The 57,671-nt window shown below is 60.9% G+C and carries 46 protein-coding genes (2 of these 46 cut by a window edge); 23 read left to right on the top strand and 23 right to left on the bottom strand.

The window, feature by feature from the left end:
* The 6 genes from paaE to ACYVDM_RS15120 all read left to right on the top strand — a co-directional run.
* Nucleotides 1–748, top strand: partial view of a 1,2-phenylacetyl-CoA epoxidase subunit PaaE gene (gene paaE / locus ACYVDM_RS15145; protein WP_415792978.1) — the 3' portion only. It extends 341 nt beyond the left edge of the window; only the last 748 of its 1,089 coding nucleotides appear in the window; the start codon falls outside the window, past its left edge; the stop codon is at nt 746–748.
* Between the two features lie 70 nt (nt 749–818).
* Entirely contained in the window at nt 819–2,483 is a 1,665-nt protein-coding gene (gene paaN / locus ACYVDM_RS15140) for a phenylacetic acid degradation protein PaaN (RefSeq protein ID WP_415792977.1), read from the top strand.
* A gap of 14 nt (nt 2,484–2,497) precedes the next feature.
* Nucleotides 2,498–3,286, top strand: coding sequence for a 2-(1,2-epoxy-1,2-dihydrophenyl)acetyl-CoA isomerase PaaG (paaG, locus tag ACYVDM_RS15135; RefSeq protein WP_415792975.1), 789 nt, complete (start codon nt 2,498–2,500; stop codon nt 3,284–3,286).
* A 17-nt stretch (nt 3,287–3,303) separates the two neighbouring features.
* The gene (paaI, locus tag ACYVDM_RS15130; RefSeq protein ID WP_415792993.1) at nt 3,304–3,774 is read left to right on the top strand and encodes a hydroxyphenylacetyl-CoA thioesterase PaaI; all 471 of its coding nucleotides are present in this window, start codon (nt 3,304–3,306) and stop codon (nt 3,772–3,774) included.
* Between the two features lie 85 nt (nt 3,775–3,859).
* Complete coding sequence (paaK, locus tag ACYVDM_RS15125; RefSeq protein ID WP_415792973.1) at nt 3,860–5,173, top strand: phenylacetate--CoA ligase PaaK; 1,314 nt, start codon at nt 3,860–3,862, stop codon at nt 5,171–5,173.
* Between the two features lie 157 nt (nt 5,174–5,330).
* Nucleotides 5,331–6,203 carry an SDR family oxidoreductase gene (locus ACYVDM_RS15120; protein ID WP_415792972.1) on the top strand — a complete coding sequence of 291 codons (873 nt, stop codon included), beginning with the start codon at nt 5,331–5,333 and terminating at the stop codon, nt 6,201–6,203.
* An 82-nt stretch (nt 6,204–6,285) separates the two neighbouring features.
* On the opposite strand, the gene ACYVDM_RS15115 is transcribed toward ACYVDM_RS15120, so the two are convergent.
* From ACYVDM_RS15115 to ACYVDM_RS15105, 3 genes are all read right to left on the bottom strand, one after another.
* On the bottom strand, nt 6,286–6,606 hold the full coding sequence (locus tag ACYVDM_RS15115; protein ID WP_415792971.1) for a BON domain-containing protein: 321 nt from the start codon (nt 6,604–6,606) through the stop codon (nt 6,286–6,288).
* 308 nt (nt 6,607–6,914) lie between these two features.
* Nucleotides 6,915–7,211 carry a hypothetical protein gene (locus ACYVDM_RS15110; RefSeq protein WP_415792970.1) on the bottom strand — a complete coding sequence of 99 codons (297 nt, stop codon included), beginning with the start codon at nt 7,209–7,211 and terminating at the stop codon, nt 6,915–6,917.
* Between the two features lie 49 nt (nt 7,212–7,260).
* Entirely contained in the window at nt 7,261–8,685 is a 1,425-nt protein-coding gene (locus ACYVDM_RS15105; RefSeq protein ID WP_415792969.1) for an RNA polymerase factor sigma-54, read from the bottom strand.
* Nucleotides 8,686–8,962: 277 nt separating this feature from the next.
* Between ACYVDM_RS15105 and ACYVDM_RS15100 the strand changes: the two genes are divergently transcribed.
* The gene (locus ACYVDM_RS15100) at nt 8,963–10,228 is read left to right on the top strand and encodes a glycosyltransferase (RefSeq protein WP_415792968.1); all 1,266 of its coding nucleotides are present in this window, start codon (nt 8,963–8,965) and stop codon (nt 10,226–10,228) included.
* Between the two features lie 12 nt (nt 10,229–10,240).
* Here ACYVDM_RS15100 and ACYVDM_RS15095 read toward each other — a convergent pair whose 3' ends face one another.
* Nucleotides 10,241–10,735, bottom strand: coding sequence for a DUF421 domain-containing protein (locus ACYVDM_RS15095; RefSeq protein ID WP_415792967.1), 495 nt, complete (start codon nt 10,733–10,735; stop codon nt 10,241–10,243).
* Between the two features lie 64 nt (nt 10,736–10,799).
* A complete protein-coding gene (locus tag ACYVDM_RS15090; RefSeq protein WP_415792966.1) occupies nt 10,800–11,084 on the bottom strand; it encodes a MatE family transporter in 285 nt (94 codons plus the stop codon).
* 158 nt (nt 11,085–11,242) lie between these two features.
* Between ACYVDM_RS15090 and ACYVDM_RS15085 the strand changes: the two genes are divergently transcribed.
* Both ACYVDM_RS15085 and ACYVDM_RS15080 read left to right on the top strand, forming a co-directional pair.
* Nucleotides 11,243–11,470 carry a hypothetical protein gene (locus ACYVDM_RS15085; RefSeq protein ID WP_415792965.1) on the top strand — a complete coding sequence of 76 codons (228 nt, stop codon included), beginning with the start codon at nt 11,243–11,245 and terminating at the stop codon, nt 11,468–11,470.
* A 93-nt stretch (nt 11,471–11,563) separates the two neighbouring features.
* Nucleotides 11,564–12,136, top strand: coding sequence for a DUF4142 domain-containing protein (locus ACYVDM_RS15080; RefSeq protein ID WP_415792964.1), 573 nt, complete (start codon nt 11,564–11,566; stop codon nt 12,134–12,136).
* Nucleotides 12,137–12,207: 71 nt separating this feature from the next.
* On the opposite strand, the gene ACYVDM_RS15075 is transcribed toward ACYVDM_RS15080, so the two are convergent.
* The 8 genes from ACYVDM_RS15075 to ACYVDM_RS15040 all read right to left on the bottom strand — a co-directional run bounded on the left by ACYVDM_RS15075 (nt 12,208) and on the right by ACYVDM_RS15040 (nt 19,714).
* Nucleotides 12,208–12,966, bottom strand: coding sequence for a slipin family protein (locus ACYVDM_RS15075; RefSeq protein WP_415792963.1), 759 nt, complete (start codon nt 12,964–12,966; stop codon nt 12,208–12,210).
* On the bottom strand, nt 12,963–13,424 hold the full coding sequence (locus ACYVDM_RS15070) for an NfeD family protein (protein WP_415792962.1): 462 nt from the start codon (nt 13,422–13,424) through the stop codon (nt 12,963–12,965). Before ACYVDM_RS15070 ends, ACYVDM_RS15075 begins: the two co-directional genes overlap by 4 nt.
* An 11-nt stretch (nt 13,425–13,435) precedes the next feature.
* On the bottom strand, nt 13,436–14,458 hold the full coding sequence (locus ACYVDM_RS15065; RefSeq protein ID WP_415792961.1) for an SDR family oxidoreductase: 1,023 nt from the start codon (nt 14,456–14,458) through the stop codon (nt 13,436–13,438).
* Nucleotides 14,400–15,029, bottom strand: coding sequence for a DUF2244 domain-containing protein (locus ACYVDM_RS15060; RefSeq protein ID WP_415792960.1), 630 nt, complete (start codon nt 15,027–15,029; stop codon nt 14,400–14,402). Before ACYVDM_RS15060 ends, ACYVDM_RS15065 begins: the two co-directional genes overlap by 59 nt.
* Nucleotides 15,030–15,039: 10 nt before the next feature.
* A complete protein-coding gene (gene ctaD / locus ACYVDM_RS15055) occupies nt 15,040–16,617 on the bottom strand; it encodes a cytochrome c oxidase subunit I (protein WP_415792959.1) in 1,578 nt (525 codons plus the stop codon).
* Nucleotides 16,618–16,759: 142 nt separating this feature from the next.
* On the bottom strand, nt 16,760–17,746 hold the full coding sequence (locus tag ACYVDM_RS15050) for a lysylphosphatidylglycerol synthase transmembrane domain-containing protein (RefSeq protein WP_415792958.1): 987 nt from the start codon (nt 17,744–17,746) through the stop codon (nt 16,760–16,762).
* Nucleotides 17,739–18,947, bottom strand: coding sequence for a cardiolipin synthase ClsB (clsB, locus tag ACYVDM_RS15045; protein ID WP_415792957.1), 1,209 nt, complete (start codon nt 18,945–18,947; stop codon nt 17,739–17,741). Before clsB ends, ACYVDM_RS15050 begins: the two co-directional genes overlap by 8 nt.
* Nucleotides 18,944–19,714: an endonuclease/exonuclease/phosphatase family protein gene (locus ACYVDM_RS15040; RefSeq protein WP_415792956.1), complete on the bottom strand. Its 771-nt coding sequence runs from the start codon at nt 19,712–19,714 to the stop codon at nt 18,944–18,946. The genes clsB and ACYVDM_RS15040 overlap by 4 nt, the downstream gene beginning before the upstream one ends.
* Nucleotides 19,715–19,996: 282 nt before the next feature.
* On the opposite strand from ACYVDM_RS15040, the gene ACYVDM_RS15035 reads away from it, so the two are divergent.
* Nucleotides 19,997–23,068, top strand: coding sequence for a PAS domain S-box protein (locus ACYVDM_RS15035; protein WP_415792955.1), 3,072 nt, complete (start codon nt 19,997–19,999; stop codon nt 23,066–23,068).
* Here ACYVDM_RS15035 and treY read toward each other — a convergent pair.
* The 10 genes from treY to ACYVDM_RS14985 form a co-directional block, all read right to left on the bottom strand.
* Nucleotides 23,030–25,651, bottom strand: coding sequence for a malto-oligosyltrehalose synthase (gene treY / locus ACYVDM_RS15030; protein WP_415792954.1), 2,622 nt, complete (start codon nt 25,649–25,651; stop codon nt 23,030–23,032). The genes ACYVDM_RS15035 and treY overlap by 39 nt on opposite strands.
* Nucleotides 25,648–27,735 carry a 4-alpha-glucanotransferase gene (gene malQ / locus ACYVDM_RS15025; RefSeq protein ID WP_415792953.1) on the bottom strand — a complete coding sequence of 696 codons (2,088 nt, stop codon included), beginning with the start codon at nt 27,733–27,735 and terminating at the stop codon, nt 25,648–25,650. The genes treY and malQ overlap by 4 nt, the downstream gene beginning before the upstream one ends.
* Nucleotides 27,736–27,743: 8 nt before the next feature.
* A complete protein-coding gene (treZ, locus tag ACYVDM_RS15020) occupies nt 27,744–29,510 on the bottom strand; it encodes a malto-oligosyltrehalose trehalohydrolase (RefSeq protein ID WP_415792992.1) in 1,767 nt (588 codons plus the stop codon).
* A gap of 80 nt (nt 29,511–29,590) precedes the next feature.
* On the bottom strand, nt 29,591–31,702 hold the full coding sequence (glgX, locus tag ACYVDM_RS15015) for a glycogen debranching protein GlgX (RefSeq protein WP_415792952.1): 2,112 nt from the start codon (nt 31,700–31,702) through the stop codon (nt 29,591–29,593).
* Between the two features lie 2 nt (nt 31,703–31,704).
* Complete coding sequence (glgB, locus tag ACYVDM_RS15010) at nt 31,705–33,906, bottom strand: 1,4-alpha-glucan branching protein GlgB (protein WP_415792950.1); 2,202 nt, start codon at nt 33,904–33,906, stop codon at nt 31,705–31,707.
* Nucleotides 33,903–37,253, bottom strand: coding sequence for a maltose alpha-D-glucosyltransferase (gene treS, locus ACYVDM_RS15005; protein ID WP_415792949.1), 3,351 nt, complete (start codon nt 37,251–37,253; stop codon nt 33,903–33,905). The genes glgB and treS overlap by 4 nt, the downstream gene beginning before the upstream one ends.
* A 14-nt stretch (nt 37,254–37,267) precedes the next feature.
* Nucleotides 37,268–40,504 carry a maltotransferase domain-containing protein gene (locus tag ACYVDM_RS15000; RefSeq protein ID WP_415792948.1) on the bottom strand — a complete coding sequence of 1,079 codons (3,237 nt, stop codon included), beginning with the start codon at nt 40,502–40,504 and terminating at the stop codon, nt 37,268–37,270.
* A 14-nt stretch (nt 40,505–40,518) separates the two neighbouring features.
* Complete coding sequence (gene glgA / locus ACYVDM_RS14995) at nt 40,519–42,084, bottom strand: glycogen synthase GlgA (protein WP_415792947.1); 1,566 nt, start codon at nt 42,082–42,084, stop codon at nt 40,519–40,521.
* 151 nt (nt 42,085–42,235) lie between these two features.
* Nucleotides 42,236–43,312 (bottom strand): mechanosensitive ion channel family protein, encoded by a 1,077-nt coding sequence (locus ACYVDM_RS14990; RefSeq protein WP_415792946.1) that lies wholly within the window; start codon nt 43,310–43,312, stop codon nt 42,236–42,238.
* A gap of 89 nt (nt 43,313–43,401) precedes the next feature.
* The gene (locus ACYVDM_RS14985; protein WP_415792991.1) at nt 43,402–44,331 is read right to left on the bottom strand and encodes a sigma-54 interaction domain-containing protein; all 930 of its coding nucleotides are present in this window, start codon (nt 44,329–44,331) and stop codon (nt 43,402–43,404) included.
* A 322-nt stretch (nt 44,332–44,653) separates the two neighbouring features.
* Between ACYVDM_RS14985 and ACYVDM_RS14980 the strand changes: the two genes are divergently transcribed.
* The 13 genes from ACYVDM_RS14980 to ACYVDM_RS14920 all read left to right on the top strand — a co-directional run.
* The gene (locus ACYVDM_RS14980) at nt 44,654–46,030 is read left to right on the top strand and encodes a sigma-54-dependent transcriptional regulator (protein WP_415792945.1); all 1,377 of its coding nucleotides are present in this window, start codon (nt 44,654–44,656) and stop codon (nt 46,028–46,030) included.
* Nucleotides 46,031–46,097: 67 nt separating this feature from the next.
* On the top strand, nt 46,098–47,867 hold the full coding sequence (locus tag ACYVDM_RS14975; RefSeq protein WP_415792944.1) for a thiamine pyrophosphate-requiring protein: 1,770 nt from the start codon (nt 46,098–46,100) through the stop codon (nt 47,865–47,867).
* A gap of 51 nt (nt 47,868–47,918) precedes the next feature.
* Nucleotides 47,919–48,182, top strand: a complete 264-nt coding sequence (locus tag ACYVDM_RS14970; protein ID WP_415792943.1) for a hypothetical protein — start codon at nt 47,919–47,921, stop codon at nt 48,180–48,182.
* A 17-nt stretch (nt 48,183–48,199) separates the two neighbouring features.
* Nucleotides 48,200–48,664: a hypothetical protein gene (locus ACYVDM_RS14965; RefSeq protein ID WP_415792942.1), complete on the top strand. Its 465-nt coding sequence runs from the start codon at nt 48,200–48,202 to the stop codon at nt 48,662–48,664.
* A 93-nt stretch (nt 48,665–48,757) separates the two neighbouring features.
* On the top strand, nt 48,758–49,090 hold the full coding sequence (locus ACYVDM_RS14960; RefSeq protein ID WP_415792941.1) for an ElaB/YgaM/YqjD family protein: 333 nt from the start codon (nt 48,758–48,760) through the stop codon (nt 49,088–49,090).
* A gap of 66 nt (nt 49,091–49,156) precedes the next feature.
* Nucleotides 49,157–51,859, top strand: coding sequence for an ATP-binding cassette domain-containing protein (locus ACYVDM_RS14955; protein WP_415792940.1), 2,703 nt, complete (start codon nt 49,157–49,159; stop codon nt 51,857–51,859).
* Nucleotides 51,860–52,022: 163 nt separating this feature from the next.
* Complete coding sequence (locus tag ACYVDM_RS14950) at nt 52,023–52,760, top strand: BON domain-containing protein (protein ID WP_415792939.1); 738 nt, start codon at nt 52,023–52,025, stop codon at nt 52,758–52,760.
* Nucleotides 52,761–52,795: 35 nt separating this feature from the next.
* The gene (locus ACYVDM_RS14945; protein ID WP_415792938.1) at nt 52,796–53,221 is read left to right on the top strand and encodes a PRC-barrel domain-containing protein; all 426 of its coding nucleotides are present in this window, start codon (nt 52,796–52,798) and stop codon (nt 53,219–53,221) included.
* A gap of 71 nt (nt 53,222–53,292) precedes the next feature.
* The gene (locus ACYVDM_RS14940; RefSeq protein WP_415792990.1) at nt 53,293–54,021 is read left to right on the top strand and encodes an SDR family oxidoreductase; all 729 of its coding nucleotides are present in this window, start codon (nt 53,293–53,295) and stop codon (nt 54,019–54,021) included.
* Nucleotides 54,012–54,599, top strand: coding sequence for a D-glycero-alpha-D-manno-heptose-1,7-bisphosphate 7-phosphatase (locus ACYVDM_RS14935; RefSeq protein WP_415792937.1), 588 nt, complete (start codon nt 54,012–54,014; stop codon nt 54,597–54,599). Before ACYVDM_RS14940 ends, ACYVDM_RS14935 begins: the two co-directional genes overlap by 10 nt.
* Nucleotides 54,600–54,677: 78 nt before the next feature.
* Nucleotides 54,678–56,414: a carbamoyltransferase family protein gene (locus ACYVDM_RS14930; RefSeq protein ID WP_415792936.1), complete on the top strand. Its 1,737-nt coding sequence runs from the start codon at nt 54,678–54,680 to the stop codon at nt 56,412–56,414.
* Nucleotides 56,411–57,481 (top strand): glycosyltransferase family 9 protein, encoded by a 1,071-nt coding sequence (locus ACYVDM_RS14925; RefSeq protein ID WP_415792935.1) that lies wholly within the window; start codon nt 56,411–56,413, stop codon nt 57,479–57,481. The genes ACYVDM_RS14930 and ACYVDM_RS14925 overlap by 4 nt, the downstream gene beginning before the upstream one ends.
* Nucleotides 57,468–57,671 carry the 5' end (the start) of a glycosyltransferase gene (locus tag ACYVDM_RS14920; RefSeq protein ID WP_415792934.1) on the top strand. 759 nt of this gene lie beyond the right edge of the window, so the window shows 204 of its 963 coding nt (coding positions 1–204); it begins with the start codon at nt 57,468–57,470; its stop codon lies off the right edge, out of view. The genes ACYVDM_RS14925 and ACYVDM_RS14920 overlap by 14 nt, the downstream gene beginning before the upstream one ends.

The raw sequence follows: 57,671 nt of genomic DNA, 5'->3' as shown, positions 1-57,671 counted from the left end.
TCACCACTACGTGGCGTTTGCGGTGGGAAGCGGGATTACGCCGGTGTTTTCGCTCGTGAAGACCGCGTTGTCGACCGAACCGCATAGCCGGTTCACGCTGTTCTTTGGTAATCGCGCGTCGTCGTCGGTGTTGTTTCGCGAAGAGATCGAGGACTTGAAGAACCAGTACATGGATCGATTTTCGCTGGTTTACATCATGAGCCGGGAAAACCAGGATATTGAGTTGTTCAACGGTCGTCTGGATGGCGACAAGGTGGACCAACTGCTGTCGGCATGGATGTCGCCTGACGATATCGATTTTGCGTTTGTCTGTGGCCCGCACACCATGATCGACAGTGTGGTGCAGCATTTACAGGATCGTGGTTTACCCAAATCGCAGATCAAATTCGAGCTATTTGGCGCACCACGTGGACCCCGTGCGCTGCGTACGGGACGAGAGGCGCCAACAGCCCCCGGCAAGGGACAGTGCCAGGTCACGGTGGTGCAAGACGGTCACAGCCGCAGTTTTGTGATCGACAAGAATAAGGACAGTGTGCTGGACGCAGCGCTGGCGCAGGGAGTCGAGCTGCCGTACTCCTGCAAAGGTGGAGTGTGTTCGACATGTCGCTGCAAGGTCATCGAAGGCGAGGTCGATATGGACGCGAACTTCGCCCTTGAGGATTACGAGGTCGCGCGCGGTTTTGTGCTCAGTTGCCAGAGTTTTCCAGTCACTGATCGGCTGGTGTTGGATTTTGATCAAGAAACTTGAGCGTGGCGGGTTGCGCGGGCAACAACGTTAGAACGCTTATCTGAAATAGTTTTATCCGGGAGATTCGCTCGTGTCATCAGATTTTTTTGAACGTCATCAGCCTGTACTAGAGCGTGCTGTAGCCGCCGCCGCCGACCGTGGTTACTGGAGCCCGTTTCCGGAGTCGCCCAGTCCACGCAACTATGGCGAGACGGCCAATGAGGACGGGCGCGCCGCATTTGAGGCGTTGCGCGGCAAGGCGTTTCCATTGGCACTGGACGGCGCCGATGGGACAGTAGGGGCAGAGCAATCACCCTATGGTTTTGCCTTGGGCATCACGTATCCGCGCGTGCGCCCTGCGAGGCTGGTGCAGTCCGCGGCCCGCGCGCAGGAGACCTGGCGTCGTGCCGGCCCTCGGGTCTGGGTCGGTGTATCGATGGAGATACTGGCTCGCCTTAACAAGCGCAGTTTCGAGATTGCCCATGCGGTGCAGCACACGACGGGTCAGGGTTTCATGATGGCCTTTCAGGCCGGCGGGCCGCATGCGCAGGACCGCGGGCTGGAGGCCGTGGCCTATGCATGGCAGGAAATGGCGCGCATTCCGGACGTTGCGCTTTGGGAAAAGCCCCAGGGTAAGAACGATCCCATCAAAATGGAAAAGCGCTTCACCGTGGTGCCGCGCGGTACGGCGCTGGTGATTGGGTGCTCGACCTTTCCGACCTGGAATGGCTATCCGGGGCTGTTTGCCAGTCTGGCCACTGGCAACACGGTGATCATCAAACCGCATCCCGCTGCGATTTTGCCATTGGCCCTCACCGTGCAGGTGGCTCGCGAAGTGCTGAAAGAGGCGGGGTTTGATCCCGACGTCGTGCAGCTCGCCGCGCACGAAGCCAGCGACGATACTGCACAGCAATTGGCACAGGACCCGAGCGTCAAGATCATTGATTTCACGGGCAGCAGCGCCAACGGCAACTGGCTGGAGCAAAATGCGCGTCAGGCGCAGGTGTACACCGAGAAGGCCGGCGTTAATCAAGTGATCATCGATTCCGCCGATGACCTCAAAGGCGTGGTGCGCAATCTGGCGTTCTCACTGACGCTGTACTCGGGACAGATGTGCACGGCGCCGCAGAATATCTACGTGCCTCGTGACGGTATTCAGACGGCCGAGGGACCGGTCAGTTTTGATGATGTCGCGGCAGCACTGGGAACGGCCATCAACAAGCTGTGCGCGGATCCCGCCAAGGTGGTGGAACTGACCGGGGCGATTCAGAACGAGGGCATCGTCAAACGCGTTGAGCAGGCGCGTGCGCTGGGCCTGCCCGTGCTGGCCGATAGCCAGGCGCTGACGCATCCTCAATTCGAGGGGGCGCGCGTGCATACCCCCTTGTTATTGCGCGCCGAGGCCGGCAATCCCGATATCAGCAAGGAATGGTTCGGGCCGATTGCGTTCGTGGTGGCCACGGACTCGACCGAACACAGTATCCAACTGGCACGCGACAGCGTGATCCAGCATGGCGCGTTGTCTTTTTCCGCCTACACGACCGACGATACGGTGGCCGACCACATACAGGATGCGGCAGAGGTCTCGGGGGTCGCGCTATCGCTGAACTTGACCGGCGCTGTCTTTGTGAACCAGACTGCGGCGTTCAGTGATTTTCATGGAACCGGTGCCAATCCGTCAGCCAACGCCGCGCTCTCTGATTCGGCATTCGTGTCCAACCGATTCCGGGTGGTGCAGACGCGCCGCCATGTATGACTAGGTGATATCTCATGACGTACCAGAGCATTTTGTTTGACCTGTCAGGCGGTATCGCGCGTTTGACGCTGAACCGCCCGGACAAGCTCAACAGCTTTACGGCCGCTATGCATGGCGAAGTCGCCGACGCACTGACCCGCGTCGAGAACGACGGTGCGCGTGTCCTGATCCTGACGGGCATGGGGCGTGGCTTTTGTGCCGGGCAGGATCTCAGTGAACGCCAGATGGCGGCGGACGGTATCCCGCCTGATCTGGGGGAAACGGTGGAGAAGTTCTACGCACCGCTGGTACGTCGCTTGAACGCATTGCCCATGCCCGTCGTGGTTGGTGTCAATGGCATCGCCGCCGGGGCTGGCGCGAACTTGGCCTTTGCCGGCGATATCGTCATCGCCAAAGCGTCCGCCAGCTTTATCCAGTCGTTCTGCCGTTTGGGCCTGATTCCCGATACGGGTGGGACCTATGTCTTGCCGCGCCTGGTCGGACGCGCGCGCGCGATGGGACTGGCGATGCTGGGTGACAAGATCAGCGCGCAGCAGGCCCAGGACTGGGGCCTGATCTGGCAATGTGTGCCGGACGCCGATTTCGATGCGGCCCTGGACAAGCTGGCCACGCATTTTGCTTCGGCACCCACACGCGGCTTGGCCGGCACCAAACAGGCCCTGCAAGTGAGCCTGCAGAATGACCTGGAGACGCAGCTGAATCTGGAACGCGACTTGATGCGCGAGTTGGGACGCAGTGCGGACTATGCCGAAGGCGTCGCCGCCTTTATGGGCAAGCGCGAGCCTCAGTTCAAAGGACGATGATGAGCGAACGAGTGTCCTTGTCCCCCGCGGTCGCCGATCTCGAGATACCCGCCGACCCACAAGCCTTGGCCGAGACCGTCGGCGCCGCCATGTACGCGGTTGACCTCGCTACCCAGAGCCTGGGCATGCAGATCGTGGAAATCGCGCCGGGTTATGCGCGCCTGACGATGCCCGTGCGTTCTGACATGCTCAATGGCCATCAGACCTGCCACGGTGGTTTTATGTTCGCATTGGCCGATAGCACCTTTGCCTTTGCCTGCAATTCGCGCAACGTCAGCACCGTGGCCTCGGGATGCACGATCGATTTTCTGGCGCCGGGCTTCGCGGGTGATGTCCTGACCGCTGTCGCACAAGAGCGCTCGCTGGCCGGGCGCACCGGCGTCTACGACGTCACCATTACCAATCAGGACGGGCGGCAGCTGGCGTTGTTCCGGGGGCGCTCGTATCGCATTAAAGGGCAGATCGTCGGAACACCGGCAGCACCTTGACCGCAGCCGATGCGCAGGTATTGCCGCGCTTTGAACACGTTGATAAAACGGCCCCAAACCGACCCGCATTTCAGGAGACAAACCCATGTCCAATACCGTGAGCAAACCCGGACTGGATCCTATCGAGCACGCAAGCCGTGACGAGATCGAGGCGTTGCAGTTGCAGCGCCTGCAATGGACGGTGGCGCACGCCTATCAGAACGTGCCGCACTATAAGAAAGCATTTGATGCGGCGGGCGTGCATCCCGATGATCTGAAGCAATTATCGGACATCGCCAAGTTTCCGTTCACCGTTAAAAAAGACCTGCGCGAGAACTATCCCTTTGGTATGTTTGCCGTGCCTCGCGAACAGGTGGCCCGTGTGCATGCCTCCAGCGGTACTACCGGCAAGCCCACCGTGGTGGGCTATACCGCGCAAGATATCGATAACTGGGCCAACCTGGTGGCGCGTTCAATCCGTGCCGCCGGCGGCAAGCGAGGAGATCTCGTGCATATCGCCTATGGCTATGGACTGTTTACCGGTGGACTCGGCGCGCACTACGGCGCGGAAAAATTGGGCTGCACGGTCATCCCCATGTCAGGCGGACAGACTGAAAAGCAAGTGCAGTTGATTAGCGATTTCCGTCCCGACATCATCATGGTGACGCCGTCGTACTTCTGCAATATCCTCGAAGAACAACGTCGCCAGGGGATCGACCCGCGTCAAAGCTCGTTGCGCATTGGTATTTTCGGGGCGGAGCCCTGGACTGGCCAAATGCGGCAAGACATCGAAAACGAGGGCGGGATAGACGCGGTAGACATCTATGGTCTGTCGGAAGTCATGGGGCCAGGGGTAGCCAGTGAATGCGTAGAGACCAAAGACGGTCCGGTTGTGTGGGAAGATCATTTCTACGCAGAGATCATTAATCCCGACACCGGCGAACCCGTCGCCGACGGCGAGTCCGGCGAATTGGTCTTTACCTCCTTGACCAAAGAGGCCATGCCTATCATCCGCTATCGCACGCGCGATTTAACGCGACTGTTGCCCCCGACATCGCGCAGCATGCGCCGCATCGGCAAGATCACGGGCCGCAGCGATGACATGTTGATCGTGCGTGGCGTCAATCTGTTCCCCACGCAAGTCGAAGAGCAGGTCCTGAAAATCGCCCAACTGGCACCGCATTATCAGTTGGTGCTGACGCGCACCGGCAATCTGGACGAATTGGAGATCCTGACCGAGGTGCGAGACGAGTTTGCGAATTTGCTTGAGCTGGAGCGCGAGGCGCTAGGCAAGCAACTGCAGGCGGCCGTCAAGTCCTATGTCGGCGTGACCGCCCGGGTGAGGGTGGCGGAGTGCGGGTTTGTCGAGCGGACACTGACGGGCAAAGCACGACGGGTGGTTGATAAGCGACCGCGATAGCCTATGGTGATGACCGGGCGCCAAGGTAATAACGTCGCCGTCACGTGTGATCTCTAATTCGCTAATGCCGTCATATATCTAGGCACAAGGCTTGCGAGGCTGACTGACGTACGCGCGATGGCGCGCGAGTTCAATCAGCATTCAGGAGATCAGCCCTATGTCTACTCACCGCACCCCGCAAGCCAGCGATGACGGCAAGCCACGTCAACAGGCCCAGCCCGGCCGGCAGGACCGCATGGCTCCGCGCCCCGAGGGTGAAGAACGAAATTACCTGGCCGCCGGCAAACTGCGCGGGCGGTGTGCCGTCATCACCGGCGGCGATAGCGGCATCGGGCGAGCGGTGGCGGTCGCCTTTGCCAAGGAAGGGGCCGATGTGCTGGTCACCTACCTGGAAGAGCACGAAGACGCCCGCGAAACTGAGCGACTGGTACGCGAAACGGGCCAGCGTTGCGTGTTGATCGCTGGCGACCTGGGCGACGAAGCACACCTGAAGCAGGTGGTGGAGCTGGCGCGCAAGGAATTTGGCAAGGTGGACGTGCTGGTCAATAACGCCGGCGAGCAGCACGTGATGGAGTCGTTCGAATCCATCACGCGCCAGCAGCTCGAGCGCACGTTTCGCACCAATTTCTTTGCCATGTTTCGCTTGACGCAAGAAATACTGCCGCTGATGTCAGAAGGCGCCTCCATCGTTAATACGACATCGGTGACGGCGTACCACGGTAATCCCAAGCTGATCGATTATTCGTCCACCAAGGGAGCCGTCGTGTCGTTCACCCGTTCGCTGTCCACGTCGTTGGCCGAGCGTGGCATTCGGGTCAATGCGGTCGCGCCGGGGCCGATCTGGACGCCCTTGATCCCGTCGACATTTCCTGAGGAAAGCCTGGCGTCATTTGGCAAGAACACGCCAATGCAACGACCTGGTCAGCCCGATGAGGTGGCGCCATGCTTCGTGTTTCTGGCGAGCGATGACGCAAGCTATACATCGGGCCAGGTCATGCATCCGAACGGTGGGCAGATTGTCAACGGCTAGAAGGCGCGCGTGGATTGCCCCACATGGCGGCGAGTCAGACACACCACGCGCCTGACTCGTTCGCTGTTATCGCATTCGTTGATTATCTGGGAGCACGTACCTGGATGTCATTGCGCACTTCCTTGACGCCATCTACGTTACGTGCCGCGATGACTGCTTGATTGGCGGCTTCTTGGTCAATGACAAAACCGCTTAATTGGACGACACCGTTATAGGTTTCCACTTGCACATCAGTAGCTGACACGCGGTCGGCCTGCACGAGCGCTGCCTTGACGCGAGCGGTCAGGGCGGTGTCATCAGTGTACTGGCCGGTGCTGCGGTGCCCGTCATGCGCGGCGCAGGCGGCCAGCATGGTGGCGAGAATAACGGCGCCCAGGCCGTGGACAACGCGAGAAATGGTCATGGCTGCTCCTTGAGAAGAGGGTGCGAAAGACAATGCTTCATCCGTCGCAACGCAATTCCTGTACCCGCGCACGCGATATATCGAATAGCCAGGTAAGCCAGCGTCGTACTTCAACACGGCGTGCATAGTAATGCTGCCGTTGGGGCTGCATTGTTTCGAAGAGCGCTATTGAGGCGTCCGTGTGGTCTGCGGTGTGGCGGCGCCGGCCTAATCGAAACGGCTCGCCCCAACCAGGAGCCTCGGCCCCGCTGCGCGGGGCTACCCGTCTCTCAAAAGGCCGGCGCCGCCACACCGCAGACCACACGGACTCACAGTAGTGGCTTGCCATCGATGCTGAAATCGCCTTGACCTGCGTTAGCACGATGCAATGCCAACACACCAAAAACTGTCGATCGACGCACAAAGAACAGCGGATACTGGGAGACATTGCGAGCTACGGTCGGCGCGGCATAGGCCTGGTCGGCCTTTTGAGAGACGGGCAGCCCCGCGCAGCGGGGCCGAGGCCCCTGGTTGGGCCGAGCCGTTTCGATTAGGCCGGCCGGGCCTATGCCGCGCCGACCGTGGCGCCTAAAGAACCCACCGCCGTCACGCAACAGCATTGCCATCGTACGAAACCACCGTCTGCAGTCCGCGTCAGAGAATCTCGCGTGACCCTTAGTATTGACGCCGCATTTCGGCAGGCGGCCGCTTGATCTGCGCGCGGTATTTCGACACCGTGCGGCGTGCGACGACGATGCCGTCAGCGGCGAGCTTGCTTGCCAATTCCACGTCCGATAGTGGCATACGAGGGTCTTCGTTATCAATGAGGTCGGTGATCAGGGCGCGTACTGCACCCGCGGAGCATGTTCCGCCCGTGTCGGTGGCGAGTTCGCGCGAGAAAAAATATTTGAATTCCAGAATGCCCATCGGCGTGGCCATATATTTGTTGGTCGTGGCGCGCGAAACGGTGGATTCGTGGATATCGAGCTCGGCGGATATCTCGCGCAGCATCAGCGGTCGCAGGGCGACAGGGCCGTACTCGAAGAACATGTGCTGCATACGCACGATGGCCTCGGCGACCCGCTGGATGGTGCTGTAGCGCTGTTCGACATTGCGCACCAGCCAACGTGCTTCTTGTAGCTCTTGCGCCATGGGACCGCGGTCGCGATAGCGCGTGGAGCGAAACAGATCCGCGTAGACGCGGTGCAGGCGCGGCTGCGGTACGGCGCCACGATTGCAATGGACTTGCCATTGTCCGTTTTCTTTGCGTACGATGACGTCGGGAACAATGTAGGCGGGAGGAGCTTGATCATAGCTTCGTCCAGGCCTCGGATCGAGCGAACGCACCACGCCGCAGGCCTGCCGCAAATCATTGTCGCTGCAGTCGAGCGTGCGTTGCAGGGTTTCATAGTCGTGCCGAGCCAAAATGTCCAGGTGCTGCGCGACGATACGGCGCGCCAGTGCGACGCCGGGGCGTTGAGTGTCCAGCCCTCTCAGTTGCAGGGTCAGGCATTCACGCAAGTCGCGCGCTGCGAGTCCAGGCGCGTCGAGTTGTTGTACCAAGCTTAGTGCGGCGCGCCATTCGCTCTCGTCGGGCGGGATACTGAAAACCGAGTGGTCGGCCAGTTCTTGCAGTGGCTGGCGTAAATACCCATCCTCATCAAGCGCCTGCACGATGTACTGGGCTAGCAGTCGGTCGCGCGGAGACAAGCGATAGGTACGCAGCTCTTGGTTCAGTCGCTCTTGCAGCGATACCGAGGCGCCTACCCACTGTCCCATGTCCATAAGCGCGCCGTCATTGGTGCGATGCGAAATCGGATAGTCCCCCGAATATTCCGGTAGATGGCTGTCGGTGACCGGAACAGAGGGCGCCACGGTCGGAGCAGGTTCGGCAGAAAGGGCGGCACCGTCGCCGCCATCATCTTGAGCGTAGGCAGCGGTGGTTTCCTCATCTTCTTCGAGGAAAGGGTTTTCGACTAGCGCCTGCTGTACCTTTTGGTTGAACTCCAGGGCTGACATCTGCAGTAGTTTGACCGACTGCTGCAGGCGGGGTGTCAGGGCGGTTTGCTGGTGCAAACGCAACTCATGAGCGGTGTGCATCAACGTGATCTCCTTTTTGGGGCGGCATAAATTCAATGGGCACTCAGATAGCCATGCAAAATCCATGCCAGGTGCTTGGCGCCCGTGGCTCAACCTTGTTCTGCTGATCGTTTCAGGCTTTTCTTACGGGCTTGTGTAAGAAGTGCGCGACGACGTTGGTCCGGTAGGACGAGGGCAGAGGCGGCATACCGCTTGCTTCTTGGGCCGAAAGCGTCGAGCAGCCTCCGGCGCATCGTCCCCGGATCGCCGGGCCAGCTTCCCGTATGGAGAATCCCTCATGAATAAGATTGCGATTGTCAGTGAACATGCGTCGCCATTGGCATTGGCCGGCGGTGTGGATAGCGGCGGTCAGAATATCTACGTGGCCCAAACGGCGCGCCAGTTTGCCGCGGCGGGACATCAGGTTGATATCTTCACACGCAGGGACGATGCACTCTTGCCGTCCGAGGTGATGTGGCAGGCGGGAATCCGGGTGATTCACGTACCCGCTGGCCCTGCGCGCTACGTTCCCAAAGAGGATCTCTTGCCTTATATGGACGATTTCGGGGCCTTCTTGTTGCGGCACTTCGGTCGACAGACACGGCCTTACGATGTGGTGCACGCGAATTTTTTCATGTCGGCGCTGGCCAGTCTGGCGGTATCACAGCGTTATGGTGTGCCCCTGGTGGTGACATTTCATGCGTTGGGGCGCGTGCGGCGTTTGCATCAACGCGAAGCGGATCGCTTTCCGGATAACCGTTTTCAGATTGAGAGTGACATTGTTCGTGAGGCCGACCGGATTATTGCGGAATGCCCGCAAGACCGACGGGACTTGCTGAATTTGTATGATGCGGATCCTCGCCGTATCCGGGTGGTGCCGTGTGGCTATGATCCACAGGAAATGTCCCTCATCGATACCCGTGCAGCGCGCCGCAGGCTCGCTTGGCAAGATGGGGAATTCCACATCCTGCAGCTGGGTCGAATGGTGCCGCGCAAAGGGGTCGATAATGTCATTGAGGCGTTGGGTTTGCTGCGCCGCTTGCATGGTGTGCCAGCCCGTCTGTGTGTGGTGGGTGGAGATCAACGCGATAGCCCCGAGTTGGCGCGTCTGCACCGCGTGGCGGCGCAATCCGAGGTGACGCCGTTTGTGGATTTTGTGGGACGCAAAGACCGGCAGGATCTGAGCTGCTATTACTGCGCCAGCGATGTGTTCGTGACGACGCCTTGGTACGAGCCATTTGGCATCACTCCAGTCGAAGCCATGGCCTGCGGCAAGCCGGTCGTGGGATCAGATACCGGAGGCATACGTAGCACTGTCAAAGATGGCAAGACGGGATTCCTGGTGCCGGCGCGAGATCCCGAGGCGTTGGCTCAACGTCTGGTATACCTGGCGGGCGATGCCAGCCTGTGTCGGGAAATGGGTCGAGCCGGTGCACGACGCGCCAGGCGCTTGTTCACCTGGCACCAAGTGGGGCGGGATCTGTTGACGGTATACGACGAGTTGACGGCGACCGCGCGCACCCCCGCGACGATCATTGCGCATTCGCAGGGGCTAGCTGCTTGAATATCGGACGGGTCAGGAGCTCCCATGCCGTTTCAGTACGCTGATGTTGCCATCAGGCTCCATATAGGCACGGCGGATCTCCGACAGATCTTCGATGCCGCGCTGCCGCAGTTCGCTCATCAATTCGGCCGGCGTGATGTATTCGCGCCGCATGCTGCGGCGAAGGATCTGACCGTCGCGTACGAGGCAGACCTTGTCGCTCTTGAGCAAGGTGCCCAGTCGCGGCATGAAATAGGTCAATCGGTCAATCAGCGCTACCCATCCCACGATGACGGCAACCAGGATGGCGCCGTCGGTAATGGACTGATACTGGCCCGCCATGCCATTTTGCGCGGCGTCGGCGATCAACACCAGTACCAACATGTCCGCGATACCCAGCGACCCTACGTCGCGCCGGCCAGCCATGCGCAGCACTATCAATATGAACCAATACATGACCGTACCGCGGATGATTAATTCTAGCGGCGGTACGGTCAGCCGGAAGAGGTCTGACCAGTTGACGTCCATTATCGTTCTCCTTGTGGTGAAACGAAGCCGTCTCTGCCGTCGGGCATCGCCGGCCAAGTGAGATTTATTGCGCGTCGCCGCCGTTGCGTATGGGATCGGGTCGCGTATGGGCCACGCCCGCCTCGTCTTCGTCGACAATCTGATCAGTCTCAATGTCGGCGCCGCTGTCGTCCTCTAGCGACGGCTCTACGCTTTCGCGTTCCCCTGTGCCCTGTGAGTCGGTGTCATGTTCGCCAGCCGAGCCCGGCAGATCGCTGCCCGAGTCCGATGAGTCGCTGGGGCCCAGGCCGGGTTGACGCGGCACAGCATGAGTGAGAAAGAGCGGGATTCGAAGAATAGACAAGTTCATGGTGTGCTCCTTAGGCAGAGAGACTGCGCCACAGGGCGCGGAGCAAATGCACTGCAAGTTTCGTGCCGTGGGTGCGGGGGCTGGAACGAAAATTGCGACATGATGGGTGTTTTTAATTAATTACCTTTAAACGGATGCCTTTGATTTGGGAGATCGCCATGTCTGACTCCGATAAAGCCTCGTCACCGACTTCACCTTCCAGTCGGCGCGAGCAAGAGGACGAACGCATGCGGCGTCGCGATACCGACCGCACCTTGAATGATCGCCCTGCCGATCCGAATCGCGCCGGCGCAAAAATACGTATTCCGCCAGGCGTGGACGCGGAAGACTTCCGCGATCCGGGGCGACAGACCCCTGATGCGCCGCCAGTAGACAATCGCTCGTGAGGCGAGGTGCTGGGCCGAGGGCCCCAGCCCTCGGGCACGTCGGTTGCTATGCCGTTTCAGCCCGCGATCGGCGGGTATCCCCAGGGGAACGATATGAGTCCTTGGAAAATGACCGCTATCGCGGCGGCGACTGCCGCGATAGTCATCGGTGGCATTCAGGCATACGCTTCGTCGGTCGCCCTGGATAATCAAGACCGACTTTTTATGGAAGCCGTCATTCGAGCGGGCTTGTTTGAGCTGAGATCGGGAGACCTGGCCCTGCAACGGGCCTCGAGCGAGGACGTACGGGCCTATGCTCGGGCGGTCCTCGGCGATCAAGCTGCGGCCCGTGCACAATTATTAGCGGTTGCCGCCGCCAAGTCGCGTGCCGTGCCGAGCGTGGTGGGCGCAGGGCAGCAAGCTGTGCTGGCCGAGTTGAAGAGTGCCCCGACAGCGGCGTTTGACGCGCTGTATCTGGAGAAAGTAGCAGTCCAAGGGCAGTCAGCGGTGGTGGCACTGTTCAAACGTGCGGTGCGTAACAGCAACGATCCAGATATTCGAGCCTACGCTGCCAACGTACTGCCTACACTGCAGCGTCGCCTGGAGGAGGCACGGACGCTGCAGGTCGGGTTGCGTTGGACCGTCATCGCGGAGAATGCAGCAAAGACGGTCGAAAACCAACCCTAGAATGAAAATCTGGCAGCCCAGCGGGTCGGCAAGCGGTTGCGTCGTGGATTCTGGCGCGGCCTGCCGGGCCGCTATTGCGGATTGTCTGACCGCTCGAATATGCGTTGCAGTAGATCGATGGGAACGGGAAATACGATGGTCGAACTCTTGTCGCCGGCGATGTCATACAAAGTGGACAGATAACGAAGTTGCATGGCTTCGGGTGTGCGGCCCAATACGCGTGCGGCCTCGACCAGTTTTTCGGCGGCTTGCTCTTCGCCCTCGGCGTTAATGATGCGCGCACGACGGTTGCGTTCGGCTTCGGCCTGGCGGGCAATGGCGCGCACCATACTTTCGTCTATATCCACATGTTTGATTTCTACGTTGGCGACTTTGATGCCCCAGTCTTCGGTTTGCCGGTCGAGGATTTCCTGAAGGTCGGCATTCAGCTTGTCGCGCTCGGACAGCATCTCGTCCAGGTCGTGCTTGCCCAAGACGGACCGCAGTGTCGTTTGTGCCAGTTGACTGGTGGCTTCCATGTAGTGTTCGACCTGAATCACCGCCCGATCAGCGTCGACGACCCGAAAATACAGTACGGCATTTACTTTTACCGATACGTTGTCCCGCGAGATGATGTCTTGCGTGGGAACATCCAGCACGATGGTGCGTAGCTCGACCCGCACCATTTGCTGTATCGCCGGGATCAGTATGATCAGGCCTGGCCCCTTTACGCTAGTGAAGCGCCCCAGGGTGAAGACAACGCCGCGCTCGTACTCGCGCAGTATGCGGATCATGGATATGGCGAGCAGTATCAGCAGTGCCGCCACGATGATATAGGCGATGAGAGTCATGGGAGTTCCTTTTGGGTCAGGTCCGCGGCGCGTACGTGGAGGATGAGCCCCCGGCGCGATACGATGACCGCGGGCTGGCCGCAAGCCAAAGGTATATCGGCGTGCGCCTGCCAGATTTCTGCGCCAGCGCGCACCAGCCCTTCGCGCCCTTGCCAAGACAAGACTTCGACGGACTCACCGGGCTGGGTGCTGTGGTCGAAATTGACGCGCCGGCGCTGGGCGCGTCGTACTACCAAGGCAATCAATACCAGCAGCAGAGCGCCGATGACAACCGTGATCGTTACCAAAGGTACCGACACGGCAAAGTCGCCGGCCTGCGTGTCGTATAAAAACAGAGATCCGGACGCAAGTAATGCCAAGCCGGCGATGCCAAGCAGTCCCAGAGCGGGAGTGAGCACCTCGGCGACCATCAGCGCGATGCCCACCAGCACCAGGATCAGGCTCGCCGTAGGGGTCATAGACAAAGCCGTTAGTGCCAACGTCGACCGCGTGCCGCACCGATGACAGTGCCGCAGAGCAGAGCCGCCGCGCCTGCCCACACCAGGCCGCGGCCGCCGGTGGAAAGATGGGCGTACACGCTGCGTTTGCGCACGTGCGGTACGTCGACACCTTCACGGCCCGTGTCGCCCTGTGACGGAGTGCCGGCGTCGTACAGCGCATCGGGGCGCTCGGTAGCGGCCTTATCGCTACGCTGGTGACGGATCAGCCAACCTGCCATCCGGTCGGATAGCGAGGGCATACGTTGACCCATGGAGGACATGGCTTTTGACGCGCTGCCTACGTAAATGTCACGTCGCGGGTGCTGCGCGGCGTATAGGATGGCGCGCGCGACGGTCTCTGCTGCATAGAGCGGCGGCGGCAGGCGAGGCTCTACGTCCATGTAATTGCGGGCGTGTTCGGAATAGCCGGTGGCAATCGAGGCCGGCTTGATCAGGGTGACGGACACTGGCGCGCCTTCCGTTTCGAGTTCCATGCGCAGCGCGTCGGTATAACCCTTGACGGCGTGTTTCGATGCGGAATAGGCCCCTTGCAGGGGAATGGCGCGGTCCGATACCTCGCTGCCTATGTTGATCAGCGCACCGCCTTGTTTCTTCAGATGTGCGACAGCGGTGGTCGAGCCATATACGACGCCCCAATAATTGGTTTCGAACAGCTTGCGCTGATCATCCATCGGCACCTCTTCGAGGCGTCCGAAGATGGATACCCCGGCATTGTTGACCCAAGTGTCGACGCGGCCGTAGTGTTCGATGGCGGTGTTCAAGATGCGATCATGGTCGGCCTCGACGCCGACGTCGGCCTGCACGGCCAAAGCGTCCCCGCCTTCAGCGCGGATACTGGCGACGATCTCGTCCAGGGCCTGCTGGTTGCGGCAGGCCAGCACGACTTTGGCACCCTCGCGAGCAGCCATTCGGGCTGTGGCCAGGCCGATGCCACTACTGGCGCCGGTGATGACCATGACCTGATCGTGTAGTTTTTTCAATCGGACGTACATTTGGATCTCCCGTGTAGCGCGCGTTCGTGCCCTGGCACGATCCCGGAGGGCCACGCCAAGGCAGCGAATGTCGCAATTCGCTCTCGATATGGCGGCGCCGTTCGGTCGGTACATGGCGAGCCAGCCGCAGGCGAACAGTGCCGTAGTGCAGCCAGAGTGTGTCTGGCGCTTCAGGCAGTCGCACGAGCCGTGCCCAGTTGCGGTTGAAGACATGACGCGTTGCGTCGCTTCCTGTGTAAACGTCCACGACCATGCGGCCATCGGTCAACAACGTCACCGTTTCTCCATCACGGACGTGACGAGCAAAGGACAGCGTGGCGCCCGCGATGAGCGCGATCTCGAGGGCGCCGTAGAACGCGACCAGCCATAGACCCCGCCAACTGAAGATCAAGCTGATCAGTAGGGCGATTCCCGCGGTGCCTGCCATACCCAACAGAAACTGACGCGGCGTGACGCAACAGTTGCGTTTCAGTTCCCAGTGCCGCTCGACGTCGGTCGATGTAGCGACGACGGTGTCGTCGCAAGGGCGTGTCGACGCCGGCACACCCCGGAATAGATGGCCCAATTGCATGAGTATCCGCCTAGTGAATATCCGGCGGAACCGTAAAGGTGTGGTGCGGGGCCGGCGAGGGCACACTCCATTCCAGACCTTCGGCGCCTTCCCAGGGCTTGGCCGCAGCCACGGTGCCTTTGCCTCGATAGCAGGTCAACATGGCATACAAAAATAAGAGCTGCGACAAGCCGAACCAGAATGCCCCGATCGTCGCCACCTGGTGGAAGGTCGTGAACTGCGCGGCGTAGTCAACGTAACGACGCGGCATACCGGCCAAACCCAGAAAGTGCATGGGGAAGAACGTGACGTTGAACGAAATCAGCGTGGACCAGAAGTGGATTTTTCCCAGTTTCTCGTTGTACATGCGGCCCGTCCACTTGGGTACCCAATAGTAGGCGCCGCCAAACAGCGCGAACAGCGAACCGGCCACCAGCACATAATGGAAGTGCGCGACCACGTAATATGTGTCGTGCACCTGAATGTCGATCGGGGCAATCGACAGGATCAGGCCGGTGAAACCGCCCATGGTGAACACGAAGATGAAGCCGATCGCGAACAGCATCGGTGTTTCCAGACTTAACGACCCCCGCCACATGGTGGCCACCCAATTGAAGACTTTTACGCCGGTGGGAACGGATATCAGCATGGTGGCGTACATGAAGTACAACTGACCGGTGGCGGGCATGCCGGTGGTGAACATGTGGTGCGCCCATACCAGGAACGACAGCACCGCAATGGCCGCCGTGGCATAGACCATCGAAGCGTAGCCGAACAGCTTCTTGCGCGAGAAGGTAGGCACGATCATGGATATGATGCCGAACGCCGGCAGGATCATGATGTAGACCTCGGGGTGGCCGAAGAACCAGAACACGTGCTGATACAGCACAGGATCGCCGCCGGCGGCGGCATTGAAAAAGCCGGTGCCGAAATGGCGGTCAGTCAGCACCATGGTGACCGCCGCCGCCAACACCGGCATTACAGCGAGCAGCAAGAAAGCGGTGATCAGCCAGGTCCAGCAGAACATCGGCATTCTCATCAGGGTCATGCCCGGCGCACGCATGTTCAGGATCGTGACGATGATATTGATGGCCCCCATGATGGACGAGGCCCCCATGATATGCAGGGCGAATATGGCCAAGTCCATGCCCGGACCCATTTGCTCCGACAGTGGCGCGTACAACGTCCAGCCGGCGGCGGTGGCGCCGCCCGGTACGAAAAACGATGCCGTCAGCATCATCGCCCCGACGGGCAGGAGCCAGAAGCTGAAGTTGTTCATGCGCGCAAAGGCCATGTCCGCCGCACCGATCTGCATCGGGATCATCCAGTTGGCAAACCCGACCAGCGAGGGCATGATCGCGCCGAAGATCATGATCAATCCGTGCATGCTGGTGAACTGGTTGAACAGTTCGGGTTGGAAGAATTGCAAACCGGGCTCGAACAGCTCAGTGCGCAGCAGCAGGGCCAGTACGCCTCCTTCGAGCAGCATGACGAACGAGAAGATGAGATACATCGTCCCGATGTCTTTGTGATTGGTCGCGAACAGCCAGCGCCGCCAGCCGTGCGGCGCATCGTGTTCTTGGGGAGTATCGTGAGTCAGAGTGTCCATGTCGCATCCTGTACAAGGGGCGGGCCGGCGCAAGCGGCAGCTATTGCTGCCGCGTCGCCCGGTGATCTGATCTGATAACCTTCATTGAGCGCTCATAAAGCTGACTTTTTCCTGAATTGAAACGGTTGGATGCACGTAGTGTCTATTTCGTGTGGATCGCGCGGTCGTTTGGAGATTTTCCGGGACGGGCTTCGAGCACGGCGTACATCACCAGCGCCAAAGCCAGAGGCGCCAAGTAGAACGTGGCGCGATAGGCCAGTAGCGTACCCAAGACTTGTACCTGTGAAACTTCGGGCGCCAGCATGGCGACGAAGACCGCTTCCAGCACACCGACACCGCCGGGTATGTGAACCAGCGCTCCGGCAATACTGCTGAGCAGCAGCGCGGCCAGCACTTGTGTATAAGACACCTGCCTTTCAAACAGCAGATACAGAATGCCGGCGATGGCGCCCCAGCAGATGACCGATAACACGGACTGCAGCAAGGCAACGCGCACGGTGGGAATCGGGATGTGACGCCCGGCCACGCGCAGGTGCCGGCGGCGCGAAAATGCGCTTAGCGAGAGATAGCCCGAGGCGACGATCAGCATGAGGACGCCGGCTATCTGCAGCATGGTCTGGCTCAGATGCCACGCGGCGGGCGCCTGCCGTAGCGCGAACAGCACACCGAACAACCACAAGTAGCCTAGCCAGTTGGTGAAGATGCTCATCGCCAACACCTTGGAAATTACGGATACCCGCAGTCCCTGCTTGCCGTACAGGCGAAAGCGCAGGCCGATCCCGCCCACCAAGGCTCCCAGATTAAGATTGGCCGCGTAGCTGACGAAAGCGACGGCCATGGTTATCCCGGTGCCCAGTTTGTGTCCGGTGTAGGCGCGGCCGATCAGGTCGAACGCGGTATAGGCCAGGTAGGCTACTGGCACCAGGCAGGCGCTCTCCAGCAAGGCTGAGTTGGGTATCTCTTGCAGTTGGCGCCAGACCTCGTGCCACTGAACGTCGCGCGCCAACTGCACCAATAGCGCGATGGCTGCCACCATGAATAATCCAGTCCAGACTCGCCGTGTGCGCTTCCAGAAGTGGCGCATACGACGCCAGGTGGAACGCAGAAACGAGCGACGAAATTCAGTCATGGTTGCGCTCGTTGGTGGGTGTTGAGGTGCGGGAGGGATCGATGCTTTGCAAATGCGCACGGCCAGACGGCAGCATCGCGGCCCACGCGGGAAAATGGCGCAGCACGTGATAGATCGCCACCCCGAACCATAGACGGCGCAGTACACGTTTTACGCCGTGTCGCGGCATGATACGGCGGCAGTGACCCTGGATCAGTTTTTCCAGCGACGCGCGAAGTTCCGCCGTAAAGGCACCGTCGCGCGTCACCACATTGGCCTCCATATTCAGGGCCAGGCTGAGCGGATCCAGATTGCTGGAGCCGATGGTGGCCCACTCGTCATCGATGCAGGCCACCTTGCTGTGCAACGGCCGCTCGCAATATTCGTAGATCATGACGCCGGCCGACAGCAGGTAGTCGTACAGGGTGCGGGCCGCGAGCTTTGCAATCGGCATGTCGGGTTCGCCCTGTAGTATCAATCGTACACAAACGCCGCGTCGCGCCGCGTTGCGCAAATCGCGCAGCAGTCGGTAGCCGGGAAAGAAATAGGCATTGGCGACAATGATGTCGTGTCGAGCGATACGAAAACCGGCACGGTAAGAGCGCTCGATGTCGTTGTGGTGGCGGTCGTTGTCGCGCGTCAGGAACAGCGCTGCGCCTTGGCCTTGGGGACCATGCGAAGTCTTCAGGCGGCGGCCTAATCGTCGTTCCTGTCCACCATGCACTGCCGCGTAGGCGAAGTGACGGATGTCTTCGACAATGGGGCCGTGCAGTTCAGCCGCATAGTCTTGCTTGGCTTCGGGGCCGAAGTCGCCAAGATGGTCCTCCGAATAATTGATGCCGCCGACGAAGGCTATCTTTTCGTCCACCACCGTTACCTTGCGATGCATGCGGCGCAGCGCGTTAACACGAAAACCGAGCATTCTGGGGCGCGGATCAAAAATATGGAAACGCACCCCGGCTTCGGTCAGGCCGGCGATGAAGGCGTCGTCCAGGCAATCGGAGCCGTAGCCATCCACGGTAAGATCGATCTCAACACCGCGACGCGCTGCGTCAATCAGTACTTGGCGTAATTCCTGTCCGACTTTGTCGTCGAACAAAATAAAGGTTTCCAGCAGGATTTCCGTGTGGGCCGCGCGAATGGCGTCGAACACGCGGGGAAAGAATTCCTCGCCGTTTTCCAACAAACGTACCGTATTGCCCTGGCGCCAGGTGGAGGTCATAGTCGTACCTCGGCCGCGAGCGGCGCATGGTCCGACAGATGGCGCCAAACCCGCGACGCCAGGGCCACCGGACGAGCCGAGATCACGTTTCGCACATAAATGCGGTCTAGCGCCAGTAACGGGCACCGGGCTGGAAACGTGCGCGGCTCGCGCCCCAGCGTGCTACGAAACACGTCGCGCATCGAACAGTCCGTCAGCATGTCGCTGGCGCGCCGACGCCAGTCGTTGAAGTCGCCGCCGACCAGCACGGGCGCGTTGTTATCGATTTTATTTACCAGCGTGCACAATTGATTTAATTGGGCACGCCTGTGCGCTTCGCGAAGGCCCAGATGCACACAGACCACATGCATATCGTCGGCCACGTCGGGGTGGCGAACTTGACTATGCAGTATGCCGCGACTTTCATGGGTGCCCACCGAAACGTCGTAGTTGTGGTGCTCAATGATCGGCCAGCGCGAGAGCACCGCGTTGCCGTGATCTCCCTCAGGATAGACCGCGTTGCGCCCGTACGCGAAGTCGCTCCAGAGACTGTCGGCCAGGAATTCGTATTGCGAGGTCGCGGGCCATGCCGCCAGACGTCGTGCATGGCGGTGGTGTGAGCCGATGACTTCCTGCAGGAATACGATGTCAGGTTGTGCATCGCGCAGGGCCGAGCGCAATTCGTGCAGAATGAACCGTCGATTGAAGAGCGTGAACCCCTTGTGGACGTTGACCGTCAATAATTTGACTGTGGCGCTGCCGCGAGCGTGCGCGTCCTGACTTGGCATGTGGCTCTCCGATATGCGTAGCAGGAAAGTCAGGCAAAAATCGTGCCCGACGTTTCTGAAGGGCGGCGCGTGTCGCGTTGATTTACTTTTTACCGACAGGCGAAAAATGTTCGTCCGCTTGTCTCCATTGAGGTAGAGGATCGGGCATGCTGTTTGCTAGCCGACCTAGGTAGTAGGGCGTTGCGTGGTGTTACGTTGTTTCTGGCGCAATCCAGGCATACTTGAAAAAATGTGGTAGAAAAACGTGCAGACAGTCTCTGCCGGTTTGTGTACGAGGGCGTAATGTTCACCAAGCACGATCAGGTGTGCAATCCTTGGGCCGATACGCGCGCTCGCCTCGAAGAAGAGCGCATCATGCTGCAGCGCATTGCGGATGGCGTGCCGCTGCCCGATGTCATCGACCATGTGCTGCGTGCCGTTGAGCAGCAATCCAGTGTGTATCTTCGAACGTCGGTCATGTCGGTCGACGACGCTGGCGTCCGTTTACGCCATATGGCAGCACCTACACTGCCCGCAGAGTTCCTGGCGGCTATCGATGGCGTACCGATTTTGCCCACTGCGGCATCGTGGGGTGCCGCTGCCCATTCCGGTACGCCCGTGTATGTCGATGATGTTGCCACGCATCCCCACTGGAGTCCCTGGCGCGAGCAGACCCTTCGGCACAATTTGCGAGCGTGTTGGGCCACACCCATCAAAGGCACTGACGGTCGGCTGCTTGGTGTGTTTTCGAATTACTACGATGTCGAACACATGCCGACACCGCGAGATATCGACGCCATGGCAGTGGTGGTGCGCACTGTGGCGCTGGCTATCGAGCGTCATGGCGCCTTGCAGGCGCTGCGGGAAAGCAGCGAGCGTTGGCATGGAATTTTCCAACGCATGCAAGAAGGCTTCTTTCTGATTGAAGCCATGCGCGATCAGCAGGGCGTGATCACGGACTTTCGGTTTCTCGAGGTCAACCCGGCCTTTGAGCAGCAAAGTGGCCTGCATTCCGGCAATACACTGGGCCATTCGCTGCGCGAAATAATATCGAACATGCCCGAGCAGGTCATGGAAACTTTCATCCACGTGGTGGAAACAGGCGTGTCGGCACAGTTCGAACTAGCCGCGCCCCATCAGGGTCGCGATGCCTGGTACGAGGCGCACGTGCATAAAGAAGCGCAATCGGACAGGATCACGGTGCTGGTGCTGGATATTACGGCTCGCAAGGCGGCCGAGAGCGAGCTTTGGGCGGAGCAGCATCGCAAGAATTTTCTTCTGTCCGTGGTCGATCAATTACGCGAAATTCATCAGCAGGTCGACATTGAGCATGCTGCATGCGAGGCGTTAGGCCGATACTTGGGTCTGAGTGTGGTCGCTGTTCTTGAGTTCGACGTGGGCACCGATGCAGCCCGCGTGGCGACACATTGGCTATCGGAGCAAGCGAAGGCCGAAGGCGAGGGCATTACCGCGGATCAAATAGGCGATGAGTATTTCCAGGCGTATGAAAACAGTCGAACGGCGTATTTGTCGCCTTTGCTGGCGAGTCAGTCGGGCGAGGCCGGTCCGATAGCCATCGCCATTCCATTGCGGCGCTGGGGGTGGCCCACCGGGATGTTGTACGTGAAATCCCATATCGAGCGTCGCCTGAAAGGGCCGGATACTGCGTTTGTGGAGGAGGTCGCCGAGCGCCTGTGCGATGCCGTCGAGCGCTCGCAGTATGCCCGTGTGCTCGAGCAACGCGTCGAGTCGGCCATCGCCGAGCGTGATCGGATCTGGCGCCTGTCGCCCGACTTGCTTGCGGTGGCGAACGCACGGGGACAATTTGTCAGTGTGAACCCGGCCGTGCGAGCGATTTTAGGTTGGACGCAGGAACAGTTCCTGGCGATGCCTCTGGGGGATCTCGCTCACCCGGAAGATTTACCTCACATCAGAGACAACCTGCTGCTCAACGAGGAGGCCGGCCAGAAGGTGCGGCACTTGGAAAGCCGGTTGTTGAACAAAAGCGGTAGTTATAGCTGGATCACTTGGACCATCACATGGGCTCACGACAGTTTCTATTTGGTGGGCCGCGACGATACCGACTTCAAACTGCAGGCCGAGCAACTGCGCCAAGCCCAGGCGGCGTTGCTGCAGTCGCAGAAGATGGAGGCCGTGGGCAGGTTGACCGGTGGGATCGCACATGACTTTAACAATATGCTGCAGGGGATCAGCGGGGCGCTGTATCTGATTCAGCGCAAGGTGGATACCGGCAAGTACCATGAAGCCAATCGCTTCATTGCGACGGCCATGGATTCTGCCGGTCGCGCCGCACGTCTGACCGAGCGGTTGTTGAGTTTTTCGCGGCGGCAGCCGCTCAATCCTAAGCCGCTGGACATGGCAGCTACGTTGGCCTCGATGGAGGACCTGTTTCGCCGTTATACGGGCGAGGGTATTACGCTGACTTGCCTGGCCGAGCCCGGCCTGCATATCGTCAAGTGCGATTCCAATCAGGTCGAGAGCGCGTTGCTGAATTTGGTCATCAATGCCTGCGATGCCATGCCGGATGGCGGTCATTTGACGGTGCAGGCGGTCAACACCCAGCTCGACGCGGACTTTCTGCACCAGTATCCCGATGTGCGGCCGGGCGAATTCATCGAGGTGCATGTCAAAGACCAGGGACACGGAATGCCGCAAGAGGTATTGGCGCGCGCCTTCGAGCCATTTTTCACGACCAAGCCGATGGGGGAAGGAACCGGTCTGGGTCTGTCGATGATCTACGGCTTTGCGCGACAGGCGGGCGGACTGATCACGATCGACAGTGCACCTGATCAGGGCACGACGGTTCGTCTCTACCTGCCTCGCTATGAAGGGCCGCCGGCGAATTCAGCGCGTCGGGCGGGTCGCAATGCCTCTGAGATTGATAGCCTACCCGCCGACGCGGTGATCGTGCTGGTCGAAGACGACACCAATGTGCGCGAAATGATACGCGAAAGCTTGATGGCGATGCCGGTGCGCGTTTTGACCGCGTCAGACGGTGAGGCGGGTGTGCGTCTGTTGGCCGATACCCAGCAGGTAGATTTACTCCTCACCGACGTGGGTTTGCCCGGCTTGAACGGCCGCCGGGTAGCGGATATCGCGCGCGAATCCCGTCCGGAATTGAAGGTGTTGTTTATGACGGGCTACGCCGAGAATGTCGTGGACGGTAGCGAATTCCAGGGTGAAGGAATGGACGTTATTCTGAAACCGTTTTCGGTGGGCGAGTTGATCCGACGGCTTCGTGGGATGCTTGAGCAGAATGTGTCCGACGCGTCGGCGCTGGATGGCTTATCCCGGTCAACGCGAAGCCGGTCTGCCTTAAGCGAGCCGGACACTGACGGGCCCGTCTTGCAGTAGTTGGGCGAGATCCAGGCAGCCATGGACATCGGGACGTAGCACGTCGTCGTTGTACACGTCGCGCCAGGATAGGCGCGTCAACCCGGTCGGTAGGCGTATGCGGGTGTCTGCCCAGAACGCGAGCGCCTGACTATTTTGCGTCGGCTGAGCCAGTCTCAAGGCACACAGACGTGGCACCACCACCAGCAAGTGCTGATCTTCATGGCTGCGGACGAAGGCCAGTACATGGACGGCCTGCGCGCCATGCACGGACAGTGGCAGATACGAGCCATGCTGGAACAGTAACGGATAAGCCGCGCGCCGTTGCAGCAGGCAGCGGATGAGGTGTTGCTTTATCCGCCCCGATCGCCAGCCGGCTTGCGTGAGGGTGTCGCCACCCGTAATCGACGCGGGAGCATTAATCAGTGCGGCCATCCGGGTCTCATAGTTCACAGGATGGCGATTATCGGGATCGACCAGACTGAAATCCCAGAATTCCGTGCCTTGGTACAAATCCGGCACACCTGGCACGGTCATGCGCAGGGTCGTCTGGACCAGGCTGTTGACCAGACCGGCGGGCGTCAGGCGCTCGGCAAAGGCAGCGATTTCACCCAGTCGCGGCGGGTGTGTGTCGGTTGGCTCGCGTAGGCGGCTCAAGTACTGGTCGCAAGCCGATTCGTATGCCAAGTTATGTTGGGTCCAGCTGGAGTGCTGCTTGGCTTCGCGCACGGCTTTGCATTGCCAGGCACGTACGCGATCCAGAAAATGGTCCACGCCTGTTGTATCGGCCGGATCGAGCTCTGGCGGCCAGGCGCCCACGAGGGTTTGCAGCAGCATGTAGCGATCTGCCGCCGTTGGCGGATCGCCTGGCGGTCCCAGCCATTGTTGGACATGGCGTAGCCATTCAAGCGGTGCCTCTGTCAGCACGGCCAGGCGAGCCCGGACATCCTCGCCGCGCTTGTGATCATGGGTAGCGGTGGCCAGCATGGCGGCGGGAAAGCGGCGTGCGCGAGCCGCGCAGGCACGGTGAAAATCAGCTACCGATAGAGCGAACTGATCAGGTGACGCGCCGACTTCGTTGCGTGACAGAATGGGGCCGTAACGATAAAACAACGTGTCTTCGAGCGCTTTGGCTGCCAGTGGCGGCGTCAACTGCTGGAATCGGCGCACGGCCACGCACGCGTCGTCTTGGGCGGTGCCGCCGGCCAGCCAGCGATCGATCTGCTCCAGCAGTTCAACGTCGGCCTGCGACAGGGCGGGGCCCGGCAAATGCCGCGCCCGCGTTGCCGCGATCTGGCAATAGGTTTGATCGGATGCGTTGCGACCTTGCGGATCAGCATAGGTGCGATACACCGGAAAGGCGGCCAGCAGGCGGGTAAGCACGCGGTCGATGGCGTCTTCGCTCCAATCGCGTGTTTCCAGTGTTTGTCGCGCAAGGCGCAAAAACGCGCGCACCAGCGCACGGCGCTCGGCCGCGAAGTGGCGCGACAACATGTGCAGGCGCACCCCTTCAAGCTGCTGGGCCGTGGGCCGGGCGTCTTGTGCCAATACCTGCCACGCCGGGATCAGCACGGACGCGGCAGCAGGGTCATGCAGCAGCGCGCCTGCCTGATCCATGAAGTCATAACCTGTTGTGCCATCGATATCCCAGCGTCCATCCAGGACTTCTCCGGGAGCCAGGATTTTCTCGACGATCAGGTAAGGATCACGCGGCAGCCCGGCGGCCATCCGATTTTGGCCGTGAGCTGTCAGCGCTGTGCGCAGTTGGCGGCAATAGCCGATCGGGTCGGCTAGACCATCGATATGATCGATACGCACGCCATCAATCAGCCCCTCGGTATAAAGCCGCAGTGTCAACGCATGCACGGCCTTGAACACCGCGGGTTGTTCGACCCGCACGCCCACCAGTGTGTCGATTTCGAAGAAGCGTCGCCAATTGATTTGATCGGCGGCTGTGCGCCACCACGCCAGCCGATAGTGCTGTCGTTCCAGTAGTTGATGCAGCCGGGTCAGGCCTGCTTGGTCGGCGGGGTCATGCGATTCACGCAAGGTGCCGGGTGCCACCTGAACGGGTTCGGTACCTGTGGCCAACGGCAGGCGGGTGCCCGCAACATCGATGACGTAGGTATCGGTGATGGCATCGTATCTCAGTTGGATATCGCCGGCCCGCAGGCTGACGCCATACGGTTGTGCTAATTGCGGCAGCAGCAGTTTGCCCTGCAGCGCGGTATCCGCCGGGTGCCAATCGATATCGAACCAGTCGGCGTAGCGACTGGCCGGCCCATGGGTTAGTACATCGCGCCACCAGAGATTGGCGCAATCGGCCGCCATGTGGTTGGGCACGATGTCGACGATCAGTCCCATGTCGTGACCACGTAGGGCGGCAACCAACTGCCGTAGGGCGGCTTCTCCGCCCAACTCGGGATTCACCCTACTGTGATCCGTGACGTCGTAGCCATGCGTGGACCCGCAGCGTGCGGTGCTGAGCGGTGAGATGTACAGGTGGCTGATGCCGAGTTGTGCATAGTAGGGAACTTGCGCGCGTGCATCGTCCAGTGTGAAGCCGGCGTGCAGTTGCAGTCGGGCGGTGGCGCGTGGCGTCATGGCGCGCTCCGGTTGGCTTTGATGGCCTGGATGCGGGCGCGTAGCGCGGGGTCATGCAGCAGACCGTACTGCATAGTTGGCAAGCGCTGACGCCAGTTGGGGTGCTGGGCAATGGTACCGGGCAAGTTGGGCTGCTCGGCGATGGCGGCCAGATCTTCCAGTGGCGCCAGCATCAGTGGCGCTGCAGTGGCCGCCACGAAGCTTAGAACAGCTGTGATCGGTGGGTCGCTCGGTGGGTCGTTTCCACGTACTAAGCCTGCTGCGCGCAGGCTGGACCACAAAGCCGTGCGCCGGGCTTGGCATAGGCGCTCAGCGTGTGTGCCGTCGGGTTCGCGGTACAGCCGTTCGCGCCAATAAAGATCGCGGCCTTCCCACCACCCACGCACGGTAGGTAGATCGTGGGTGTCGGGCATGGCAATCGCGTCGCTTGGCCAGCTCTGGGGAGGCAGGAATGCTGGATGGCCGTGGGATGACGATACCGCCGACAACGGTTCGGTCTGAAACCACAGCACGCTAGTGCCCAGAATCCCGTGCTGCGCCAGTTGATCGTTGAAACCGGCGGGGACGGTACCCAGGTTTTCTCCCACCACCAGGCTCTGGTGCCGCCATGCTTCCAGGGCGATCAGCCGAAGCATATCGTCCAGCGGGTAGCGCAGGTAGGCGCCCGCGGCCGGCGTTGCGCCGGGCGGCACCACCCACAGACGTGCCAGGCCCAGGATATGGTCAATGCGTATTCCGCCCGTGCTGGCCAGTACGGCGCGCAGCATTTCAATGAAGGGACCATAGCCGCGCTCGCGCAACGCATACGGAGAGAACGCGGCCAAACCCCATTGTTGCCCTGTCGGGTTGTGGAGATCGGGGGGAGCGCCGATCGACAGACCTTCGATGATGTCGGCCTGCTGGCTCCACGCGTGGCTGCCGCGCGGATCTGTGCCCACGGCTAGGTCGGCAATCAGGCCAAGACGCATGCCGGCATCGCGGGCATTGGCTTGCGCGCGTTCCAGGCTGGTGCGCGCCAACCATTGCGCAAATATGTGAAAGCCGACCTCGCGCTCATGGGCCGCGCCGAAGCCGCGCGTCCGCGATGATCGTGGATCGCGCAAGGCATCGGGCCATTTTCGCCAATCGGTGGTGTGGCGAGCATGAAGAACTTCGAACACCGCGTGGTTCTGCAGCGCGTCGCCACCTGCCTGACGAAAGCGCGCATAGGCCTCGCGCGGAGCCAGTGCCGCGCGGTCGAAGCTGTCGTATAGCTTGCGCAACAATGCAAGCCGCAGCGTGCCTGCGGCTTGCCAATCAATCAGTGCGGCCCGCTCTAGCGCGGCTGCGCGGCCGTCGCCATCGATGGCTGCCATGGCAGTCCGTACTTCGTCAGCACGGAATACGGCGCCCGGGTCGGCGTAGAGCACATTCAGAAATAGCCGACTCGACGGCGAATAGGGGCTGCAGGCGCCCGGCTCGGCGCTAAACATGGCGTGTACCGGGCTGATAGCCAGGGCATCGGCACCCAGCCGGGCCGCATCGCCGGCCAATTCACCCAGCGCACCGAAATCGCCATAACCTCCCGCTGCCGGATGGCGGAGCGGGTCAGCGTGACGCAAGCTGTAGATTTGCGCCGTAATGCCCCAAGCGCGCGGAGGATCCTGCCGCAATAGTTGCTTGGGTGTAGGGCAGCGTGACGGTGCTACGGCCAGCCTGCACGAATAGCCGTCCAATTCAAGGTGGTGGTAGCCGGGGCTGTCTGGCACGGGCACGCTGAGGTGGTCGTCATCGCGATTAGTCTGGCCCTCTGCGCAAGTGCCATTTTCGTATTGGATACGGTAACGGCGACGACGCACGCCCGGTATTCGCAGGCGACTACCGGTGGTGACGACGGCCAGTGCGGGCGGCGTGGTTACAGGTTCGCTCAAGGCGGACAAGCTATCGTAGGTTTGTGCCGGCGTGTCGGCAGGCAAGTGCATGGCGCGCAGTACGGCGCGCAGCGTATCGGCAGAGACACCTCGGGGCTTGCCACTGGCGTCTGTCCAGCGCGTTGCCACGCCAGCGGCTTCTGCCAGCTCGGTCAGGGGGTCGGCGGCGGACATGCCAGCGCTCATTGTGCTTCCTCCAATAGGCACACGGTGCAAGCGGCGGGTAAGCATGCGCGAGCCAAGGCGTCGCATGCACCGGCAACACTCTGGAATAGCAAGACAGCGGTATCGCTGGGCGGCTCAAGTTGCAGCGAGTCGGCGTCTTGATCGCCCAGGTTGGCATACAGTGAAAGGCGCGCGCCGTCGCTCATGCGCCAATGTGCACCCACCACCGAAGAGCCCAACACGTAGGCCGCTTCGGCGTGGGTGCCGGCCAGGCGGGGGACGATCATGTGCTGGCGCACGGCCAGCAAGGCCTGATAGTACTCGTGCCACTGCGTCGAGTCGGGGGTGTCTACCCACGGGTAACTGGCCGTGTAGGTGGCCGCTTCGTTGGGATCCGGTAGCGGTTGGCTCGCAGGTTGTTGTCCGCGAATGCCAAAGTCGAACTCCCGTCGTCGGCCATCACGTACGGCTTGAGCAAGGGTCGGGTCGCGATAATCTGTGAAGTACAGGAACGGCGCTACGGAGCCGCATTCCTCGCCCATGAATATCAGTGGGATTTGCGGTGTCAGTAGTTGCAGCGCCACGGCGGCTCGCAGGGCGGCGGGACGCTTGTTGGCAAGTGTCAGCAGGCGCTCGCCAAAGGCGCGATTGCCGACCTGATCGTGGTTTTGCAGGAACAGCACGAACGCGGTGGGGGGTAGGCCGCTCGTGGGCTCGCCGCGACGTCGTGCGGGATCACGCAACGTGGGCTGTCCCTGATAGACGAAACCCGTGTTCAGACAGCGTGCCAGCATAGCGGTAGGTTCCGTTGCATAGTCGGCGTAGTAGCCGTGCGTCTCGCCTGTGAGCAGATGATGCAGCACATGGTGCCCATCGTCATTCCATTGGGCATCGTAGCCTTGCCGCAGCAGCGAGGCCCGGTTGTCGTCGTTTTCCACAACCAGATGAATGTGCCGGGATGCAGGAATATGACTGCGTACGTAATGTGCCAGGCGGGGTAGCCATTCGGGATTGGCGATGGCATGCACGGCATCAAGCCGCAAACCGTCGAAGCGGTACTCCGTCAGCCAATAGAGGGCGTTCTCCTCAAAGTAGCGGCATACCTGTGGTCGCCGGAAGTCAATGGCTGGCCCCCAAGGGGTCTGTATGTCATCGCGAAAGAACTCCCGGGCGTATAGGGCCAAGTAATTTCCATCAGGGCCGAAATGGTTGTAGACCACATCCAGCATGATGCTCATTCCCAGTCCGTGCGCCGTATCGATCAGCGTCTTCAACTGCAGCGGTGTGCCATATCGGGGATTTGGCGCGAAGGGCAACACACCGTCATAGCCCCAGTTTCGTTGGCCAGAAACGTCGGCGATAGGCATGAGTTGCACGACGGTGACGCCAAGCGCCGCCAGCGCTGGCAGGCGTTGCTGCAAACCGGCGTAGCCATCCGCCAGGCCCACATGGACTTCGTAGACGACGGCCTCCTCCCAAGGACGGCCGTTCCAGTCCGGATGGGACCACGCGTAGCCGCCCGATGCGGTAACGATACTGGGACCATGCACGTCATCGGCTTGTCGGCGCGACGCGGGATCCGGCACGGTTCGTTGCGTGTCGAGCCGGTATTGGTAGCGCGCGCCGGGCGGGCAGTCGACACGCGTGTGTATCCATCCCGTCGCATCAGGCCGCAGCGGGATAGGTGCTAAGCCCTCGATTTCCAGCGCCAGGGAGGGCGGCGCCGACGGTGCCCACAGCCGAAAGCATGTCGTGCCATCGGACATCACCTGCGCGCCAAACATCGGCGTGGCGTCGTTGAGCGGCGCGGGCAGCTGGTCGGGCGACGCGGCGCTATCTATCGTGGCAGAGGGAGGCGTTGCGCTCATGGCGTACCTCTGGGGGTCTGGGCGCTTAACACCAACACGCTGTGTGCCGCCACTTCCTGCGCTTGGTCATCGGCGGGCTGCGTAGGGCGCGAAGGTTGAGCGCTATCGAGTTCGATGGTCCAGGCAAGCGTTGGCAATGGCAACTGGAAATTGACGGGTTCGTCGCCGGCGTTGAGCAGCAGCAAGGTGACGTTCGCCTCATGGTCATCGTTTGCCGCCGCGCGGCGCATCGCCAGCGTCCGGCGTTCGGCGTCTTCCCAGGCCGGCGGATCCATTGGCTGGCCGTGCTCGGTAAACCACGACAGGGCGGCAATGCCGGGTGCGATTTCGTAGCCCGCGTCGCCGTAACGGGCCGCGCGCAGGCTGGCATGGGCGCGTCTGAGGGCAATCAGGCGTGCCGTATAGCGCGCCAATGACGCGCCAGGATCTGTCGCCAGATCCTGCCAGTCCAGCCAGCTGACGGGGGTGTCCTGGCAATAAGCGTTGTTGTTTCCTCCCATGCTGTTGCCGAACTCGTCGCCCGCCAACAGCATGGGGGTGCCATCGGCCAGTAGTACGGTCGCCAACATCGCGTGTTGCACCCGCGAGCGCAAATCCAGAATCCGATCGTCGTCGGTCGGACCTTCATGGCCCCAATTAGCACTGAAATTTTCTCCATGGCCGTCAGCGCCTTCTTCGCCATTAGCCTCATTGTGGCTGCAGGCATAGCTGGTGACATCGCGCAGGGTAAAACCGTCGTGCGAAGCGACATAATTGATGCTGGCCCAGGGGCGCCGATGCCGACGATCAAACAGATCGCGGGAACCCGTCAGTCGTGCAGCCAACTCGCCTGTCATACCGTCGTCGCCGCGCCAATAGCGTCGCGTGCCGTCTCGGAAGCGATCATTCCATTCGGCGAAACCGGGTGGATGTTGGCCCAATTGATAGCCGTCGGGCCCCACATCCCAGGGTTCGGATATCAATTTCAGCCGTGTCAGCTGCGGATCTTGCAGGATGGCGTCGAAGAAACCCGAGCCAGGGTCGAAACCGGTGCCTTCGCGCCCGAGCGTGACACCCAGGTCAAAACGGAAACCATCCACGCGATAGGTGCACGCCCAGTAGCGCAGCGAGTCCATTACCATTTGCAATACGCGAGGATGCGAGATATTGAGGGTATTGCCGCAGCCGGTGTCATTGACGTAATAGCGTTCATCACCCGGAACCAATCGGTAATAGCTGGCGTTGTCCAGCCCGCGCCATGACAGGGTGGGTCCCAGCTCGCTGCCTTCGCAGGTATGGTTGTAGACCACGTCCAGGATCACTTCAATATCCGCGGCGTGCAGACGTCGTATGGCTTGCTTGAGTTCATTGGGCCCGCCTTGCGGCACATAGCTCGGCTCAGGCGCGAAAAACGACAGGGTGCTGTACCCCCAGTAGTTGCGCAGACCCCGCTCGATCAGAAAACGGTCTTGCAGGAATGCGTGTACGGGCATCAATTCGACGGCGGTCACGCCAAGGCGGTGCAGGTGGTCCAGAAAGCGCGGATCGGCCAGGGCGCCTGCGGTGCCGCGCAGGGGCGTGCGTAGATCCTCGCGTTGCATGGTGGCGCCGCGCAGGTGCACCTCATACAGCACGGTGTCATTCCAGGCAGTGCCTGGCGGGGCACTGCGGCCCCAGTCGAAATAGTCGTCGACGACGACGGCCTTGGGCATGGCGATAGCGCTGTCGCGTCGATCCATGCTGAGGTCGGCCTTGGTATGTTGCATCCGATAGCCGAATAGCGCGTCCGACCAGCGCGGCGCGCCCGTCAAGCGGCGCGCATACGGATCGAGCAAGAGTTTGTGTGGGTTGAAACGATGCCCATTGCGGGGGTCGTAGGGGCCATGCGCGCGATAGCCGTATACCAGCCCGGGTTGTGCATCGGGCAGATAGCCGTGCCATATCTCGTCGGTGCACTCGGGCAGTGCCAGCCGACACAATTCTCTGCGGCCGCGCTCATCGAACAGGCAGAGCTCAAGGCGCGTCGCATTAGCGGAGAACACGGCGAAGTTGATACCCAGGCCATCGCTGGTGGCACCCAATGGGTAAGGGGAGCCCGCTGTCAGTCGGTGGTGCATCGAGTCAGCCATAGTCATCCTTCGTGACGCAGCAGCAGCGTCGCAAATGGCGGCAGGCTCAGCGATAGCGATTGCGCCTGGCCGTGGGCAGGCGCGTCATCCGTCTTAGCCAGGATAGGTTCTGCCAGTCCGGTACCCCCATAAATGGCGTCATCCGTGTTGATCCGTGCCCGCCAGCTTCCCGCCAGCGGGACACCGATGCGATAGTCGTGACGTGCCACGGGGGTGAAGTTGCATACCGCCAGCACGTAATGCTGGCCGTCGGTGCGCACGAAGGCCAGCACGCTGTTGGTCTGGTCGTCGCCGATCATCCAGGCAAAACCCGACGGATCCGTGTCGCGTCGATGCAGTTCGGGCAGCTCGCCATAGAGACGATTCAGGTCCGCAATGAGCCGCTGCACGCCGCGCGGCGCGGGATCATCAAGCAGGCGCCAGTCGATGGCGGCATCATGATTCCATTCGCTTTCCTGCGCGATTTCACCGCCCATGAACAATAGTTTCTTGCCGGGGTGAGACCACATGTACGCGTAATAGAGACGCAACTGAGCAAGGCGGTCGGCGTGCCCGCCCGGCATCTTGCCCAACAGCGAACCCTTGCCATGTACTACTTCGTCGTGAGAAAGGGGAAGTATGTAGCGCTCGGAATAGGCGTACACCATGCTGAAAGTGACATCGTGATGATGGTGGCGGCGATGCACGGGGTCGCGACGCATATAGCGCAGCGTGTCGTGCATCCAGCCCATGTTCCACTTATAGTCAAAACCCAACCCACCGTCGCTGACGGGCGCGGTGACGCCAGGCCAGGCCGTGGACTCTTCGGCCACCATGATGACGTCGGGGCATTCGGCGGCGACGGCTGTGTTCAGTTCACGCAGGAACTCGACTGACTCGAGATTTTCCCGACCACCATACCGATTCGGAATCCATTCGCCCGGCGCGCGACTGTAATCGCGGTATAGCATTGACGCGACGGCATCGACGCGCAGTCCGTCGATATGAAAATCGCGCAACCAATGCAGCGCGCTGGCGATCATGCAGGCTTTTACTTCGTTGCGCCCCAAGTTGTAGACCATGGTGTCCCAGTCGGGATGGAATCCTTCGCGCGGATCGGCGTATTCGTACAGCGCGGTGCCATCGAATCGGACCAGCCCATGCGTGTCGTTGGGAAAATGGGCGGGCACCCAGTCCAGTAGTACCCCTAGTCCGGCCGCATGACATTCGTCGACAAAATGCGCAAAATCCGCGGGTGTCCCGTAGCGGGCGCTGGGCGCGAACATGCTCAGTGGTTGATAGCCCCATGAGCCGCCGAACGGATATTCCATGATGGGCATCAGTTCTATATGGGTGAATCCGAGCGAGCGCGCGTAGGCGGGCAGGCGTTCGGCCAAGCGGTCCCACAGTGGCGCGGGGTTGGGATCGCTCAGCCACGAGCCCACGTGGACTTCGTAGATGGCTAATGGCGCATCGGGGCGTTGGCGCGAGGCACGTCCTTGCATCCAGGCTGCATCGTTCCAGGCGTAAGGCGTTGCGTCAGGCACGACGGATGCGGTCGCGGGTGGTGCTTCCGTTTGGCGCGCCATGGGGTCGGCCCTCTGCATAGTAACGCCGTCGGCACCCAATATCTGGTACTTATAGCGGCTATGCGGCGCCACGCCCGGCACGAAAATTTCCCAGACGCCGGCGGTATGACGCAGGCGCATGCCGTGGCGTAGCCCGTTCCAGCCGTTGAAGTCGCCCACCAGTGCTACGCGGCGAGCGTTGGGGGCCCATACCGCGAAACGTACACCGGTCACACCGGCGACCTTGCACGGGTGCGGGCCTAGGCACGGTGCGGCATATTGCCACGCACCTTGTGCGAACATGCCCAGGTGCGAATCGTCCAGTAGCGGACCATAAGCGTAGGGATCGTCAATATCTTCGGTTCCACCGGACCAGCGTATACGCAACCGATAATCGGCAGGCGCATCGTGACAGTGCTTGGTGATGTCGGCTTCATAGAAGCCATTGCCGATGGGAGGCAAGGACAGCGTGGCGCCGTTGGCGAATACGGCCTCTACACCTAGCGCGCCCGGCATCAGCACGCGCAGGAGTGTGCGGCCATTCAATCTGTGCGGACCCAGCACGCCGAACGCGTCAGGATAGTGGCCCGCCAGCAACGCTTCTTGTACTGAAGGCGTGAGGCTCGTGGGGGGGGCGACCTTTACCGTTTTGTTCATGGGCGGTGCTCCTCATGATCGATAGCAACTGCCATGAGTTGGGTACGTGCCAGTTCGGCCAGGCCGCACAGCGGAATGGCTACCCAGTCAGGCCGATGGAGGGCTTCATAGCAGATCTCGTATGCGGCTTTTTCAATCAGCACAGCCTGCAGCAGCGCGTGTTCGCGTTCGGGCGGCAGTCGAAGCGCCGGGTCGGCTGCCGCGTGGTAGCCCTGCATGAACGCGTCGGCCGCGCGTGTGCGAAATCGTGGCAGAAGGGTGCTGCGGCGGTCTGGCGGGCTTTCGCCGAGGGCTCCGCCCGTGCTGTCATCCGGGACCGGCGCCGTCACGGTGCCCAGCGGTTCATTGCGACCGAGGGTTGCCGTGACGTAATCGAATGACCGCAGCATGCCGGCTATGTCCTTGATCGGGCAGGTCTTGCCGCGCCGCTCGGCAAGCGGTCGGGCCGGCTCGCCTTCGAAGTCGATCAGATAGGCGTCGGTGTGCGCCAGCAATACCTGGCCGAGATGGAAATCTCCATGAATGCGTAATTGCATGGCACCCGTTTCAGCCTGCGTCATCTCCGTAAGCTGTTTAGCCAAACGGTCGCGATGCTCGCGCAGCCAGGCCGCGCAGGCGCGGGCAGTGGCGTCCAGGGTTGACTCCAACCCTTGTAGCAAAACGAGCGCGCGGTCCAGCATCGCGATGATGGCGTCGGCATGTGCCTGGGCGTCATCTGCGGTAGCGATTTGTGGCGCGAAGGCGGGATCATCGCAGGGGCTGGCCAGTATATTGTGTAACTCAGCCAGTCGGCGTCCTATCGTGCTGGCTACGGTGGTGTAGCCTGCCAGCGCCTCGTCGAATGCGTCGACACTGGCATGGCGGGCGAGCGTGTCGTCCAACGCGCGTTTCAGATAGTCGACCGTCCACGTCCAGGCATCGCCTTCATGAACCAGATAGGCATGTAATAACGCCAGTGTACGCATCGAATGATCAGCATCCCGGCGGGCGACCTCGCCCAGCAGCGCCGGGGTATTGGCGTAGCCGGTCTGGGTCAGATGGCGTGACATTTCCACTTCGGGGGACATTCCCGGTTCGAGGCGACGCACGATTTTCAGAACAGCCTGGTCGCCCACGGTGACGGAGGTATTGCTTTGTTCGCCGCTATGCCACTGTAGCGGTGCGTCGGCCGGTAACTCCATGGTACGCAATCCGGCTTCGGGAAAGAAGCATAAAGCCGAGGACGACTTGGCCGCCGTATGTGGCTCATGCCCGGATTGCAGAGACGCCACCAGCGTTCGCACGTACCCCTCTTGGCGCGAAGCGTCGGCCAGCACACCCACAGCGGCGCCACGGCGGATGCGCGCCAGTACGTAATCCTGCGGGGACGCGGCCCCCCAGATCACCGAGAGCGGCACATGAAGACGTGTGCGAGCGCTACCCGTGCCGGTTTCCAGTTCGGTCATCAAATATTGTTCGACGTCGCCATCAGCCAGGGGCGTATAGGCGACCAGGCGGGCCACGTTGATACGGTGTTCGGCGGGAAACCATCGCTGCCGCTGCAAAAAGGCGGGCAGCACATCGTGCTCAAACGCGTGTCGCGATGAATCTGTCAGCGCGAAGCCATCGCGCCCCAGTAGCACCAGCGTCATGAGATCGGGCATTTGTTCGGGCTGCTGCGCATGCCAGGCGGGCAACGCATGTTCGGCGCTCAGATTGAACCAGTAGAAACCGTAAGGCGGTAGTGTCAGCAGATACGGTAATGTGCCGATATCCGGAAACGGGCTTTCGCCCAGCATTTCCACCGGAACCTTGCCGGCGAACTCTGTCAAGTCCAGCTCTACCGGTTGAGCGGTGTTGGACAGGTTGGCGACACACAAGATTGTGCTCGCATCGTCTTGGCGCAGATAGGCCAGGATCTTGCGGTTACCCGGATACAGAAATCTCAACGTACCGCGTCCGAAAACGCGCGACTGCCGGCGCTGGGCCACCATGCGGCGAGTCCAGTTCAACAGTGAATGCGGATCGCGCTGCTGGGCCTCTGCGTTGACCGCCTCATAGCCGTACAAGGGCCCCATCAGCACCGGCAGAGGCAGACGTTCGGGATCGGCTCGGGAAAATCCACCATTGCGGTCGGGCGACCATTGCATGGGGGTACGCACGCTATCGCGGTCGCCCAGATGAATGTTGTCTCCCATGCCCAGTTCGTCGCCGTAGTACAGCACCGGCGTGCCGGGCATCGATAACAACAGACTGTTCATCAGTTCGATACGGCGGCGATCGCGCTCCAGCAGCGGCGCAAGCCGGCGCCGAATGCCCAGGTTGATGCGGGCGCGAGGATCGGCAGCATAGACATTCCAGAGATAATCACGTTCTTCGCTCGTCACCATTTCCAGCGTCAGTTCGTCGTGATTACGCAGGAAAATGGCCCATTGACAGGTCGCGGGAATCTCCGGCGTCTGCCTGATGATGTCGGTGATGGGAAAGCGGTCTTCCTGCGCAATGGCCATGTACATGCGTGGCATCAGCGGAAAATGAAAGGACATATGGCATTCATCGCCATTGCCGAAATATTGCTGGGCGTCTTCGGGCCATTGGTTGGCTTCGGCCAGCAGCATGCGGCCGGGATACTCGGCATCAATGACAGCTCGGATGCGGCGCAGTATCTGATGGGTTTCAGGCAGATTTTCGTTATTGGTGCCCTCGCGCTCTACCAAGTAGGGGACGGCGTCAAGCCGCAGGCCGTCGACGCCCATATCCAGCCAATACCGCATGACCGAAATAATCTCTTTCAGTACCTGGGGATTGTCATAATTCAGATCGGGCTGATGCGAATAAAAGCGATGCCAAAAATAGGCGCCGGCCTCGGGATCGCGCGTCCAGTTCGATTTTTCGGTATCGCAGAAAATAATGCGTGTGCCCGAATAGGCCTGATCATCGTCGGACCATACATAGTAATTGCGGGCTGCGCTGCCCGGACGGGCGCGTCGCGCGCGCTGAAACCAGGGATGCTGGTCGGACGTATGGTTGACCACCAGTTCTGTAATCACCCGCAGGCCGTGCGCGTGGGCCGCGCGCACGAAGCGGCGCGCATCGGCAATCGTGCCGTAATCGGGATGGACGCCGCGATAGTCGGCGATGTCATAGCCGTCGTCGCGCCTGGGCGAGGGATAGAAGGGCAACAGCCAGATCGTGTCCACGCCCAGGTTCGCAATGTAATCGAGTTTGGCGGTCAGCCCTTCGAAATCACCGATGCCGTCGTGGTTGGCATCGTAGAAATAGCGGATATGCAGCTGATAAACGACCGCGTCCTTGTACCAGAGCGGCGTGTCTTGTGGCGACGGGAGGACAGATCGTGCATGTGGCATAAAAGCTCCGCGTATCAATCGTGAACCGATAGGCGCCAAAGGCGGTAAGGTTGCTCGGGATGCAACGCAATGTCGCGCCATTTGCCGTGCCAGTATTCCCGCTTGCCGCTGAGCAGATCGTCGGCATGCAATTGACCGTCATCGGGCTGGCCGAATAGCCAGAAGGGCGCCTCCATGTTTATGTTCTGTCCATGGTGTGGGTCCAGGCTGATGGCGACCAGCACGACATTGCTGCGACATGGTGTGGTTTTCCAAAAGCACAGAACATGATCATTGCCGGTGTCGATGGGCGTAAAACCGCGGTGCGTTTGCAGGGCGATATTGGCGCGGCGAATGGCATTGAGCTGCGTGATCTGCGCAATGATGTTGCCGGGTGCTTGCCAATCGCGCTGACGCAATTGGTACTTTTCGGAGTCCAGGTATTCCTCCTTGCCCGGTATAGGCTGAAATTCACATAATTCGAACCCGCTATACAGGCCCCATAATCCCGACGTCGTCGCGGCCAGCGCGGCACGAATCAAGAAACCCGGCCGACCTGACGTTTGCAAAAAGTACGGATTGATGTCTGGCGTATTGACAAAAAAATTGGGGCGAAAGTAATCGGCTGCCGGCGAGGTCGAGAGTTCTTGCAGGTACTCCGTCAGTTCGCGCCGAGTGTTGCGCCAGGTAAAGTAGGTATACGACTGGGTGAACCCAATCTTGGCCAAGCGATACATCATCTTGGGGCGCGTAAAGGCCTCTGATAAGAACAGCACATCTGGATGCTGGCCCTGGACCTCGCCGATCAGCCATTCCCAGAACGGCAAAGGCTTGGTATGTGGATTGTCTACGCGAAAGATGCGCACGCCGTGGTTGACCCAGAACAGTACGATATCGCGTAGAGCGCGCCATAGCGATGACTTTCGAGTACGTCGCCCGGTGCCTTTATAGAACGAGACATTCACGATGTCTTCATATTTCTTTGGTGGATTTTCGGCATATCGGATCGTGCCGTCGGCGCGCCGGTCGAACCAGTCGGGATGCTGCGCCAGCCATGGATGATCGGGTGAGCACTGGATGGCGAAATCGAGGGCAATTTCCATGCCGTGTTCGTGCGTGCGTTCGACCAGACGCAGGAAGTCGGACAATGAGCCCAATTCCGGGTGAATGGCATCGTGGCCTCCCTCCGCCGCGCCGATGGCGTAGGGGCTACCGACGTCGCCTTCCTGGCAATCCAGGCTGTTGTTTGGCCCTTTCCGGTGGCTGTGGCCGATCGGATGAATCGGCGGAAAATACAGCACGTCAAATCCCATGTCGCGCACCGCCGGCAGACGCGCGATCACGTCGTCAAAGGTGCCATGCATCTGCGGCCGGGGCGCTAGCGAGCGGGGAAACATTTCATACCAGCTGGCATAGCAAGCGGCACGTCGGTCTACCCATAACGGATAGGGTGCTGGACTGACATACTGGAAAGGCTTATCGGTGACTGCCTGCATAGCCGCTGACAGAGGGCTATCGAACAGCGTTTCAACCTGCTCGTGGGATGCCTGATCGCTTAGGCGCTGCGATGCAAGCGTGATCGGAGTCAATACCGCAACCTCGACGGATGCTTTGCGACCACGCACCACCGCGTCGCGCAGCAGAGCCGCGCCGTCCAGCAGATCCGCCGTCAGATCTTGCCCGGCGTCATGCTTCTTTTTGAGATCCGTGCAAAATGTTTGCCATGTGTCATACCAGGCGCTGATGGCAAACTCGTGTCGGCCAATGCGCAATGGCCGGATGGCCGCTTCCCAGCGATCATTGGACAGGGCGCGCATCGGCTCCGCGTGCCAGTCGGTTTCATCGACGGCACGCCACAGTACCTCGGCGCTGAGCTTTTCGTGGCCATCGGTGTAGATGTCAGCCTGTACGCGCACGACGTCTTGCGCCACGCATTTTGCGGCGTACTTCCCTCCGTCAACGGCCGGGGCTACGTTCTCGACGACAATCCGGGGGTTGCGCTGAGTACGCGAGCCGGGAGAACGCTCGGGGGTTGGGGCCTGCACCGACGTGAGCGGCTCGACAGTGAATGCCGCCGCCGCGCCGGGCCCCAGTTGCTCGCCGCGTAAGCGCATGGCAGGCGGTACTGCGTCGTGCTGCGGTACGCCGGCGGGTAGCAGACGACCGATATGTTCCCAGTCCACGCGTGCCGGTGCGTCGGTCATGGGGTTGGCCAACAGTACCCGCGCACCCAAGGCGGCGTCCTTGACCCAGGCATCGTGGTGCACCAATACGGTACATCTTCCGTCTTGCCCCGCGGCACTACGCAAGGGTCCGGCGGTTGGCTGGCGGCGTAGCCAGGCGTTGAGTTGCTGATACAGCCGTTGCCGCGCGTCGAGTCCGCCCTCGATCAGAATGCCGTCGCCGCTGATGGCGGCTGCCCACAGTCCGCGCAGAACCTGTGCTTCGGAAAGCGCGGGCGGCAACTCAGGGGAAACGGCGATGACGGGCGCGACCGCGCGCAGACGCGCGTGTTCTTCGGCCAACCACGTCGACCGGAAGTCCCACCATGGCAGCGAAGAAAAGACGGCGTCGAAGTTCGCCGCGCGCAATCCTTCGAGTTGCTGTGGATCCAGTCCCGGCGTCCAGGCCAGGAAACGCCCATCCGGAAAGGCAGCGCGTAACGGCATCAACAACGCGTGCCAGTCGTCAGCATCCACGCGCTGAGGTGCATTGATGCGAAACCCCGCCAGTCCGGCATCCAGCCATCGTGTCAATCGCTCGATCCAGTCGTGCAAAAAGCCCTGGGGTAGTGCGCCGTCGCGCAAATGGCGAATTCCACGCGCTTGCAATGCGCTGCGTGGGTCGCGGGCGGGATCGTCGGCCGGAGCGAGATACCAGTCGGGATGCCGTTCAATGAGAGGCGAATCTACCGCAATACGATCCAATACCAGATCCATGTATACCGGCAAATCATGATGTGCACCGCTGAACGCTAGACGCTGCAGCCATTCAGACAGTGTTGCGTCTGTGGCCAGACGGGAATCGGGCTGATCAGGGTCCAGCGGCGCGGCTGACCAGGTGCCGCCGCGTGGGCGCAGCCACAGCGGTTCGACGAGCAAGGCATTGAAACCGCCGTCGCGCACCCGTTGGCACAGCGCATCCCATGGACGCGCCAGATCGGTATCTGGTGTATTGAATTCAGCGCCACGCGCGTAATACATACGCAATGGCTCTTGCGTCGGCACGGACGACGGGGACGATAGGCTGGGACGGTGCTTGCGGTTCTCCATACTTGTCACGATGATCAGTATGCTGTCCGAACGGAGATGCCATTATTCGCGCGGCGCGTATACGCCGGTACGGGCAACGGGCGAATCAGCGGCGCGGGAACTTGACCGCGCGGCGTGGCGCTCACCAAACTGTCGTACAAAGCCAGGTAAGGTCGCACCGCGGCTCTCCAACTGAATTCGCAGGCCATGCCATTGCGCTGCATACTGCACCACACGGCAGGTTGGCGGTACAAACGCAGTGCACGATCGATGGCCAAACTCATATCCTGGGCGCGATCACCGTCAAACAGGACGCCGGTGGCTGCCAGCATTACCCGGTCTGCTTCCTGGCCACCGGGGTCGATGATCGTATCGGCCAGGCCACCCACGCGTGAGCCGATAGGGATCGTTCCGTAGCGCATCGCATATAGGGGCGTCAGTCCGAAAGGTTCGAAGCGACTGCCATGCAGCAGCATGTCGGCGCCGGCATGCAATCGGTGGGCCGTGCTTTCGTCGTAACCAATGCGCACCGCGCAGCGTCCGGGGTAGCGCGATGCCAGCGCTTCCAGCGCCCGCTCATACTGGTAATCACCGCGGCCAATGATGGCTACTTGCAGGGTCGGATGGCGCTGCAATGCGTCGGGCAAAGCCTGGGCCGCGACATCGGCCATTTTTTGATGCGTTAAACGGCTACCCATGGCCAGCAATGGAGCATTCTGGTCCACATGTAACCCAAAGGCTTTTTGCAGTGCGGCCTTGGCCCGCGTTTTTTTGGTGAGATTGCGGGCGCTATAGGACAGGTGGCCCAGATAGCGATCATGAGCCGGATTCCACAAGGTATCGTCGATACCGTTGGGAATGGCCATCAAGTCGGCAGCCCTGGCGCGCAGCAGAGGGTCTAGCCCGCACCCGAATTCGGGTGTCAGGATTTCGCGCGCGTAGGTTTTGCTGACGGTGGTGATGCAGTCGGCGTAGCGTAGACCGGCCTTCAGGAAATTCAATTGATCGAAGAAGCGGATGCCGTCTTCGGTGCAATAACTATCGGGCACGCCGAGTTGGCGGGCGCAAGACAATGGAAACACCCCCTGAAAGGCCAGGTTATGCACGGTGAACACCGTCTTGACGTAGCGCAGCCCTGCCGCGCGCACCAGTAGCGGCACCAGCCCGGCATGCCAGTCTTGCGCATGCAGAATATCCGGTCGGCGTATGTTCGGCAGGCCCGTGGCCACACGTACCGCGGCGTGAGCAAGCGCGGCATAACGCACTGCGTTGTCCGCATAGGACTCTCCGTTTTCATCCAGATAGAGGTTTTCACGGTCGTACAGGGCGTTGTTGCACAATAGGTAAACGGGCAGGCCCGACTCAGGGCACAGGGCACCCACCAGCGTGGCTTCGCCGCCGGGCATACCCGCTAGATGCGCAATGTGACGCAGCCCCACCACACGGTCCAGCACGCCCCGGTAGGCAGGCATCAGTATGCCGACGTCCGTGCCTGCCACGCTCAGCGCGCTCGCCATGCCCGTCACCGCATCGCCTAGGCCGCCGCTCTTGGCCAGGGGAAATGCCTCGGATGTCACTATCAAGCTTCTCGTTCGCGCCATGACTGCTCCCGTTCGCGTACCGTTCGCGTACCGTTCGCCTGAGAAGGCGACGGTTTGTTGGCAAGTACGCAAGCGGCGTGCCCGGCATGCCATAAACCTGGGATTCAGCGAAACCACTGCCCCGAATTACCCGTCTGGCAAGTTGCGTCCGTTACGGTTCGGACGATGCCTCTGTTGGGCCATTTTGGGGGGCCGGATCGCGTGCCACCCGCACGCGCCGCTCGGGAATGGCGAATGCCACGTCGGCACTGCCCAGGTCGCGCAGCAGCCCGAGGTTGATTCGCTGCTGAATGTCCATGTAATGGTTGTAATCAGCGGTCATTACGTAATAGACCGCCTCGAACACCAAGCCGTTTTCGCCAAAGCTGGCGAAATGCGCTCGGTCGAATTTAGCGTCGCCCTCGGCCTCGATCCGGCGGCGTACGATGTCCGGTATGGCCGCGACGCAATCGGGGGATGTGCGGTACGACAAAGTGAACCCGAACACGATGCGCCGTTGTTGCATGCGCTTGTAATTTTGAATGGTCTGCTTGAGGAGCTCAGTGTTAGAACACACGATTTGCTCGCCGCCCAAGCTGCGGATACGCGTCGTTTTCAGACCGATATGTTCTATGCTGCCTGCCACTGGGCCGAATACGATGAAATCTCCAACTTCGAACGGTTTATCCAATCCGATGGCGATGGAAGCAAACAGATCGCTGAGTATCGTCTGAACCGCCAGGGCGACGGCGACACCACCAATTCCCAAGCTGGCGATCAGTGCCGTAATATTGACACCCACGTTGTCCAGCATGGCCAGTATGGTCATGGCCCACAGCACGATCCTCAATAGTAGGGCCAGAAGCATCGCCGTGACGGCTTGGCCGCCCACACGACCGATCAGGGCGCGGACCATGCCAATCGATATGGCCCGGTCTATCCACAGTGCGATTTGCAGAGCGGTCAATACAAACCACAGGTGCGAGGCCGCCACTGACCAAATGGCAATGACGCCCGTGATGCGCGCCGCGAGCAACGCTGCGATCAGGCACAGGACCAGCCAACTGGTGCGCTCCAGAATCTCGAGTGCGGCAGAAATTCCCGGCCGCACGCGAGCCTCCAGCCGTCGTTGTAGCCGCGTCTTTACCAGACCTAATCCCAATCGCATGGCGACCAGCAATGCCGCCGCTAGCAGCGCGGTCAACAGCCAGGCCCAGACAGGGCTGCCGGCCAGGCTAAACGTTGTCATCCATTGCACACGCGGTCCCCCGTTACGAACGCAGTGGAAAACCGAGCAAGCGGCGTACCTGGTGTGTTCCGCGTGGCTGTTTTGACTCGTCAGCCCGAGGGGAGGGAGGGAGTTTTAGCGTCAGCGCCGTAGGCGCCCAGACGGTTGTAGAGTGTCTTCAGGCTGACACCCAGGGTGTCAGCGGTGCGCTGCTTATCGCCGTCGTGATACGCCAGCGTGGCCAAGATGACATCGTGCTGCGCCTGGCTCAGGGGCGTGCCCACGGGGAAGCATAGTGTGCCGTTGTTCACATCGTGCGGCGCGCTCGTCGGAGCGCGGGGCGGGAGTTCTGATTCGATCACCGCATCCGACATAATGAACGCGCGTTGGACGACATTGCGTAACTCGCGCACATTGCCAGGCCAGTCATACATCGTCAACGCGTCGATCATGTGCGCCGAGAAGCGCTTGTTCGTCTGATGAGTAAGATTCAGTTCATCCAGAAAACGTTGCGCCAGCAAGCGAACATCGTCCCCCCTTTCCCGTAACGGGGGTACGCGCAAGGGCACGACGAGCAGGCGATGCAGAAAATCCTGGCGCAGTTCGCCGCGTTCCACCGCAGCAAACGGATCGCGATTGGTGGCACACACGATACGCACATCGGCCTGCAGCAATTCCGTGCCCCCCACGCGTTGATAAGTACCGCTTTCCAGTACGCGTAGAAATTGCACTTGTAAGGCGTCAGACATCTCGGTGACTTCGTCCAGAAACAGCGTGCCGCCGCAAACCGATTCAAAGTAGCCGGTGGTCTGACTCAGTGCGCCGGTAAAGCTGCCTTTCTCGTGGCCGAATAGCTGGGCATGCACCAGGGAATCGCTGATGGCGCCGCAATTGACAGCAGTAAACGGATGAGTGGCGCGATCACTGCCGTCATGAATGGCGCGCGCGACCACTTCTTTGCCCGTGCCGCTTTCGCCGGTGATGAAAACAGTGGCGTCACTGCGGGCCGCAAGCCCGACTTGTACGCCAAACTCTTGCATCCGATCGCACATGTCGGAAAAGAGTTCTGGCTGCCGCCGCGTGGTCGACGATCTGGTCTGAGCAGGCGAGATTGCCAGCATATATACCCCCGAAAAATCGGGGCCGGGTTCGGCCCAGGTTCGATCTCTGTAGCGTTTGTTTAACGTACTCAGATGATCATACGACAGCGGCCGCGCTCAATTGCAACCATGTGAAAACTTTGGCAAACGTTGTTGGGATATTCGGCAAAAATCGTGCCGCACCCCATTGCCGTGAGGTATTCTGAGTTTGAAAGAGACTGCTTGATTCTCTGCCACCGTTTGACCTTGTAACGGAGTCAACATGCCTCATTTGCTCGTACTGGACGATGACGCGGCGGTATGCGATATCTTGGCTGAAATCGCCCGCGAACATGGCTTTTCGGTCGCGCAGGCCGCCACCATGAAAGATGCGGTGATCCAATTACAGCGCCAGCCGCCCGACTTAGTCCTGACCGACGTGCAATTGACCGGCGACAGCGGCCTGGATATTTTCAGTCGCATGCCGAATTCGGATGCCGAGGTGGTGGTGATCACCGGTTATGGCAGTATGGACAACGCCGTTGAAGCGTTGCGTCTGGGTGCGACCGACTACTTGGTCAAACCGGTGTGCATGGATCGCTTGAGCGAAATTCTGACGCGTGTTGCGGCCAACCGCGGTGTTACAACTGATGATGCGCCGTTCCAGGAACCGGGGCGCTTTGGCAAGCTACTGGGGCAGTCCGAATCCATGGAGCGCCTGTTTACGCAGTTGTCGCGCGTGGCTACTACGGACGTGACGACGCTGCTCATTGGTGAAAGCGGCACCGGGAAGGAATTGGCGGCGCACGCCATTCATAAGCTCAGCAGCCGCAGCAACAAACCTTTCATTGCCGTCAATTGTGGTGCGATCTCTCCGAACTTGATTGAGAGTGAGTTGTTCGGCCATGAACGCGGTAGCTTTACGGGGGCCGACCGCCAGCACAAGGGCTATTTCGAACGCGCCGATTCGGGTACTTTGTTTTTAGACGAAGTGACCGAGATGCCGCTGGATCTACAGGTGAAATTGCTTCGGGTACTGGAGACGGGACGCTTTATGCGTGTGGGTACGCACCGCGAAATCGCATGCGACATTCGCATCGTGGCAGCGACCAATCGTAATCCTGGCCAGGCCATCCAGGAAGGCAAGCTGCGTGAGGATTTGTACTATCGACTGAGTGTGTTTCCCATCGATTTGCCGCCGCTGCGTGATCGCGGCACCGATATCCCATTCCTGGCCGATCGCTTCCTGGATGCGCTGAATAAGAAATACGGCGAAGAAAAGCAATTTTCCGAGCAGGCGCGCCAGGCTATTCAAGAATACGCTTGGCCGGGTAATGTGCGCGAACTCAAGAATTACGTGCGCCGGGCTTACATCCTGGCCGAAGACGGCATTCTGAGTGCCGATGCGCTGCAGCCGCAGATCGCGCCCGATGGCGGCAGCCAGACGGCGCGCGTCACCGTGCCACTGGGGGTGACGCTGGCCGAGGCCGACCGCCGCCTGATCATGGCAACGCTTGAACGTTGCGGTGGGGTAAAGAAGCAAACGGCTGCCGTATTGGGCATCAGCTCCAAGACCCTCTATAACCGGCTCGAAGAATACACGCAGGCCGGACACGTGATCGCCGGCGAGGACGGAAAGCCGCAGGCCCCTGACCGTTAGCCCCGGGCCCCGACAGGCATGAGGCTTGCTGTCGTTGCTCCCATGGAAATCCTCTCTGGGAGCAGGCATGCAAACGGTGTCGGACTTTATTTTGTCGCGTTTGGCGCAATGGGGCATTAACCGTGTCTATGGTTACCCGGGCGACGGTATCAATGGGCTGATAGGCGCATTCGGGCGTACCCGCGAGCCGCTGGAATTTGTCCAAGTGCGGCACGAGGAAATGGCCGCGTTCATGGCCTGCGCGCATTCCAAATTCACCGGCCAGGTGGGCGTCTGTATGGCGACCTCGGGACCGGGCGCGATTCATCTGCTCAATGGTCTATACGACGCCAAGCTCGATCATCAGCCGGTCGTGGCCCTGGTGGGTCAACAGGCCCGCACGGCGCTGGGCGGCGATTATCAGCAAGAAGTCGATTTGATCAGCTTGTTCAAGGACGTGGCTCACGATTTCGTACATGTGGCCGCGAGCCCGGTGCAGGCCAAGCACCTGATTGACCGCGCTGTTCGTATCGCGATGGAACGCCGCGCCGTCACTTGCGTAATCGTGCCCAACGATGTGCAAGATTTACCTGCGGTCCCGGATATTCCGCGCGAGCACGGGACCGTGAATACCGGTATCGGCTTTACCTCTCATGCAGGGGTGCCGGCTGCTGTTGCGTTGCAAAACGCGGCCGATATTCTCAACAAGGGTGAGCGGGTGGCTATCCTGGCTGGCGCTGGCGCCCGGGACGCCGGCGACGAACTGCTGCACGTGGCCGATTTGCTTGGGGCAGGCATTGCCAAAGCGTTATTGGGAAAAGCCGTGGTGCCGGATGACGTGCCGTATGTGACAGGCTCGATCGGGCTGTTGGGCACGCAGCCAAGTTGGCGCATGATGAATGATTGCGACACCTTGTTGATGGTGGGGACAGCCTTTCCCTATGGGGAATTTCTGCCTCCCGAGGGCCAGGCGCGCGCCGTACAGATTGATCGCGACGGCCGCATGATCAGTCTGCGATACCCCGTGGAACAAGGCTTGGTGGGGGACAGCAAGGCCACCTTGCAGGCGCTGGCGCCGTTGCTGCAGCGCAAAGAGTCGCGCCGTTGGCGCGACAAAATTGAAAAGGACGTGGCCCATTGGTGGAAAACTGTCGAGGCGCGCGCCATGGTGCCGGCACAACCCTTGAATCCGCAGCGTCCGTTCTGGGAGTTGTCGCCGCGGCTGCCGGACCGCAGCATTATTACCTGCGACTCGGGGTCGGCGGCCAGTTGGTATGCGCAGCACCTGCGCCTGCGCAAGGGCATGGCCGCGTCGCTGTCGGGCGGACTGGCCACCATGGGCAGTGGGGTTCCCTACGCATTGGCGGCCAAGCTGGCACACCCCGATCGCCCGGTATTCGCCCTGGTGGGCGATGGCGCCATGCAGATGAACGGCGTGAACGAACTGATTACCATCGCCGATCGTTGGCGCGATTGGGGTAATCCGACGCTGGTCGTGATGGTGCTGAATAACGGCGACCTGAACATGGTGACTTGGGAACAGCGTCTGATGGGCGGCGATCCGCGTTTCAAGGATTCGCAGTTGCTGCCGACATTTCCCTATGCCGAGTACGGACGGTTGCTGGGCCTGGAAGGTATTCGTGTCGATAACCCCGATCACGTTGGTGCGGCATGGGAGCGCGCCATCGAGGCCGACCGTCCCGTGGTGCTCGAGATGGTGACCGATCCCGAAGTCCCGCTCATACCGCCTCATGTGCCGCTCAAGCAGGTGCAGAACTATGTAAAAGCACTGCGCCAGGAAGATGCGTCCGGCGGAGCCGCGTTGCGCGCGACGCTCAAACAGTGGTGGGCGGGGTGAAATTCACCTCCCCACCTATTGGCTATTTATTGTTATTGAAGGAGTCATGCCATGATTTCACCGCCACCTCGTCGCTTTGCGGCGGATAGCCGCGCACCCTCTTCATCCCCGGCCGACCCGGTGAAAGATCCGCCGCGCCATTCCGATGATGCGCCCGAACACACCCCGGATCACGCCCCGGAGCGGAAACCGTATCCGCCTGACAGCATTCCCAATCCCATGCCCGGTCTCGATCCACAGCAGACGCCGGGGATCGACCGCTGGCAGGATGACGCCTTCGAAGCCGCTTGGCGACGCGCGACGCGAGAGCTTTGATGCGAGGCGACACCCCGATGGATAGGGCCGCCCATGCCGATCGAGATACCGCATTGCGGGCTGTGGCGATGGTCATGCCGATGATCGTCGCGGCCATGACGGATCGGCGCGTCGGAGAAAGCGGGTTCCTGCATATCGTGATCATGGATCCGATTTCCTGCCCGACAGTCGATGCGTTTGAAAAATCGATCCTATATGAAGAAAGTGTCGGAGATCGGTCAGCCTGGGATGCTGATTATGCGGACTATGCGCGCGCCAAGGCGGCTATCTCCTGGCGTACGGGCCTGGACAGCCACACGGTTTGCGAAACGCGCCCGCATTTACTGCGTCAGGCGGATGGCGCTGTCTGGGGGAGTGTCTGCGTTGAAGGCATTGTGGTGGGCGTCAGCGGCGCAAATCCGTGGTACGACGAGGCGTTTGCCGCAGCCGTGGCCCATGCGTTCAAGGCCATCGCCAAAGCACGTAGCCGTCAGGCCGACTGAACCCGGTTGGCGCTGCACCGCGGCACAGCACTTGCGTGGCCGAACGTACAGATACGCCGGCGCGGGCCGGCGGTTTTACACAAGGAGTTATTCATGAGTCTGTATACCCATCGCCGTCACGAATCGACCGATCGCATGAAGGGCGGCCTGCGCGAGCTCGTTTCAGGGGTCGAAGACCTGCTGCGCTCTACTGCCTCGTATGGCGGCACCGAGATTGAGTCAGCACGCGATCGTCTGAAACGCCAGCTCGACGCGGCGCGCGAGCATGCGCAGGATTGGGAGCGCTCCGCTGCGGGGCGTTGCCGGCAAGTCTCCACGGCCACGGATGATTACGTGCATGGCAACGCATGGAAGACGGCCGGACTGGCCATTGTCCTTGGGGTCGCGATAGGCTGCTGCCTGGCATCGGATCATTGGCGCCGTTAACGGCGGACTGGCCCAGGTCGACCCTGAATAGAGCAAGGGCGCGTAGGCGCCTTTGCACGTCACCTTATGCCTGAAGACAGCAGCGCTGCCCGCGCACGCCAGGAAGTCAACCGCAGCATTTTGCAGGCGCTCTGGGCCCATCGCCAGCGTACGGCGGTGGCGGTGATATTGCTGGTCGTCGCCAAATTGCTGATGGTGGCGGTGCCGGCGGTTCTCAAGCGCATTGTCGATGCCCTGAGTGTCCAAGGCACGTTGCTGACCATTCCCGTATTTCTCTTGCTGGGCTACGCACTATTGCGTTTCGCCGGCAGTCTGTTTACCGAATTGCGCGATGTGGTGTTCGTGCGCGTCACCCAGGCGGCGGTAGCGGATTTCAGGGTACGTATGTTCGAGCACTTGCACCGGCTGGGCGCGCGCTTTCACGGATCGCGCCAGACGGGTGTACTGGCTCGTGACGTCGAGCGCGGCACCGCGGGTGTCGGGTTTTTGCTGGGTACCGCGCTGTTTACACTGCTGCCCACTCTGGTCGAGATCGTTTCCGTATTGATCATCCTGATGTCGGGCTACAGCCTATGGTTTGCGGCGATCGTCGCGATGACGTTCACCGCGTATGCCATCGTGACGATGATCCTCACCGAAAAGCGCGCGCCATTCCAGCGTCAGATCAATGAACTGGATTCCCAGGCCAGCGGCCGAATGGTCGACAGCTTGCTCAACTATGAAGCCGTCAAACTGTATGCCAACGAGTCATTGGAATCGAATCGCCTGAGTAGCGTCTTGAAGCAATGGGTGGGAATAGGCATTGTCAATCAGCGCTCTTTGTCTGTCTTGCATGTCACGCAAAGCGGCGTCATTGCGTTAGGCGTGGGGGCGGTGATGTTGCTGGCCGGCAAGCAGGTGGTGGATTTCCGCATGAGCGTGGGCGATCTGGTGCTGGTCAACGCATATATTATCCAGATCTGCCTGCCGCTGAACACGCTTGGCCTGATCTTTCGTCAAGCCAAGGAAGCCCTCATCAATGCGGAGCGCGTGGGCGCGCTGCTGCTGATCCAGCCGGAAGCCGGCGACGAGGGTACGTTGCCGCCGTTGCAAGTGCGCGCAGGCACAGTGGCTTTCGAAAATGTCAGTTTCGGTTATGAGCCCGGTCGGCAGATTCTGTGGAACGTCGACTTCACAATTCCGGCGGGTGCCACGGTTGCGGTCGTGGGCGGCAGCGGTTCCGGAAAATCGACCCTGGCGCGACTGTTGTTCCGTTTTTATGATCCCGACAGTGGTCGCGTACTGATTGATGGGCAGGATCTGCGTCATGTGAGCCCCGCAAGCCTGCGTCGCGTCTTGGGCATTGTGCCGCAAGATACGTTGCTGTTTGACGAAACGATCGCCTATAACATCGCGTACAGCGATCCGCAAACCAGTCGTGCGGCTGTCATCGAAGCCGCACGCGGTGCGCGCGTGGACGACTTCATCACGAGCCTTCCGGCCAGTTATGACACACGGGTAGGCGAACGAGGAGTCAAATTGTCGGGGGGTGAGCGTCAGCGCATCGCCATTGCTCGCGCGCTGTTGAAAAACCCGCCCATTATCGTGTTTGATGAAGCCACCTCGGCGCTGGATACGCGCACCGAACGCGCGATACAGGCCGAACTGACGCGCATCTCCCAAGGCCGCACCACTTTAATCATCGCCCACCGGCTATCGACGATTGTCGACGCCGATGTCATCCTGGTCATGGAGCATGGTCGTGTGGTGGAGCAGGGCGCGCATGATGAATTGCTGGCCCGCCAGGGGATATACGCCCAGATGTGGAATCTGCAGCGTCAGCAAAATGCCCTGGAGGCGACGGCGACGCGCCTGAGCCGTCAGCCGGTGAATCTGGTGGCACTGGTGGCGGGGGTGATGGATGCTGCACGTCCTTTGCTCGAGGCCAAGGGCGTGAATTTGTATACGCAAATCGCCAGCGAAGCCGCACGGATTACCGGCGACCCGAGTGCGCTGCAGCAACTGATCTGGACCTTGTACGCGCATGCTGTCGCTGTGACACCACCCGGCGGACGCGTCGAGTTGCGGCTGGCCCGAGAAGGGCCATTGACCCGTCTGACCATTGCGGATGGACGGCCGGTGCCGGATCAGGCCGCCGCGCAGATACCCGGTGAGAATGAACCTGAAGTGCTGCGCAGCATGGCCGCGGTGGATCCCGCCCAGCTACGAGCCGAGGCCGAGCGACTGGGGGGCTTGTTACGCACCCGCGCCACGCCTTCGGACGGCGTGGCGTATGAGCTGGAATTTCCGCTGCGTGCCGTTGATGAATTGCTTGTCACCGCGCCCGAGGTCGAGGGCATCGATCTGACAGGTGCGGTGATCATCGTGGCCGACGATCATGAGGATGCGCGCGATCTGGTGTCCGAGGTGCTCACCGATCGCGGCGCCGTGGTGCGCGCCTGCGCCAGCGGCGCAGCGGTGTTGGCCGAGTTGGAGCATGCGGCCCCGGACGCCTGGCCCGATTTGCTTGTATGCGACATCTCGCTGGGAGATATGGAAGGCTACAAGGTCATCAGTCGTATACGCGAAATGGAGGCCGAGCGCGGCGTGTCTCTAGGGTCTCGAATGCCTGCCATCGCCCTGTCGGGGCATACCGGACCGGAAGACCGCTTGCGTGCGCTGCTGGCGGGCTTTCAGATTCATGCGGCCAAGCCGGTAGATCCCCGCGAACTGCTTGCCACGGCGGCGGCCATGCTGCGCTCGGCCACACGACCGGATCGGGCGCTGTAACGCGTCGAGGATGCTCGATTTCTTACTGCGGTATGTAAAAAGTGCCGCCGGCTCTGGCCAAGTTTTTGTTAATGGACGACGCGGCACACCGATTGCTTAGGTGTCGCTTATCGGCGAGCCGGATCCTCTGGCGCACGCCGTAGGTTTATGCAGGAGGCACACTATGCAACATTTAAATCGGCCCCCACGGCATTACTACGCCGACGATGTTGGTCGTCGGCCGGACCAATGGGACGAAGAGCGCGATGATGCGTACCGCTATCGCCGCGAGCATCAAACCAGCCAGAGCGGCCGATGGGGCGGCGAAGAGCCTTCGTATGGTCGGCGGTATGGCGAACGGCCCGCCGAACCGGTGGGCGGCCGGCCTAATCGCCGGGGCGCACCGTACGAACAGGGTGGTCAGTATCCCGGAACGCGAGAGGCCGGGCAGTTCGAGGAACTGCGTAGCCGCAGCGCCGATCCAGGCCAAAGCAGTTATGGCGGTTTTTATGGTGAAGACCCGCGCTGGCAGCGCCAGCAACTGCGTTATGGCGACGATATGAGTGACGACGACATGCCGGGACATGCGCAGCGTCGGTGGAATAGCGCTACGGATTCCCGATACGGTTCGCACCAGGATGCCGTACATAAATCGCAGCGCATCACCCCGAAAGGCTACGTACGGTCGGACGAACGAGTACGCGAAGATGTGTGTGAGCGGCTGAGCCACAGCGGCCTGGATGTCAGCGATGTCTCGGTTGCGGTCAGCGACGGCACCGTCACACTGGAAGGCACAGTGCCGAACCGCGGCATCAAACACGCTGTCGAGGATTGCGCGGACGATTGTCTTGGCGTCAATGACATCCAGAACCATATTCGGATAGCCGGCATTACCCACCCCGGTATGACGCGGATGGAATGACGAATATTCCATCCCATTTTTGACGGAGACTTATCATGAGTAATGACACCATCGGTCAGCGCGCGGGCGACCAGGCCCGCATCATAGGCAAGGGTAGGGCCACCGCTGACGGACCTGGACCGGAAGTCATGGCAGCGGATACGCTGACCGGAAACGACGTATACAACCCGGCCAATGAAAAACTCGGCACCATCCAGGACATCATGCTGGACGTTCCGCACGGGCGTATTGCATATGCCGTGCTGTCGCACGGTGGCGTGCTGGGTGTGGGCGACAAGCTGTATGCGGTTCCGTGGACTGCGTTGGTGCTCGATACGGACCGAAAATGCTTCGTTCTCGACGTCGCCAAAGATCGACTGAAGAATGCCACCGGTTTCGATAAAGACCACTGGCCCAGCATGGGCGAGAGGCAATGGGCCCAAGAAGTTTACGAGTACTACGATCAGCCTCCGTACTGGTAGGGCGCCCGCGGATTTTTCAAGTAGTGCGGGCGCGCCGCGTCCGCGCTTTGCGCAGTCATACGGAGAAAATGATGAGGGAAAGCGAAACGCTGGACGGACGTGTGGTACTGGTGACGGGGGGCGCGAGCGGCTTGGGCGCGGCGATTTGCAACATGCTGGCTGCCGAGGGCGCCAGCATCGTGATAGCCGACCTGAACGAAGCCCGCGCCCACGAAAACGCGCATCGCCTCACCGAGGGTGGCGCAACGGCTTGCGCGGCAACGATGGATGTCGGTGACCAGGAACAGGTTGCCGCCGCCCTGGACTTGGCCATCCAACGTTATGGAAAACTGGATGCCGTCGTTAACAACGCAGGCGTTGACGTCACCGCGTCTATTGACGAACTGGACGTCGCCGCCTGGGAGCGCGTGCTGCGCACCAATCTGACGGGGCCGTTCCTGATGGCCAAGCTGGCGAAGAACAGGCTGGCGCCGCATGGCCATATCGTGAATATCGCCTCGACGGCAGCGCGGCGTGCCTGGCCCAACGCGAGTGCCTACCATGCGTCGAAGTGGGGCCTGATGGGGCTATCGCACGCGCTGCACGCGGAACTGCGCGGCATGGGCTTGAAAGTCAGTGCCGTCATCGCCGGTGGCATGCGTACCCCCTTTCTGTTGGATCGTTTTCCGGACATCGACACGAGTTGCCTGCAAGATCCGGAAAACGTAGCGCGCGCGGTGCGTTTTGTGCTGACCCAGCCGGACGAGACCGTGGTGCCGGAGGTTATGGTGCTGCCCATGAAGGAAACCTCATGGCCTTGATCCCGGCGATATTCCTGGATAAAGACGGTACGGTGCTGGCCGACGAGCCGTACAACGTCGATCCCGCACGGATGGTTTATGCGTCCGGTGCCCGGGAAGGACTGCGCCTGCTGGCCGCGTTGAATGTGCCGCTGATCGTGATCAGCAACCAGCCGGGTGTAGCGCTGGGCTATTTTGATCTCCAGGAACTGACGGGTGTGCGGGAGCGTCTGGCCAGCATGTTTGAGGCCGCGGGCGCACGCCTGGCGGATTTTTATTGGTGTCCCCATCATCCCCAGGGTCGCATGACCGCCTACGCCAGCGTTTGCACATGCCGCAAACCGCAGTCTGGGCTGCTGCTGCGGGCAGCGCGGGAGCACGAGATAAACCTGGGGCGCTCATGGTTCATCGGAGACATTCTGGACGACGTGGAGGCCGGCAATCGCGCGGGTTGCCACACCGTATTGCTGGATGTCGGCAACGAGACGGAGTGGCGGCCGGGCCATTGGCGCCACCCCGACGTGCATGCAGCGAACTTGGAACAGGCCGCGCGTCATGTTGCATGGGCGATGCAAGACGTGGGCCGAGAGATGGCATGACTGACGCGCGAACGACGGGGCGGGCAAACAGGCACGCGTGGCCGTCCGACGGCTATAGCACAGACGAGAGGACTCACCATGTACACATTGGGAATCAATGCCGCTTTTCATGATTGTTCTGCCACGCTGGTTCGCGATGGAATTGTGCTGGCGGCGGCCGAGGAAGAGCGTTTTACACGTATCAAGCATGGCAAGCGGCCCGTACCTTTCTCGACCTGGCAATTGCCCTATCACGCCATTGATTATTGTCTAGCCGAAGGGCGTATCGCGTTGCGCGACGTCGACCACATCGTCTATGCATTCAATCCTGCGCTACTCCCGGATCCTCCGCAGACGGGCGGTCAAATCGTGTTGCCGCTAGAGCCCTCGAGCGCGCCGGCACGCCCGCACGAGGGCTCGCCCTGGGATCCGCTGTTCACCGCCTACGTATTGAATGCGCCGCGCCAGTTGATGGACGGCGTGCCTCACCATCTGAAGGCGCGCTTCGAAGGCTTGACGCTCGATCATGTTCTGTCGCGCTGGATATTCCTGGACCATCACCTCAGTCACGAAGCCAGCGCTTTTCTGGCCGCACCCTGCGACGAATCGGCCGTGCTGACCCTGGATGGCCGCGGTGAGCGCGCCAGCACCAGCTATGGCGTGTTCAGTGCGGGAAAATATACGCGCCTTAAGCAGATCGAACTGCCGCATTCGCTGGGGCTCTTATACGAAGACATCACTCGCTACCTGGGCTTTCTGCATTCCTCTGACGAGTACAAGGTGATGGCGCTGGCTTCATTTGGCCAGCCTGAATACCAGCGACAGATGCGCGACATTGTGCAGCTGGACGATCAGGGTGGCTATCATCTGGAGCCCGCCCGGCTAGAAGAGCGCTTTGGTCCGCCACGCCAGCGCGGCGCACCGTTCGAGACGCATCACAAGAACCTGGCAAGCTCGTTGCAATATGTGCTGGAAGAGACGGCGATGCACATGGCCAACTGGCTGCATCGCGAAACCGGCGCCCGCAACTTGTCGATGGCGGGCGGGGTGGCCCTGAACTGCGTCATGAACGCACGTCTGAGCCGCGATGGTCCGTTCGATAGCGTGTGGGTGCAGCCGGCCGCGGGCGATTCGGGCACGTCGCTGGGCGCCGCGTTGTACGTCGATTATCAGCAACGCGGGGGAGAGCGTCGTTGGACGATGGAGCATGCCTATCTCGGACCTGCCTATGATGACGACGAGATCGAACGCTTTCTCTACCGGTCGCGGCTGGCTTTCCGGAAGCTGGATAACGTCGCCGAAGAGGCGGCGGAACTACTCGTCCAAGAGAAAATTCTGGGCTGGTTTCAGGGGCGCATGGAGTTCGGACCGCGCGCGCTGGGAGCGAGATCGATTCTGGCGTCACCGCTCGATAGTGGCATGCAGGCCCGTCTCAATGGCCTGAAAGACCGCGAAGACTTTCGGCCCGTGGCCCCGGTGGTGCTGGAAGAGCAAGCCGCACAGTGGTTTGATGCGCGCGGTGAACAGCCGCTGTGCGCGCCGTTCATGCTGTTCGTCTATGACGTCTTGCCGCAGCGCGCAACGCAAATCCCCGCGGTGCGACACATCGACGGTACCGCCCGGGTACAGACAGTGAGACGCGACCAGAATGCGCGCTATCACGATTTGTTGGCGGCTTTCGAACGTCGTACCGGCGTGCCGGTGTTGGTCAATACCTCATTCAACACACGAGGCGAGCCCGTGGTCTGCTCGCCGCGCGACGCGGTGGAATGCTTTTGGACGTCGCCATTGGATGCGTTGGTGATCGGCTCGTATCTGCTGGAGAAGCCCCGATGAATGTGCCGACCGGATTCTTGGGCCAGCCAGCCCGCATCGCCGTATTTCGCGCGCTGCAATTGGGAGACATGCTGTGCGCCGTACCGGCTCTGCGTGCGCTGAGACAGGCCTTTCCGACCGCGCATATTACGCTGATTGGTTTGCCGAACGCCCGCGAATTCGTGCAACGCTTTGACCGTTATGTCGATGAACTGTTGGAATTTCCCGGCACGGCGGATTTTCCCGAGCAGACCCATCGTGAACGGGCCTTGCCGGCATTCTATCGAGAGGCGCACGCCCGTCGTTTCGATGTGGCGTTGCAACTTCATGGCAGTGGCAAGCATTCGAATGAAATCGCACGCTGCCTGGGAGCGCGTCAATGGGCGGGCTTTGTGCCGACCCGGGCTGAATCGGTGCCCGGTAGCCGCATGGTGTGGCCCGACCGGATGCCCGAACCATTACGGTACCTGGCGTTGTTGCGTTATTTGGGTATCTCGGCCTTCGATTCCACGCTGGAATTGCCGCTATCGTCATGCGAACAGGCGGCAGCGGACGCCCTGATTGCCGAGCAGGGCCTGAATCCGCAACGTACCGTGTTGCTGCACGTGGGGGCTCGGCTGCCCTCACGACGATGGCCTCTGACGCGGTTTGCACAGGTCGCTGCCGCCGTGGTGGTGCAGGGCTGGCAGGTGGCGCTGACCGGTACCGACGAAGAAGCCGAACTGGTCGCCTTGGTGGCGCGCGATTGCGGCACACGAGTGGCAAACCTGTGTGGCCGAACGACGTTAGGCGAACTGGCGGCGCTGGTGGGCCGATGCCGTCTGGTGGTCTGCAACGATACCGGCATGTCGCACGTGGCGGCCGCCATGCGCACCCCCAGCGTCGTGATCGCGTCCGGCAGCGACGTACGACGCTGGGCGCCGCTGGATAGCCGTCGCCATACTGTCATCTCCGTCAATGTGCCATGCCGGCCCTGCAGTCACGCAGTATGTCCGATCGGGCATCCGTGTGCGCTCGGCGTCTCGGCCGACGCAGTGTTGGGTCGAGTGCGACGTCAACTCCAGGAGCTTCATCATGTCGCATCCTGATGACTTCGAGAGATTGCGTATTCTGGTGTGGCACGTCCATGGAAATTATCTGTATTCGCTGACGCAGGCGCCCCATGATTTCTATGTGCCCCAGACCGTTGACGGGAAACCCGGTTATGGCGCGTTGGGCACCAAAATTCCTTGGGGAACGAATGTGCACGGTGTGCCGGCCGAACAGATACGCGACCTG

The organism is Bordetella tumulicola (genome assembly GCF_054779135.1).
Note: the sequence above shows the minus strand (reverse complement) of the source record. Positions and strands in the feature narration are given on the sequence as shown.

Bases quoted from the DNA above. Each gene is read 5' to 3' on its own strand.
- paaG (WP_415792975.1), top strand. From the start codon at position 2,498: ATGACGTACCAGAGCATTTTGTTTGACCTGTCAGGCGGTATCGCGCGT.
- paaK (WP_415792973.1), top strand. From the start codon at position 3,860: ATGTCCAATACCGTGAGCAAACCCGGACTGGATCCTATCGAGCACGCA.
- ACYVDM_RS15120 (WP_415792972.1), top strand. From the start codon at position 5,331: ATGTCTACTCACCGCACCCCGCAAGCCAGCGATGACGGCAAGCCACGT.
- ACYVDM_RS15115 (WP_415792971.1), bottom strand. From the start codon at position 6,606: ATGACCATTTCTCGCGTTGTCCACGGCCTGGGCGCCGTTATTCTCGCC.
- ACYVDM_RS15110 (WP_415792970.1), bottom strand. From the start codon at position 7,211: ATGGCAATGCTGTTGCGTGACGGCGGTGGGTTCTTTAGGCGCCACGGT.
- ACYVDM_RS15105 (WP_415792969.1), bottom strand. From the start codon at position 8,685: ATGCACACCGCTCATGAGTTGCGTTTGCACCAGCAAACCGCCCTGACA.
- ACYVDM_RS15100 (WP_415792968.1), top strand. From the start codon at position 8,963: ATGAATAAGATTGCGATTGTCAGTGAACATGCGTCGCCATTGGCATTG.
- ACYVDM_RS15095 (WP_415792967.1), bottom strand. From the start codon at position 10,735: ATGGACGTCAACTGGTCAGACCTCTTCCGGCTGACCGTACCGCCGCTA.
- ACYVDM_RS15090 (WP_415792966.1), bottom strand. From the start codon at position 11,084: ATGAACTTGTCTATTCTTCGAATCCCGCTCTTTCTCACTCATGCTGTG.
- ACYVDM_RS15085 (WP_415792965.1), top strand. From the start codon at position 11,243: ATGTCTGACTCCGATAAAGCCTCGTCACCGACTTCACCTTCCAGTCGG.
- ACYVDM_RS15080 (WP_415792964.1), top strand. From the start codon at position 11,564: ATGAGTCCTTGGAAAATGACCGCTATCGCGGCGGCGACTGCCGCGATA.
- ACYVDM_RS15075 (WP_415792963.1), bottom strand. From the start codon at position 12,966: ATGACTCTCATCGCCTATATCATCGTGGCGGCACTGCTGATACTGCTC.
- ACYVDM_RS15070 (WP_415792962.1), bottom strand. From the start codon at position 13,424: ATGACCCCTACGGCGAGCCTGATCCTGGTGCTGGTGGGCATCGCGCTG.
- ACYVDM_RS15065 (WP_415792961.1), bottom strand. From the start codon at position 14,458: ATGTACGTCCGATTGAAAAAACTACACGATCAGGTCATGGTCATCACC.
- ACYVDM_RS15060 (WP_415792960.1), bottom strand. From the start codon at position 15,029: ATGCAATTGGGCCATCTATTCCGGGGTGTGCCGGCGTCGACACGCCCT.
- ctaD (WP_415792959.1), bottom strand. From the start codon at position 16,617: ATGGACACTCTGACTCACGATACTCCCCAAGAACACGATGCGCCGCAC.
- ACYVDM_RS15050 (WP_415792958.1), bottom strand. From the start codon at position 17,746: ATGACTGAATTTCGTCGCTCGTTTCTGCGTTCCACCTGGCGTCGTATG.
- clsB (WP_415792957.1), bottom strand. From the start codon at position 18,947: ATGACCTCCACCTGGCGCCAGGGCAATACGGTACGTTTGTTGGAAAAC.
- ACYVDM_RS15040 (WP_415792956.1), bottom strand. From the start codon at position 19,714: ATGCCAAGTCAGGACGCGCACGCTCGCGGCAGCGCCACAGTCAAATTA.
- ACYVDM_RS15035 (WP_415792955.1), top strand. From the start codon at position 19,997: ATGTTCACCAAGCACGATCAGGTGTGCAATCCTTGGGCCGATACGCGC.
- treY (WP_415792954.1), bottom strand. From the start codon at position 25,651: ATGACGCCACGCGCCACCGCCCGACTGCAACTGCACGCCGGCTTCACA.
- malQ (WP_415792953.1), bottom strand. From the start codon at position 27,735: ATGTCCGCCGCCGACCCCCTGACCGAGCTGGCAGAAGCCGCTGGCGTG.
- treZ (WP_415792992.1), bottom strand. From the start codon at position 29,510: ATGTTTGGCGCGCAGGTGATGTCCGATGGCACGACATGCTTTCGGCTG.
- glgX (WP_415792952.1), bottom strand. From the start codon at position 31,702: ATGGCTGACTCGATGCACCACCGACTGACAGCGGGCTCCCCTTACCCA.
- glgB (WP_415792950.1), bottom strand. From the start codon at position 33,906: ATGAACAAAACGGTAAAGGTCGCCCCCCCCACGAGCCTCACGCCTTCA.
- treS (WP_415792949.1), bottom strand. From the start codon at position 37,253: ATGCCACATGCACGATCTGTCCTCCCGTCGCCACAAGACACGCCGCTC.
- ACYVDM_RS15000 (WP_415792948.1), bottom strand. From the start codon at position 40,504: ATGGAGAACCGCAAGCACCGTCCCAGCCTATCGTCCCCGTCGTCCGTG.
- glgA (WP_415792947.1), bottom strand. From the start codon at position 42,084: ATGGCGCGAACGAGAAGCTTGATAGTGACATCCGAGGCATTTCCCCTG.
- ACYVDM_RS14990 (WP_415792946.1), bottom strand. From the start codon at position 43,312: ATGACAACGTTTAGCCTGGCCGGCAGCCCTGTCTGGGCCTGGCTGTTG.
- ACYVDM_RS14985 (WP_415792991.1), bottom strand. From the start codon at position 44,331: ATGCAAGAGTTTGGCGTACAAGTCGGGCTTGCGGCCCGCAGTGACGCC.
- ACYVDM_RS14980 (WP_415792945.1), top strand. From the start codon at position 44,654: ATGCCTCATTTGCTCGTACTGGACGATGACGCGGCGGTATGCGATATC.
- ACYVDM_RS14975 (WP_415792944.1), top strand. From the start codon at position 46,098: ATGCAAACGGTGTCGGACTTTATTTTGTCGCGTTTGGCGCAATGGGGC.
- ACYVDM_RS14970 (WP_415792943.1), top strand. From the start codon at position 47,919: ATGATTTCACCGCCACCTCGTCGCTTTGCGGCGGATAGCCGCGCACCC.
- ACYVDM_RS14965 (WP_415792942.1), top strand. From the start codon at position 48,200: ATGGATAGGGCCGCCCATGCCGATCGAGATACCGCATTGCGGGCTGTG.
- ACYVDM_RS14960 (WP_415792941.1), top strand. From the start codon at position 48,758: ATGAGTCTGTATACCCATCGCCGTCACGAATCGACCGATCGCATGAAG.
- ACYVDM_RS14955 (WP_415792940.1), top strand. From the start codon at position 49,157: ATGCCTGAAGACAGCAGCGCTGCCCGCGCACGCCAGGAAGTCAACCGC.
- ACYVDM_RS14950 (WP_415792939.1), top strand. From the start codon at position 52,023: ATGCAACATTTAAATCGGCCCCCACGGCATTACTACGCCGACGATGTT.
- ACYVDM_RS14945 (WP_415792938.1), top strand. From the start codon at position 52,796: ATGAGTAATGACACCATCGGTCAGCGCGCGGGCGACCAGGCCCGCATC.
- ACYVDM_RS14940 (WP_415792990.1), top strand. From the start codon at position 53,293: ATGAGGGAAAGCGAAACGCTGGACGGACGTGTGGTACTGGTGACGGGG.
- ACYVDM_RS14935 (WP_415792937.1), top strand. From the start codon at position 54,012: ATGGCCTTGATCCCGGCGATATTCCTGGATAAAGACGGTACGGTGCTG.
- ACYVDM_RS14930 (WP_415792936.1), top strand. From the start codon at position 54,678: ATGTACACATTGGGAATCAATGCCGCTTTTCATGATTGTTCTGCCACG.
- ACYVDM_RS14925 (WP_415792935.1), top strand. From the start codon at position 56,411: ATGAATGTGCCGACCGGATTCTTGGGCCAGCCAGCCCGCATCGCCGTA.